Source organism: Burkholderia sp. BCC1985, assembly GCF_905339915.1.
Taxonomy (GTDB): domain Bacteria; phylum Pseudomonadota; class Gammaproteobacteria; order Burkholderiales; family Burkholderiaceae; genus Burkholderia.
On the sequence record NZ_CAJPGY010000023.1, the window covers coordinates 1 to 56,014 of the forward strand.

Consider the following 56,014-nt stretch of genomic DNA (forward strand, 5'->3'; position numbering starts at 1 on the left):
CTGGCGGTCGACGTCGTGCCATTCGCGTTGTACGTCGTGTACGCCGGAGCGGAAACCGTTCCGGTCGTCGGATCGTACTTCGCACCGCCGCCGAGGGCGGAGGCCGTGCTGGTGCCGAGATTGTCGGTCTTGGTCGTGACCGTGCTGAGGCCGGTGGACAGTGAGTTGATGCCGGTCGAGGTCGAGGTGGAGAGCGACGAAATCGAGCTGTTTGCCGAGCTGAGTCCAGTCGAAAGCGAGCCGATACCGGTCGACGTCGAAGTCGAAAGCGAAGCCACCGAGCTATTGGTCGAGCTCAGGCCGGTGGACAGCGAGCTGATACCCGTCGAGGTCGAGGTGGACAGCGAGCCGATCGAGCTGTTAGCCGACGAGAGACCGGTCGACGTGGACGACGACAGCGAGGCAACCGAGCTATTGGTCGAGCTGAGGCCGGTGGACAGCGAGCTGATACCGGTCGAGGTCGAGGTGGACAGCGAGCTGATCGAGCTATTCGCCGACGAGAGACCGGTCGACGTGGACGACGACAGCGAAGCAACCGAGCTGTTGGCCGAGCTCAGGCCGGTGGACAGCGAGCTGATACCGGTCGAGGTCGAAGTGGACAGCGAGCCGATCGAGCTGTTAGCCGACGAGAGACCGGTCGACGTGGACGACGACAGCGAAGCAACCGAGCTGTTGGTCGAGCTGAGGCCGGTGGACAGCGAGCTGATACCGGTCGAGGTCGAAGTGGACAGCGAGCCGATCGAGCTGTTAGCCGACGAGAGACCGGTCGACGTGGACGACGACAGCGAAGCCACCGAGCTGTTGGCCGAGCTCAGGCCAGTGGACAGCGAGTTGATGCCGGTCGAGGTCGAGGTGGACAGCGAGCTGATCGAGCTATTCGCCGACGAGAGACCGGTCGACGTGGAGGTCGACAGCGAAGCCACCGAGCTGTTGGTCGAGCTGAGGCCGGTGGACAGCGAGTTGATTCCCGTCGAGGTCGAAGTGGACAGCGAGCCGATCGAGCTGTTAGCCGACGAGAGGCCCGTCGACGTGGACGACGACAGCGAAGCCACCGAGCTATTGGTCGAACTGAGTCCAGTCGAAAGCGAGCTGATACCGGTCGACGTGGAAGTCGAAAGCGAAGCGACCGAGCTATTGGTCGAGCTGAGTCCAGTCGAAAGCGAGCCGATACCGGTCGACGTCGAAGTCGACAGCGAAGCGACCGAGCTATTGGCCGAACTGAGTCCAGTCGACAGCGAGCCGATACCGGTCGACGTGGAAGTCGACAGCGAAGCGACCGAGCTATTGGCCGAACTGAGTCCAGTCGACAGCGAACTGATACCGGTCGAAGTCGACGTAGACAGGCTGGCAATGCTCGACGTCGTCGTGCTGGCGACCGCATAAAGCTGGCTACCGTTGATCGCGTCCGTGCTGGTCGTGCTGAGCAGGCCGGCGGCGACGTTCTGGATGCGCCGCTCCGCCCCGGCCGCTCCGACGCTGACGACACCCGCGGCGGAACTCGCGCCGGCGTAGGTGCCGAACGTCTGGCTGCCGATCGTCGTGCTGGTGACGGAACCCGTGCCGCCGGTCGCCGTGTTCGCGGCGCCGATCGTGGCGGCATTGGAGCCGAGCGCGACCGAGCCAGCCACGTTTGCATTGGCACCGGACCCGAAGGCCTGCGCGTTGGTGGCGCTGGAGACCGCGGTATCGCCGATCGCGACGCCGCCGGCCGCGGTGGCCGTGCTGCTGTTGCCCAATGCGACCGAGCCTTGGCCGGTCGCGGAATTGGCATTACCGATCGCGACGGCGCCCTGGCCGTTCGACGCGTCGTTTGCACCGAGCGCAACGGCGCCCGTACCGATCGCCGAGTTCGGGTCGCCGATCGCGACCGCGCCGTTGCCCGTCGCCGTTTGGCCACGACCGATTGCCACGGCCCCGCCGATCGCCGTGCTGCTGTTGGCCGTCGTACCGCTCGAGCCGATCGCAACGTTCTGGCCGGTTGCGCCGGACACGACGCCATCGCCTTGGGCGATGCCGAAGGCGCCGTTGACCGTCGCGCCGCGACCCATTGCAATGCCGGAAGTCGCGGTCGTCGCGACGGACGACTGGCCACCGATCGCGATGCCATCCGATGCGGCCGACGACGCGGCTGCCGTCGTATTGCCGCCGATTGCGATGGATCCTGCGCCCGTCGCCTTGGCGCCGGAATACGAGCCGGATGCGCCACCGCTGCCGATGGCGACCGAGCTCACGCCCGATGCGGTAGAAAAATTGCCATAAGCCGAGGCGGCCGTACCGCTGGCCGTTGCCGAATTGCCGGCGGCAACGGCGTTCGCACCGCTCGCGGACGCGAAATTGCCGAGCGCGGTGGTGAAGTTTCCGCTTGCGTTTGCCGTGTTGCCGTATGCCGACGCGTCTTGCCCGTTAGCCGTGGCCAGATAGCCGACCGCGGTTGCCGAGGTTGCGGACGCCGTACCCGTCGTGCCTTGCGCAAAGGCATTCTGGCCAATGGCGATATCGCCACTTCCGAGGGCTTTCGACGTACCGAACGCAATCGAGTTGCCGCCGGCACCGGTTGCCGACGAACCCATCACGACCGCATTGTTGCCACTGGCGGTCGATGCGACGCCGATCGCGATCGCCGACGTCGCGCCTGACGTGACTGACGACTGACCGCCGATCGCGATCGAGTCCGAAGCGGCTGCTTGCGCGCCCTTGGTTGCGTTACTGCCGATTGCGACCGCGCCGGCGCCCGAAGCGATGGTCGAGTTCGCATACGAAAGCGGGGTAGTGCCATTACCGGCTGCACCGCCGATCGCGACCGAATTCAATGCGTTGGCCGTTGCCCCGAACCCGAGCGCGGTCGAACCCGTGCCGCTAGCGGTCGACTCGAGGCCGGCGGACGTGCCCCACAGCGCAGCGGATGACAGAAAGCCCGTCGCCGTACCACCGGTGCCGGTCACTTGCGCGAACGCACCGTAAACCGTGGCCGCGAGAGTGTTGTTGCCGCTCGAGTTGCAGCCTGTAACCGTGGAGTAAGTGCCGGATCCGTCGACGGGATAGGCGTTGGTGTTGCCTGTCGTCGTGCGGCCAACGGTGCCGATACCGCCGCTTGACGTACACGACGACACCGTGAATTGGCTACCGTTCGTCGTGCCTGGAATGGTGGTATTGGCGCTGGCGAGCGACGGGAGCATCGTGACGGCGACCAGTGCTGCGGCAGCAACGGCCGACTTGTTCGGCTTGCCCCGTGCCGAATCGTGTTCGGATGCCGCGACCCAGGCGCCAAGGGCTTCGTTCCAGATCGAGCGGTATGTGCGGTTCATGTCCTACTACCTCCAAATATGCACGCCACACACCGGTCTCTTTCGTTAGAGGAATCTGCCGTGCGCTCGCGCGAATCTTAAAATTGATGGGCGGAGTTTATTTGAGGCGATATTTTGAGATTGACAAACAGTGATAAATCGAAGGTTTTGGAAGTTAAAAGATGGTTAATAGATCGTGTTTTGAGCTGTTGGCGTGTAAGAAAGTTGAAAATGACTGGAAGGTAGAGTGAAGGTCTCGTGCGGATGCGGTGATGGATGAAAAAAACCATAAAAATCAACGTGGTGACGTGGTTTTGTGTGTGGTGCCGCACATTGGTTAACCCAAAAAGTAAGACAAATGAAACGACAAACGTTTGCGGCAAACGTTTGCCTTTCTATGTTGTAATGTCAGGCGGGACGCTGGATCGTATGCATTCGAGGCTCTTGTTAATTTATTAATACGAGATTTGATGTGAATTTTTAATTGTATTTATTGGTTTGCCGGCAAATCAAAAAAACATGAGCCACGGATTGTCTGATTATGCTGGTTTGCGCATCTCATCGGCCGCGCGCGCCCGTGGGGCGGGCCTTCCCCGGCGCCGGTTTCACAAAGTTGTAAAAAAGTGCTACAGGTGCATTGGTACGGCGATTGGGATTCCAGTTCGGAATCTGTTCAATTGACGTACTTCATATGACGGGTTGGGGCAGGGGGAGACGAGGTGCCAGATCGCCCGCGCCGGGCAGTCTTGCAACCGGAGTCGTTGCGACGAGGTGGCGGGGCGTCCACGATGACGGCTGAAGACGCGAACGAAGGGGAGCAACGGGGAGCAACGGGGAGCCGCGAGCAGGAAACCCGGATCTGCTTTACGGTGACTCGACCGCGCTGGCAAGGGGGCATTTCGCGGGAGAGAAAGACGATACGCAAGCGCGTCGGATGAGCACCGTCAGGCTGATGGGTGTCCGGGCTGGCGTGATGCCGCGCCCAGATCGCCGGATGCGAGCCGGGGTGTGGTTCGTTCTCGTCCGGAAGGGTGAACCACGGTGAGGATGGCAGCCGCGGCAACGCGCCCCGGTTCTGCCACCCGGTCCGGGCGGCGCAGCACATCGTCCCGGACAAGGCGCCGGCGGCCGGCCTGCACCGCCGGCAACCCGCCGCCGCAGCCTTATTTCCGCATGAATCGCAGCGCGAGGCGCGCCATGCGCGGCACGAACATCGGGCGCAGCAGCCGTTTGTCGTACCCGGCCATGCGCCGGTCGTTCTCGCTGACACACAGTTCGATCAGTTCGCGCGGATTCAGCGCATCGCCGATGTCGGCGGTGCTCGTCGCCGGAAAGTTCGCGTCGTGCGCGACGCCGTCCGCATCGATCCCGCGCGCGATGCCGATACGTTCCCGGATCAGGAATGCCCACACGGCCGCCACCCGCGCGAAGAACCACGGCCGGCGCCACCACGGCAAACTCCGCCAGTACCACGCATACCAGTTCACGAAGAACAGGATGTGCCGGCCTTCCTCCTGGATCACGGGCTCGAAGGTGTCGACGAGTTCGGGCGGGAAATAGCCAGAGCGCTGCGCGGAGCGGAACAGGCCGAACGCGAAGAAGCTGTCGATGCATTCGCTGAAGCCGGTCACCATCCACGACCACTCGGGGTCCTTCGGAGCAGGATAGGCCGGTTCGGGGGCGAGCTTGATGCCGTATGCCTGGACCAGCTTCGACAGCACGACCTTGTGCCGAGCTTCCTCGGCGCCGTCCATCTCGAGCGCCCGGCGCAGCAGCGGATCGCCGACGGTTGCGGCGAAGGTGGCGACGCGGATCGACGCGCGGCCTTCGGTCTGCACGGCGATGTCCCAGATCGGCAGCGACGTAAGCCGCTTGAGTTCGTCGGGCTTGAGCGGCGGCCAGTCGATGACGGCCGGTTTGTACGGGTTGTGCGTATCGAGCAGCATGCGGCAGAACATTTGCCTGTGCGCATCGGAACCGATCCTGACCGGACCTTGACGTTCGAAGGTCCAGTTGCGCATGGCGTGATCTGCCGCTGCATGGTCTTCCTGCAGCGTGTCGGACATGGCTGTTGTTATGCGATTACGAGACGAAAGATTCTTGCATAGCTTCCGTAATCGCGCATTTTCGAGCAGCCCTGCGCTGCCGGGTGCCGCGCTCAGGCCTGTGTATCGACCCAGAGGCGTCCCCAGCGGGACGCATACGCGAGCGCGTGTTCCTCTTCGAAGAAGAAATCGATCGCGTCGAACGATACGGCGCGCGGCGACGGGCCGCCGCTTGCCTTCTCGATCGTCAGGTTCGCGGCGAACAGCCCGTTCGGCAGCCGGGCGGCGGCGGGGGCGACTTCGTAGCCCTTGTAACGGATCGTGCGGTTCATGGCGTGCGCATGGAAGGTTCGGGCTTTCAGCGTACGAAAACCCGCGGCCCGCGTGAACCAATCTTTCGGCCAATGCAAATCACGTGGCGGGCCGGATCGTTATCGGGGTGGGGCGCCGGCATGAAGCAGGCGGCAGCGCTGCGATGCGCGCCGGACGGCCGGATGCGCGCAGCCCGCGCGCGGCGAACGTCGTCGGCCGGGCGCGGGCTGCGGGGAGGCGGGGATTACTGGTTGGCGATCTTCAGCACGGGCGCGAGCGCGTCGACCGATGCGGCGTGCGTGGCCGCGCGATGCGATGCGAACGCGAGCGCGAATTCGGCTGCCTGCGAGCCGACGGTCTCGAGCTGTGCGACGACCTTCGGATCCGAGCAGCTGTCGGCGCTTTCGAAGCGCGTTTCGAGCGTGTTTACGGTGGCGCCGAACGGGGTCGGCCAGCCGCGCAGCGCGTGGACGATCGACCGGAGCGACGTCAGCACGGTGCCGGCGGCTTGCCAGCCGTAGGCCGTGACGATCAGGCCGACCGCGCGGCCGTCGAGGTACGGGCGCTCGTCGGCGCGCAGTTCCTCGAGCGTGTCGAGCGCGTTCTTCACGAGGCCGGACACGCCGCCGTGATAGCCGGGCGTCGCGATGATGATCGCGTCGGCTTCGCGCACGGTGTCGATCAGTTCTCGCTGCGCGTCGGTCAGCGTCTTGTGTTCGGGGGCGTAGTGCGGCAGCGTATGCAGGAACGGGCCGTCGAACAGGCGCGTGCGTGCGCCGGCGGCTTGCGCGCCGCGCAGCGCGAACGACAGTGCGCGCTCGGTCGACGACGCGGCCCGGGTGGTGCCGCCGATGCCGACCACGAACGGGCGGCGGTGTTGATCGAATGCAGTCAAAGGGCGCTCCTTGGGGATGGCTTGCCCGGCTAAGCACAGGCTTAAAACCAGATGGTAACGACCCCGCCGCCACTCTGAAAACGACTTTTCGTTCTATCGATATGCCAGGCACGCGGGGCGCGCGTGCGCGCGGCGACGCAGATGGATAGCAGAAATGCTTGGTTGGGACGGCGAGCCGCGCTCGATAAGATGGGCCCGTCTCCTCCATGATGTCTCTACTGACATGGGTTGGCCCCGCCGCGCGGATGCAGGCGGGGCTTTTTTTCGTCCGGCGCCGGAAAGGGGGCGCGATGCGCGGGGTTACTCGAACACCGGCCGGAAGAAGCTGCGCTCGTAGCTGACGATGCAGCGCGTTTCCTCTGCATACCGGAACGCGGCCTGGCACGCGGGATCAGCCTTCGAGCGTTCGCGGTAGCGCTCGTATTCGGCGAGGCTCGGGAACGAGAACATCGCGAGCGCGATGTTGCTGGCGCCTTCGGAAGGCAGGAAGTAGCCGTGGTGCGTGCCGCCGAATTGCTCGACGAGCGGAATCCACATCTTGCCGTAGGTTTCGAACTGCTCGAGTTTGTACGGATCGATGACGTAGCGAAGGAAGCAGGTGACCATGGGTGCTCGCGGTGCGGTGGAGGATCAGCGAGTCTGGAGCGCGTCGCCGGGTGTGTCAACGACGATGCGGGGCGCTCGCGCGGGGCATCGCGAGTCCGGAATCGCGCGGCATGGTGTCGGCGACGAAGTGCGCGTCACGTATTGCTTGCAGGCACAACGATCGGTATGTGCGACCACGGGTCCGAAGGCGCCGAACGCATGAATATGCACACCGTCGCACCATCGATTCGCTTCGAATTCTCGTCTTTTTTACGACATTTTTTCTTGCGACGCCTCGCGGCGCGCTCCTAGACTTCGGTCATCCTGACCACGGAGCGCTGCCATGTCGATATCCCGGAACACGATCGCCGAACGTTCACCCGCCGCGCCGCCTGCCGTGCGCGCCGACCGGGTCATCGTGCGGCGCTTCGATCCGGCAGTCGACAGCTACACGCAGCTCACCGCGCTGCTGCATCGTGCGTTCGCGCGACTCGGCGCGATGGGGCTCAACTGTACGTGTGTCGACCAGGCCGAGGAGGTCACGCGTCGCCGCGCGGAAGCGGGCGAATGTCATGTCGCGGTGTCGGGCGGTCGCGTCGTCGGCACGATGACGCTCTACGCCACCGATCCGTCGTCGCCGTGTTCGCTGTACCGCCGCGACGGCGTCGCGAGCGTGCGGCAGGTGGCCGTCGATCCCGGCTGGCAAGGCGGCGGGATCGGTGCGACGCTGCTCGCGTTTGCCGGGCAGTGGGCCGCGTTGCGCGGTTATTCGCTGCTCGCGCTCGATACGCCGCATCCCGCGTCGCATCTGCTGGCGTTCTACCGGGCCCAGGGCTTCGACGTCGTCGATATCGTGCGCTTCGCCGGCAAGCGCTATGACAGCGCGATCCTGTGCAGGCGTCCCGTTGCATGCGTCGCGCGTCGCATGCCGCCGGCATCGCGGCGGGGCGTGCGGCCTGTCGTGATGGCGCAATCATGGGCGCTTCGCGCGATCGCGGCGATCCGGGCCGACTGGCGTGCGCGTCGCGGTACGCGCTCGCCGGCGATGGGGGCGGCCGGCGCGGCCAGCTGCCGCTCGTCGCCGTGGCGTCCGCGTCCGCACGGCCGCGTCGCGGCGCGAACGGTGCAAACGGTGCAAACGGTGCGCGCGGCACCGGCCTGATTCGGTGTGCCGGCGTGCCGGCGTGGTCCTACTCGTCGCGAGCAGGCGTGTCGCCGCCGCCGCGTGCGAGGCGCCATGCGATCGTGCCGAGCACGCCGACCGCGACGACCAGCGCACCCCACAGCACGTAACGGCGGGCCGCATCCGTATCGGCTGCGGGCCCGGGCGGGACCGCCGACGCCGGCAGCGCCGCACCGACGCGCGCGGGCCGCACCTCCGGCGCCATTCCGACCAGCAGTGCATCGCGGCTCACGGCCGACGACGGCAGCGACGCATTGCCGACACCCAGCGTGAACGGCGGCGTGCCGCGCGCGACGAAGGTCAGGGCGGCCGGATGCCAGCCGACCGCGACGGCCGGCTGGCCGCCGCCGAGCCCGCCGTTGCGCATGTCGACGACGATTCGCCACGCGCGATCGGGATTCGACGCAAACGCCACCGGCGGGTTGCGCTGCTCGCCGCCCTTGCCCTGCAGCCGGAACAGCACGGCGCCGGCGACCTCGCGCCACGGCGCCTGCGCGTCGGGGCGACTCTGCAGCGTTGCGCGCGCAACCGTATTCGGTTGCGGCAGGTCGATGCGCACGCGGTCGACCGGATAGGCGCCATCGGTATCGAACAGATACTCGCCGGGCGCGCCGCCGGCCCGCACGTGTACGGCTTCGCGCCATTGACGCGGCACGGCAGCGGAGTCCGTCGTGCGCGCATCGTGCGGTTGCGTTTCGATCTCGATCGATCCGATCGCGGGCGCGCCGTCGAGCCAGTCGAGCCGCAGGTAGCGCGGCCCCGCGCCCTCGAGCGCAATGCGTTCCTGCACCAGCAGGTCGCCGCCGCGGCCGACCTTCAGCAGTTGCGTGCTGCCGAGCGAGCGCCAGCTGCGCAGGTCGTCGCTCGCTTCGACGGCGACACGGCCCTGGTAGCTGTCGTCGCGCACATGCACGAGCAGCGCGTCGACCTCGCCGTCCGCATGCGACAGGTCGACGAGATCGGCCGCGTGCTTTGCGCGAGCCGGCGCGGTGACGGCCGCGCGCAGCGAGCCGTCCGGCGCGACCGACACGCCGAGCGGCGCCTGACCGTCGTCGGCGCGCGCGGGCGGCAGCGGGAACCAGTGCACCGGCGTGCGCGCCGGCGGCACGGCGGCCGCCGCAGGCGCATCGAGCGAATACGGCACGGGCTCGCCGGCGCCGTTGAACACGCGCACGTCGCCGAGATCGTCGCGCCGGCTGGCCGCATAGACGGCCTGCGGCACGGTGAGCTGGTAATACGCGGCGCTGCCGTCGAGATCGAGCGAGAAGCGTCGCGCGACGCGTTCCGCGCCGGGTGCGCCGTCGGCCGTCGCGAACGACGTCAGCAGGCTCAGGCCGAGCAGGGCTGCGAGTCGTTTCATGGTTGGGTGTCGCCCGGTTGGGTCGCGGCCTTCGGCGGCAGCGGCGAGAAGTAGCCGATCAACAGCATCAGGATGCCGATGCCGATGAACGACACGATGCGTTCGATGCCGGTGACGTGCGACAGGTCGAACAGGAACAGCTTGATCACCGTGAGCGCGAGGAGTGCGGCACCGACGAACCACAGCGGACGCAATCCGCGGCGTGTGGCCCAGATCATCGTCGCGAGCGCGCAGAGCGTCCAGTACACGGAGACCGACGCCTGCACGAGCGTCGATTCCGCCATCGCGTTGAATGCGTACGGCACGCCGGTCCAGTGATGCAGCGTGCGCAGCAGGATCGCGTTCAGCCACAGGAAGGCCGTTGCGCCGGCCGCGCCGAGCAGTTCAACGCGATAGTTGCCGAACGGCCAGCCGAGCGTGCGCGCGCGCACGAACCACGACGCGGCGAGCGCATAGACCACCACCAGCACGAGGTCGAGCGGATTGAGCAGAGGAATGCGCGCCCAGCTGCCGCCGTCCTGCGTGAAGTTCGCGTAGAAGGTCCAGGCCCACATCACGACGATCAGCGGCAGCGACGCCAGCGCGCACACGCGCGCGATGCCGTTGCGGCGCGTCAGCCACATGCCGGCGAACGCGAACAGGCTCCAGCCGACCATGAACACCTGCTGGATGCCGAACGAGGACAGCACGGTATCGATGTCGTAGGCCAGGTGGAAGCGCTGATGCAGCGTGCGCAGCAGCAGCGCGTTGAACCACAGGAACACGGTCGCGAGCGCGGCGAGGTCGGCCGCCAGCGGATGCCAGGTGACCCCGAGTGTCTTCAGTCGGCGCAGCCAGGTGGCGAACGCGACGAAGATCAGCAGTTGCGCGACGTCGAGCGGATTGAGCAGCGGCAGCCAGAACAGCGGCGACGCATCGCCGTCGCTCGTCACGCTGGCGATGCTCCACAGCCACAGCAGCGCGGCGAGCGGCGCGGCCCCCCATACCTGATACGCGCGCGGGAACGCGGCGACCGGCCAGCGCAGGCGCGAGCCGGGGCCCGACACCAGCAGAAGCAGCGCGCCGAAGCCGTAGGCCCACGCGCTCCAGCTCCACGCGCCTTCGGGGACGAACGCACGCAGGCGCCAGAAGCCCTCGAGCGAGAACAGCCCGCACAACGTCCAGAACATCAGCGTGTGCAGCGGCGCGATCACGGGGGCGGGGATGGCCGCCACGGCCGACGTGCCCGTCGCGCCCGTCGCACCCGTCGCACCCGCCACGCCCGCCACGCCCGCCACGCCCGCCACGCCCGCCACGCCCGCCGCGCCCGCCGCGCCCGCCGCCGGACCGGCGGCCGCCGTGCCGCGCGACTGCCGCAGCAGCAGTGCATAGCATGCGATGACGGCGATCGGCCACGCGAACGCGCCCATGCCCGACAGCGGCGCCTCGTGCGAATCGAACGCGCGCAACGCGAGCAGCGCGAGCACCGGCGTCAGCGCGAGCGCCGGCCATTCGGCGATCGGCCACGCGAGCTTGCGGCGCGCGACGTGCGCGAGCCACGCGGTGCCGGCGGCGAACAGCGCGGTCGCGTCGACGACGAACCGGTCCGCATGCAGGTCGACGTGACGGCCCGCGTAGACGAGGATCTCGTGCAGTCCGCCGCTCAGCCACCACAGCAGCCCCCACGCCGCGGCGGCCGCGCCGACGTCCGGCATCCACGCGTGCCACGCGCGCGCTTCGTCGCGTCCGTGCAGCCACCAGCCCGTGAACAGCCCGGCGAGCGCGATCAGCAGCATCGCGATGTATGCGCTGTTGAGCACCGGCAGCGCGTTCGTGTCGGCCGGGCCGAGCAGGCTCGTGAAGAATGCGCCGGCCGCGGCGATCTGCATCAGCAGGCCGAAGCCGAACGGCGCAAGACGCTTCTCGCGCACGCCGACCCACACGATCGCCGCGCCTTCGATCGCCCACGCGGCACTGGTCGTCGGGCCCGAGAACGCGAGCGGCACCGCGAGCGTCGCGAAGATCACCGCGAGCGCGAGCATCGCTTCGAACAGCAGCGCGAGACGATCGCGGCGCCGCGCGAGCCAGGCGGCGATCGCGACGTAGAACGCCGACAGCGCGACCGCGCTCCATGCGAGCCCGAACGGCATGTCCTTCACGAGCGACGCCTGCAGCGCGGTCGCGACGATCGGCGTGCCGAACACGAGCGTGCCGTCGACATAGTGGCGCAGCGCCAGCTCGCGTTTCACCGCGTACAGCAGCGCGATGCCGACATACATCAGGAAGAACAGGATCAGGAACGGCTCGGTGGTCGCGAACAGCGCGGGGCGGTACGCCGTCACGCCCCACGCCGAGCCGATCGTGAACGTGAACACGAAGCCGAGCAGGTTCAGCGGACGCCAGGCCTTGAACCACGCGATCGCGAAGATGCCTGCGTTCAGCAGTGCGTAGTAGCTGAACAGCGCGACATGGCTGCCGTGGCCGGTCGACAGCAGCACCGGCGCGAGAAAGCCGCCCGCGCTGCCCATGAACGCGAGCGGCAGCGCGTTCTGCTTCACCGCGAGGAACGCGCTCAGCGCGCACACCGCGACCATCAGCGGGAACGCCGCGCCGACCGGCAGCAGCGCGTAGAGCTTGGTCGCGGCGAAGATCGTCAGGTACAGGATGCCGATGCCGCCACCCTGCAGCACGAGACCGTACGCCGCGCGGCGCGCACGCACGCGCCAGCCGATCGCGAGCAGCGCGGCCGCGGCGAGCGCCGTGCCGGCCAGGCGGAATTCGATCGGCAGCATGTCGTTGTCGGCCGCGTACTTGAGCAAGAACGCGACGCCGAAGAACAGCACGATGATGCCGACGCGCACGACCGTGTTGCCGCCGAGCAGCCAGTCGCGCGCGGCGCGGAGCGCGCGTTCGGCGATACCGGGTTCGCGGGGTTCGGGCGGGGCGGGTGGGGCCGGCGGCGTGGTCGTTGCGGGCGCACGCGTCGGTGCGCCGGCGGCGGCCGGTGCGGCGCTCGTCCGCATGGCGACTGCCGGCGCGGGAGCGGGCGCGGACGTCGATGACGGCACGCCGGCGCTCGCGACCGCAGGCTGCACGGATGGTCGAGGCGGGATCGCGGCGGGTGCAGGCGTGATGGCGGAGGGAGGCGTCGACGGCACCTGCGCGGCGCTGCCGGTCGTCGCGGCACCGGCCTTCGCGCCAGCGAGCTGGCCGCGCAGCACGTCGAGCTCGCGCGTGAGCGCGTCGACCGTCGCTTCGAGGCGCGCGACGCGATCGGCGAGCGGCACGGGAGCGGGTTGCGGCGTCGCGGAAATCGCGAACGCGTCGGGGGTCGTACCGCCGTGCGTGCGCTTGCGTTGCTGCAGCGCGTAGCCGATGCAGAACCCGGCCGCCGCACCGAGCAGCGTGCCGTTGGCGGCGGAGAAATCCCCGAACAATGCGGCGATACCGCCCACGATGAAACCGATTGCGGCAAAAGCCCAATTCATCGCCTTGCTCCCTCTCTCATTTCGTTATCGTCCTTCGATCGTCGCGTGGCCCGATCGAGGCTGTTTCCGCATGGCCGGCAGGCGAACCGGCATGCGCGGACTGCCGGCGCAGCGCCACGCGCAAGGCGCAAGGCGACGTCGCGATCGGCGTGTTTGCCGGAATGTATCACAATGGCCATGGGGGATTTTCTGGGTTGCGGGCGGGTCGCGAAGCATGGCTGTCGCGCGTTCGCGGCGCCTGTTTTCGTACGACCATTCTTTTTGCCGGCGCCGGGCAGGCGAGACGGCCCGATCGGACGTGGAATTGTCGTAAAGCGACGCGCGGTTTTTGCGGGTTGTCGCAAAACGCCGCCGCTCGCGCGTCGCGCTGCTGCGCACAAGTCACGCCCGTGATGCCCGCCGGTGCTGGCTGTGCGCGTATTGCGTCGCCGCAATCGGGGGCCGCCGAGCGCCGCGCCCCGCGGGGCGGGCCTGCGGGGTGTGTCGTATTTGCGCAAGCGTTTGTCGTAATTCGTCGGCAGGTCGGGGTTTTTTCTGGCAACTATGTAGGCACGTTGAGTCACACGCGTGAGTCCCCGCTACACGAGGAGAAGGTTTCGATGGATGCCCCCAAGGTCGTAGTCGAAGGTCTGTGCAAGGTATTTGGAAGCAACCCGCAGCAGGCGCTCGACATGCTCGCCGCCGGCGCAACGAAAGACGATGTGCTCAAGCGTACCGGTCAGGTCGTCGGTGTGCACAACGTTTCGTTCGACGTGCAGGAAGGCGAAATATTCGTGCTGATGGGCCTGTCGGGCTCCGGCAAATCCACGCTGATCCGCCTCGTGAACCGGCTGGTCGATCCGAGCGCCGGCAAGGTGCTGATCGACGGGCTCGACGTCGCGTCGGCACGCCGCTCGGCGCTGACCGCGCTGCGCCGCAAGGACATGAGCATGGTGTTCCAGTCGTTCGCGCTGATGCCGCATCGCACCGTGGTGTCGAATGCCGCGTTCGGCCTCGAGGTCGCGGGCGTCGGCAAGAAGGAACGCGAACGCCGTGCGATGGAGGTGCTCGAGCAGGTCGGCCTCGCACCGTTCGCGCACAAGCTGCCGTCCGAGCTGTCGGGCGGCATGCAGCAGCGCGTCGGCCTGGCCCGCGCGCTGGCCGTGAACCCGTCGCTGATGATCATGGACGAGGCGTTCTCCGCGCTCGATCCGCTCAAGCGCCGCGAAATGCAGGACGTGCTGCTGCAACTGCAGAAGGAACAGCGCCGCACGATCATGTTCGTGTCGCACGATCTGGAAGAGGCGCTGCGCATCGGCAACCGCATCGCGATCATGGAAGGCGGCCGGCTCGTGCAGGTCGGCACGCCGCAGGACATCATCGCGAACCCGGCCGACGACTACGTGCGCGCGTTCTTCGACGGCATCGACACGAGCCGCTATCTGACGGCGGGCGACCTGATGCAGACGGGCGCCGTGCCGACCATGTCGAAGTGCGACGCCGCGAACGTCGCGGCGACGCTGAACGGCAGTGCCGAATATGCGTTCGTGCTCGATGCCGCACGCAAGATCCGCGGCTTCGTCACGCGCGAGGCGATCGGTCAGGACACGCCGTCGGTGCGGCCGATCGAAAGCATCCGGCGCGATGCGTCGCTCGAACATGTCGTCGCGCGCGTCGTCGCGAGCCCGAATGCACTGCCCGTCGTCGACGACGACGGCTGCTACTGCGGCTCGGTCGACCGCGCTCTTATCCTGAAGGCCATCACGCGTTCGCGAGGCTCCCATGTCTGAAATGATTCCGCTCGGTACCTGGGTCGACCAGTCCGTTCACTACCTGCTCGATCATGACGCGGCGACGTTCGATGCGATCGGCCGCGCGATCGAGGGTCTCGCCGCCTTCGTCGAGCACAGCCTGCAGGCGATCCCGATGTGGCTGATGATGGCGATCTTCATCGGCGTCGGCTTGTGGCGCGTGGGCTGGCGCTTCGCGCTGTTCACCACCGCGTCGCTGCTGCTGATCTTCGCGACGGGCTTCTGGGACCAGACGGTCATCACGCTCGGCCTCACGCTGTCGTCGACGATCATCAGCCTCGTGCTCGGCATTCCGCTCGGCATCTGGGCCGCGAAGAGCAAGTGGGTCGCCGCGATCGTGCGTCCGATCCTCGACCTGATGCAGACGATGCCCGCGTTCGTCTACCTGATTCCGGCCGCGATGCTGTTCGGTCTCGGCCGCGTGCCGGGGATCCTGTCGACGGTGATCTTCGCGATGCCGCCGGCCGTGCGCCTGACGAGCCTCGGCATCCGTCACGTGAACCGCGAGATCGTCGAAGCCGGCCAGGCATTCGGCTGCACGCCGTGGCAGCTGCTGTACAAGGTGCAGTTCCCGAACGCGCTGCCGTCGATCATGCAGGGCGTGAACCAGACCATCATGATGGCGCTGTCGATGGTGATCATCGCGTCGATGGTCGGCGCGGGCGGCCTCGGCAACGACGTGCTCGCAAGTATCCAGCGCCTCGACATCGGCCTCGGCTTCGAAAGCGGTCTGTCGGTCGTGCTGCTCGCGATCATTCTCGACCGCATCACCGAGAGCTTCGGCCGCGCGCCGGGCACCGCGAAAGCACCGCTGTTCTCGGGCCTGAAGCAGCTGTTCCGCGCGAAGGCCGCACCCGCGCAAGCGTAAGCAACCGGCGGCCGGTTCGACTTCCGGCCGCCTCTTCCGATTCGATACCGGCTTCCGTGGCGTTTGCCACGGGGCTGGCTGCGTGCAACCTGCTCAACCGTTCGCCAGGAGCTCGATGTGACGTCCGCCGCCGCTGCCGCCGTGCCCGCCGCTCGCGTTTCACCGGTTTCGTCCCTTGCCCATTTCGGCTTCCTGACGCTGCCGCACTTCTCGATGATCGCGTTCTCGAGCGCGGTCGAAGTGCTTCGGATGGCGAACTACGTCGGGCGTGCCGATCACTACCAGTGGTCGATCTATTCGCTCGACGGCGCCCCCGTGCGGGCCAGCAACGGCATCGCGGTGCGGCCGACCCAGGCGCTCGACTACACGAACCTGCCCGACGTGATGATCGTGTGCGGCGGGATTCACATCCGCGAGGTGGTCGACGACGGCGCGCGCGACACGCTCGCGGCGCTCGCCGAACGCGGGCTGCCGCTGGGCGGCATCTGCACCGGCGCGTATGCGCTGATGTCGGGTGGCCTGCTCGACGGCTATCGCTGCACCGTGCACTGGGAGAACCTGTCGGCGCTGCATGCGGAGTTTCCGCAGGTGGGGTTCGCCGACGAGCTGTTCGTCGTCGATCGCGACCGGCTCACCTGCACCGGCGGCACCGCGCCGCTCGACCTGATGCTGAATCTCGTCGGCATGCGTTTCGGCCAGCAACTCGCCGCGCAGGTGTCCGAGCAGTTCATCCTCGAACGCATCCGCAGCTCGACCGATACGCAGCCGATTCCCGTCGATGCGCGCGTCGGCTTCTCGCGCGCGGAACTGATCGAGGTCGTGCGGCTGATGGAAGCGAACATCGAGGAGCCGCTGTCGCTCGAGGAACTCGCGCGGCTCGTGCGGCTGTCGCAGCGTCACCTGCAGCGGATGTTCAAGGTGTACCTGAACGTGTCGCCCACTCACTATTACCTGACGTTGCGGCTGAAACGCGCGCGCGACCTGCTGCGCACGACGGATGCGTCGATCGCGCGCGTGACGACGACGTGCGGATTCCATTCGCCGTGTCACTTCAGCAAGGCGTATCGCGCGCAGTTCGGTCACGCGCCGAGCTACGAGCGACGGTTGCCGGGGCGCTGACGCAACCCGCGCGAACCATTCGGTCCGCGACGCCGCCGGGATCGCGGCGCGCGGCTTCAACCATCGATCCCGCCCCCATGAAAAACGACGTCACTTTGAGGAGAAGACAGATGAAGCGCCAATTGATCGCAGCGGTATGCGGGATCGGGATGGCCGCGCCGATGTCGGCGGTTTATGCGGCTGACGCGCCCGTGTGCAAGAACGTGCGCTTCGCGGACGTCGGCTGGACCGACATCGCGGCCACCACCGGCCTTGCTGCGACGATGCTGCAGGGGCTCGGCTACGCGCCGACCAAGACGATCGCGTCGGTGCCGATCACGTTTGCGGGCATCAAGAGCAAGCAGATCGACGTGTTCCTCGGCTACTGGTCGCCGACGATGGACCCGATCATCCAGCCGTTCACGAAGGCCGGCACGATCAAGGTGCTCGCCACGCCCAACCTGACCGGCGCGAAATATACGCTCGCGGTGCCCGACTACGTGTACCAGGGCGGCCTGAAGTCGTTCGCCGACATCCAGAAGTACGCCGACAAGCTCAACGGCAAGATCTACGGGATCGAACCGGGCAACGACGGCAACCTGCTGATCAAGAAGATGATCGACGGCAACCAGTTCGGCCTCGGCAAGTTCAAGATGGTCGAGTCGAGCGAGGCCGGGATGCTGGTCGAGGTGAACCGCGCGATCCGCGACAAGCAGTGGATCGTGTTCCTCGGCTGGGAACCGCATCCGATGAACGTGCAGATGAAGATCGACTACCTGAGCGGCGGCGACGACGTGTTCGGCCCGAACTACGGCGAGGCGAAGGTGCTGACGGCCACGCCGCCGGACTACGCGCAGCGTTGCCCGAACGTCGCGAAGTTCGTGTCGAACCTGCAGTTCACGACGTCGATCGAGAACCACGTGATGTTGCCGATCATGAACAAGGAAGACCCGAACAAGGCCGCCGCCGAGTGGCTGAAGGCGAACCCGCAGGCGCTCGACAAGTGGCTGGCCGGCGTGACGACGCTCGACGGCAAGCCGGGCCTGCCGGCGGTGAAGGCGTATCTCGGCGTGCACTGAGCGTCGACGTGACCGGCGCGCTCGCCGAAGGCGGCGCGCCGGCGTGATGAAACGCGGCCCTCCCGTATCGTGCGGGCGGGCCGCGTTGCTTTCGGGCTGCGCGTCGATCGGCGCGAAGCCGGGCCGCCAACACCCGTCACGATTCCTTCGTCGCCGCCGGCACGTCGAACACGCGATCGAACGCCCACTGGAACACGAACGCGTAGCAGAAGAAGAACGCGAACAGCCCGATGTCGACGACGAACGCGTCGAACCACGAGATGTCGAGCCACCACGACACGACCGGCACGAGGATGAAGATGAGCCCGCCCTCGAAGCCGGTCGCATGCAGGATCCGTCGCGCGAGCGTGCGCGCGGGCTGCCGGCGCGAAGCTTCCCAACGCTCGAACAGCGCGTTGAAGATCATGTTCCACAGCAGCGCGATCGCCGACATCGTCGCGGACAGCGCGCCCGAATAGACCAGACCCTGCTTGAAGAGCGCCGCGATCGCGGGCGAGATGCAGGAAATGGCGATCGCTTCGTAGAGCACCGCCTGCGTGATCCTGCGCGGTAGGCCTTGCACGTTGGTTCTCCGATTCGACGGTCGTCGGTTCGTCGATGGTTGGGCGGTGGGTTGGCTGCTGCTGCGTGCAGCGGCCGCCGTGCCGCGACGTCCCGGAAGGCTACCCGCGTTGCGCGCGTGCATCAATTCACCTAATCTCACGCGGATTGAATCGAATTCAACCCGGCCGGATCCGGCCCGCGAGGCGTCGTGTTCTCGAAAATTCCCCTGACCGCATTGCGTGTATTCGAGTCGTGCGCGCGGCTCGGCACGTTCAAGGCGGCCGCCGACGAACTGTCCGTGACGCCGGCGGCCGTGTCGCATCAGATCAAGTCGCTCGAAAGCCGGCTCGGCGTGCTGCTGTTCGAGCGCGGCGCGAGCGGCGTGCGGTTGACGGAAGAGGGCGAGCAACTGTTTCGTGCGTGTCACGACGCGCTGCTCGGCATGAGCCGCGGGCTCGATGCGCTGTGGCCCGCGACGGCCGATGCGCGCACGCTGGTGCTGACCACCACGCCCGCGTTCGCCGCGATGTGGCTGATTCCGCGGCTCGGCCGGTTCCGGCGCGTCGACCCGCAGTTGCACATCAAGGTGGAAACCGGCAACGCGCTCGTCGATCTCGAACGCGACGCGCGGGTCGATCTCGCGATCCGCGCGACGTCGCGCACGTTTCCAGCGCTGCACGAGATCGCGCTGATCGACGAGTATTTCGGCGCGTATGCGGCGCGCGGCCTCGACGTCGGGCGCGCGAACGAGCGTATCGAGCTGATCGAGACCACCTGGGATACGCCGCTTCCCGTGTCGGTCGACTGGGCGTCGTGGTGCCGTGCGGCCGGCCGCGAAGCGTGGCTCGAGCGCGCGGTGTTCCGCCATTACGACGACGAGCATTACGCGCTGCAGGCCGTGCTGCATGGCCAGGGTGTCGGGCTGCTCAGTTCTGTGCTGGCCGCCGAGCACGTCGAACGCGACGCGCTGACGCCGATCGATGCATCGGTGCGGCTCGCCGGCGCGCGTTTCGTCGCGCTGTGCCGGCCCGGGCGAGAGCGCGAGCCGCGGGTCCGGCGGTTTCTCGACTGGCTCGAAGCGGAAATCGTGCAGACGCGCGACACGGTCGCGCGGATCGCGCCGCCGACGTAAAGCAACGGGCGGGCGCTTGCCGTCGGCGCGCGCTGCGTGCGCGTCGTTCGTTATCCGAAGCGCACGCAATACACCGGTGGCAAATGCGCGGAGACCTGCCGCCAGTTTTCGCCGCCGTCCGCGGAGGTCCATAACCCGCCCGTCGTCGACGCCATCGCGAGACGCGTGCCGGTGTCGTCCACCGCGAGCCCGTGCCGATAGACGAGATCGTAGGCCGGCGCAGGCGGCAACCCGTTCGACAGGCTCTCGAAGCTGCGGCCGCCGTCGCGCGTGCGCGTGACGACGAAGCGGCCGTTCACCGGAATCCGGCACGCATCCTTCACGGCGGGGACGAACCACGCAGTGTCGGGATCGGCCGGATGCACGGCGACCGCGAAGCCGAAGCTCGACGGCTGCGCTTCGATCCGCTGCCAGTGCGCGGCACCGTCGGTCGAGCGGAAGATCGCGCAGTGATGCTGGGTCCACAGCACATCGGGGTTGGCCGCGCACTGGACGACGCGATGCGGGTCCTGCACGTTGGGTTCGCCGCGCCGCTCGGGCGGCATGTAGTCGGCCTCCATGCCGTCGGCGCTCACGCGCCAGGTCGCGCCGCCGTCGAAGGTCTGCCAGACGCCGCCGCACGAGATGCCGATCGTCACGTGCCGGCTGTCGCGCGGATCGACCATCACCGAGTGGATGCCCGGCGCATCGTAGCCGCCGCCGAACCACTCGGGGCGCTCCGGGCGATCCCACAGCGGGCGGTTGAGCGCCCACGAATCGCCGCCGTCGTCGGAGCGGAAGAGGCCGCCCGGTATCGTGCCGGCCCACAATGCGCCCGGTTCGTCCGCGCCGCCGGTTTCGAGTGACCAGATCTGCTGAAGCGTCCACGGCGGGCGGGGCGGGGTGGGCGCTTCGTCGTGCGCGTCGCCGGTGCCGGCATGGGCGCTGACGTCGGCGCGCGGTTCGTCGGCGGGCTGCGGCGGATAGACGGGGACCGCACATTCTTCCCATGCGGTGGCACCGGCACGCCTGCGGTGCAGCTTGACCCCGAAATGGCCGAGATTGAGCGCCGCATACAGCGTGCCGTCGCGCGGGTCGGCCAGCGCCATGCTGACCGGTTCGCCGACGAAGTGCGGCTCGCCGAGCGCCCAGCCGCCGTTGCCGTCGGCGTGCAGCACGAACAGGCCCTTGCGGGTCGCGACGAGCAGTCGATCGTTCATGTCGGATGTCTCCTGTGGGCGCGGCCGCGCGCTCGTTTGGATGGCGATGCGTCCCTTTATCCGCCGGACAGTGCCTGCACGACGTACACGCGGCTGCCGTTGCCGAGCGGATCGGACAGATGTTGCCGGTCGCGTACCGGCTGGCCGTCGATGAACACCGACAGGTGCTTTCGCAGCGCGCCCTGGTCGTCGACGATATAGCCGCGCAGCCGCGGCTGTTCGCCGAAGACGGTTTCGAGCGCTTCGCCGAGCGTCCGTGCGTCGATGTCGCGCTCGGGCGTGTCGATATGGCGCTGGATCGACGCCGCGAAGAAGAGGTGTGCCATGGCGGTGGCTGGCAGGAGCCGTGCGGGGGGACGGTCTGTAGTGTAGGCGATCGATCGGGCCGGCAGCGACCTTGCCGTACGGCCGGCGCCGCGGCGACGTTGCTGCGCCGCGCAACGGCCGGGGCGCCCGATCCCGTCGATGCGCTATGCGTACTTGTCGCCGACCGTACTGCGGATCGGATAGGTGTCGTAGACGATGATCATGCGCTCGATGCGCGCGTCGTCGTCGAATTCGAATACGTCGACGCATTCGAACCGCACCGCGGTGCCGTCCTTCAGTCCCCAGTCGTAGACGAAATAGCCGGTGGCCCGACGTGCGCCCGTGGCGCTGACGCAGATGTCGATCGGCGTGATCCGGCTTGGTCCGGAGGCCGCCGCGACTTTTTCGAAGAAGGGTTGTGGCGCCATCCAGCCGAGGAACGGCGAAAATATCTGCGCATCCGGCGTGAACAGTGCGCAGATCGCGGCGACGTCGCCGCTCTCGAGCGCTTTGAGGTAGGTATCGACCTGCCGCGTGTATAGTGCGTCGGACGACGAGACCATGGTATTTCTCCGCTGATTGTTGACGAGCCAGCCACGACAGCCGTCGCGAACCGGTTCAACCACGATAGCGATGCAGCGATGACCGAACAAACGAATAATCCGCAACCCGGGTATGCGGGCCGCGCATATCCGCTCGCGGATCTCACCCGTGCGCTGCCGCCGCTGACGGCATTCCAGGCGTTCGTCGCCGCCGCCGAACTCGGCAGCTTCAACCGCGCGGCCGAGCATCTGTGCCGGACCCAGGGTGCGGTGAGCCGTCAGGTGCAGCAACTGGAAGCGCATTACCGGTGTGCGTTGTTCGTCCGTCATGCGTCGGGATTGACGTTGACCGCGGAAGGCGGCGCGCTGCTGACGGTGGCCGTCGACGTACTCTCGCAACTGGCGCAACACGCGCGCGCGCATGCGCATGCCGCGTCGACCCTCACATTGCGCTTGCCCTCCACGTTCGCGATACGCTGGCTGCTGCCGCGGCTGTCGGCGCTCAATCATGCGTTGCCGCGCACGGAGTTGCGCATTCACACGTCGGCGGACGACACGCCGGATTTCACCGACGCCGGTTTCGATGCGATCGTCGTGCGCGGCAGCGGAAGCTGGGCGGGCATGGTGGCCGTGCCGCTGTTCGACGAATGCCTCACGCCGATGTGTACGCGCGAGACGGGCGCGGCGTTGAAGTCGATCGCCGATCTCGCGCGGGCGACACTGCTGCATCCCGCCAGCAATCGCGACGAATGGCGATGCTGGCTGGCCGGCGTCGGCGCAACGCAGGTCGACCCGGGCACCGGGCTCGTGTTCGATACGCTCGAGCTGACATTGACGGCCGCGTCGGACGGGCACGGCGTCGCGATCGGCGATCCGCGCATGGCGGCGGATCGGCTGGAGGCCGGCGCGCTGGTCGCGCCGTTTCCGGAGGTGGTGCGCAACGGTCTGGGCTATTACCTCGTGTACCCGGTGCAGCGCGCCGCTCAACCCGCGATTCAAGCGCTCACGGAGGTGCTGACGCGGCTTGCGCGCGAGGATTGACCGCAACGCGCGTGCGCCGGGCGGGTTGCTAGACCGGAATCGACCGCCCCCGCACCCTGATCCCGAGCCGCACGACGCCGATCACCGCATTCGACAGCCACATCAGCAAGCGCGGCATGCCGCGCCGGCGGATATCGAGCAGCAGCACGATCCGCACTTCGTCGCTGTCGTTCCACACTTCGTGCACGAAGGTGTCGTCCCACAGCAGGAAGCAGCCTTCGTCGAGCCGGTAGTCGCGGCCGTCGACCTTCAGCACGGCGGCCGGCGTGCCATCCGCGCGCTTCGGCATCGACAGCACCAGATAACCGCGCAGGATGCCGCGGAACGGCCCGCGATGCGGCGGGATGTGCTTGCCGGGCGCGAGGAACGACAGCGACGCGGACAGCACGTCCGGCGACGCCGCGACGATCGATTCGACGGTCGGGCAGCGCGACAGGTTGCGCGGGAACGGCTGGCCGTAAGCCTGCATGATGAACATCCGCCAGTCGCGCGCATCGTTGGCCGAGATGTCGTGCTGCTCGCGCATGATCTCGTGGAAGCGCGGGATGCGCGGCAGGTCGCGCGCGACGGCCAGCGCTTCCGCGCGAATGGCCGGCCACGCACGAACGAATCGCTCGGCGTCGGGAAACGCGGCCGTATCGAGCACGGCGCCGCCGTCGAGATGGCGGTCGTACAGCGTGCGAAGCAGGCCGGCTGCATAGTCGTAAGCGACGGACATGATCGAGGGGCGATCCACAAGGTGTCGTCAGTCTGCCCCACGCGCGGTGGGGCCTGCGTTACGTCAGGTTACGCCGGCTGACGAAAGAATGACAGATCGGTGAAGGTCCGGTGCGAGCGCTCCGGCATTCCGGGAATAAACGTACGCCCCGCGTCGTCATACGGGTGTAGCACCTCGTTTCGTTGACTTCCGAAGGAGTGGAGCATGAATACGCATTGGCTGGTGGCCGCCACGGTGGCGGCGATGTCCGTCGCGAGTGTCGCGACGCCTGCGTCGGCACAGGCACTGACGCGCGCGCAGGTCAGGCAGCAACTGATCGACGCCGAAACCAACGGGCTGCGCTTCGTGACCGATACGTCGTATCCGGACGTAAGTCCGCTGTTCCAGCAGCAGGCCGGGCAACTGCCTCGGCATCAGGCCGAAACCGCGGTCGGCGGCGATCCGGCGGGGACGTCCGATGCGGGCAGGCCGGCGGCGCAACCGACCCGTCCGCGCCCGGCCGCATGCGTCGGCCCCGAGAGCTTTTGCACGCCGTATTTCGGAAGCTGACGCAGCGGACCGCCGCGGCGGGTTCGACATTCACGAAGGTTGATCGGCACGCAACATTGAAGGAGTTGATGATGAAAACTTATATCGCACTACTGATGATGATCGGCGCAATCTCCGGTCAGTCCGCATTCGCGCAATCGAATGCGCCGCTCACGCGTGCCCAGGTTCGCGAGGAGCTGATTCGTCTGGAAGCGGCCGGGTACGATCCGTCGAAGGGGGATGACGGCGAATATCCGGCGGACATTCAGGCCGCGCAGGCGAAGCTCGCCGAGCAGGATCGCGCGAGGATGGCGGCTTCGGCCGCCGCGCCTGCGCCGGCCTCCGTCATGCCGGCGCAGGCCGGCAACTAGGAGCCGACATGTACGTGTGTGTCTTCAGGCCGTCGTGTTCGCGGTATGGCGATACGCATGCCGTTCGCGGCACGCGGCCCGGTCGAACGGCACGGACGGCCAGGCCGTCGATCGCGCGCCGCTTCGCGCGGCGCCGCGATCGTCTCGTTGCCCGATTCCGTTGGGCGCGCAGGTGGATCGCGGGATGAGCAGCGATGCGGGCGAGATGCGATCCGTCATCGGCGGACTGCTGTCCGCGATGACCGCAACGATGCCGGCGGCGAGATTACCAGGGCATCATCCGCTGCATGACCTGGTCGCGCAGGATGAAACGATGTGCGACCGCGGCCGCGACGTGAAGGCAGATGCCGCCGAACAGCACCCACGCGAGGATGCCGTGCACGTCGCCCATCGCATGCCCGAATCCCGACCCGGCCGCCGATAGCGCAGGCAGCGGCACGATGCCGAGCAGCGTCACGGCCCAGGCGCGCGATGACGCATTGATCCAGCCAAGCAACGGCACCACGATCAGCAGCGCGTAGAGCCCGAAGTGCGTCGCGCCGGACACGGCGCGCATCGCGGGCGACAGCTGGTCGGCGGGCGGACGATGCGTCACGCGCCAGAGTACGCGGCAAGCCATCGCGGCGAGCAGCGCGGTGCCCACGATCAGGTGCGCGGCGATCAGGCCGACCGGTTGCGTATCGCGATGCACGTCGGGCATCGTCCAGCCGATCGCATACTGCGCGACGACGAGCGCCACGATCAGCCAGTGGAGAAGGCGTGCGACCGCATCGTATCGGGCGGAGGTAGACATGAAAGCTCCTGGCAAGCGGGTGGGGACCGTATCTTCCGGAGGATTCTACGGCCGAATCCTTAACAAAACGTTAAGCGTGCGGCTGCGCATCGGATTCGCCCCGTGACGCATGTGCGCTCTCGACCCGGGCGGCGTCGGCCGACGGCAACACGATCGCGACGCCGGGGCCGTATCCGCCGATGCCGTGCCCGAACCGCACGCGGCCGCCGAACCATCGCGCGATGCGCCCGACGATCGACAGCCCGGGCCCGCTACCGGGCTGGTGGTGCGCCGGATCGTCGGTTGCGAGCGCCACCAGGGGATGTGTCGTGCCGGTTGCGCTGTTTGCGCCGAGCGTACCCGAAGCGTCTTCCACGGCGATGACATTCCGCATCCGGACCATCATCGCGACCGCGATCCTGTCGGCCCGTAAGGTGGCCCACGCGGCATTCAGGGCCGCGGACGTTCGCGGCTGTGTGCGCGTGACCGGAATCGATCGCCGCACGGTAGTCGTGTCATCTGATTGCGCGTACCGTCGGTTGGTCGTCCTTGATATCCGGCTCAACGGGAATCGACACGGCGGCGTGTCCGGGCGAGCGCGTGTTCGCGCGTGCCGGCCGGCGCGTCGCGGTCATTGGGCCACCACTGGGGAGAAGCATGATCCTGTTGCATCTGCTGCACGCGCTGGCCGGCGCAATGTCGATCGCCTGCGGACTGGGCGTGTTGCTCGGCATTGCCTACACGGTCACGGCCAGCGTGCTGGTCGGCCGGTTCTTTTCTCGCGCGCGGGCGGTGCCGTGCGATTATCCGGGCGTGACCGTCGCGAAGCCGCTGCACGGCGACGAATGGAATCTCGTACAGCATCTCGAAAGCTTCTTCGTGCAGGATTATCCGGGGCCGGTGCAGCATCTGTTCGGCGTGCACGATGCGGGCGACGCGGCGCTTGCGGCCGTCGAAACGTTGCGCAGGCGCCATCCGGACGCGAACATCAAGGTCGTCGCCGACGCGCGACTGTACGGGCCGAACCGCAAGATCGCGAATCTCGTCAACATGCTCGAACACGCGGAACATTCAGTGCTGTGTCTTGCCGACAGCGACGTGCTGGTCGAGCGCGATTATCTGCGTGCCGTCGTCGGCGCGCTGCAGCAGCCGGAAGTCGGCATCGTGACGAGCGTGTATCGCGGCATCGCGTCGCCGGGCTTCTGGCCCGGTGTCGCCGTCGCGATGACGAACTACCATTTCCTGCCAGGCGTCATCACCGGGCTTTTCATCGGGCGCGCCCGTCCGTGCTTTGGCCAGACGATTGCGATCACGCGCGCGACGCTCGAACGCATCGGCGGGCTCGCGCGTTTCGCGCATCACCTGGCCGAGGATCACGCGCTCGGCGAAGCGGTGCGGCAGGTCGGCGCGCAGGTCGTCGTCCCGCCGTTGGTCGTCGGGCACGCCTGTGTCGAAGAGACGTTCGCCACGCTGTACGCGCACGAATTGCGCTGGAGCTGCACGATCCGCGCGGCGGACCGGCTCGGTCATGCCGGGTCGGTGTTGATGCACCCGTTGCCGCTGGCGATGCTGGCCGTGCTGTTTTCCGGCGGCACGCTCGCCGCCTGGGGGCTGGCGTTCGCGGCGCTCGTCGCGCGGGCGTTGCTGATGTTGAAGACGAGCCGCGCCACCGGCGCGGGTCTGCGCGGCGCGCTCTGGTTGCCGTTCGTCGATTTCCTGCAGTTCGTGGTGTTCGTGTCGAGCTTCTTCTCGTCGCACGTCGTCTGGCGCGGCACGCGCTTTCGCGTCGACCGCGAGGGCTTGCTGTCGCCGGCGGGGAAATCATGACGCACGACACGCATGCCGACCTCGAAGGCGCGGACCGGCGGTCCGCGCGTCGCGACGCGCGCCTGCGGCAAGCGGGGCGCGCGGCGGCGCTGGCCGGGCTGGTGCTCGCGGTGTGGCTGGTCTGGCGCGAGCATCCGCTGGAGATCCTGCACCGGCTGAGGATCGCCGGCGCCGGGTTGCTGGTCGCCGCGCTGGCCCACATCCTGCCGATGCTCGCGAATGCGTGGGACTGGCGGATGCTGATCCGCGGCCCGCGCCGGCCGTCGTTCGCGACGATGCTCAAGCTCGTGTGGATCCGCGAATCGATCAACGGATTGTTGCCGGTCGCGCGAATCGGCGGCGAGATCGTGTCGTTCGGCCTGCTGCGGCAGGCGGGCGTACGCCCGGCGACCGCCGTGGCCAGCCTCGTCGCCGACATGCAGCTGACGCTGATCAGCCAGCTCGTGTTCGCGCTGGTCGCGATCGGCTACGTGCTCGAACACGTATCGTCCGGTGCCGCGCAGGTGGCCGCGCGCCTCGCCATCGGCATGGCGGCGCTGGTGCCGGTGCTGCTGCTGTTCGCACTGGTTCAGCACGCGCGGCCGTTCGAGCGCGCGATGCGCGTGGTCAACCGCGTCACGAGCGGCAAGGTGGTGGCGCTGGTCGGCGAATCGGCACGCACCGATCAGTCGATCCTTGTGATCTGGCGCAAGACGGGTATCGTCGTCCGCTATCTGGTGATCTGGCAGACGCTGCAGTTCGCCGGCTATGCGCTGGAAATCTGGCTCGCGCTGCGTTTTCTCGGCGCCGATCCGACGTTCGCGCAGGCGCTCGCGATCGAAGCGCTGATCCAGCTGCTGAGCAGCATCGCGTTCCTGATGCCGGGCGGGCTGGGCGTGCAGGAGGGCGGGTTCGTGCTGATCGGCGGGCTGCTCGGGCTCGACGCGCCGACCTGTCTGGCGCTCGCCGGCGCGCGACGAGTGCGCGATCTGCTGTTCTATCTGCCCGGATTGCTCGCGTGGCAGCATGCGGCCGGCGCGGCGCGCTCGCCATCCGGCGCGAAGCGCGCATCGATGCACGTCGGGGAGTCCGCCGGGCCGCGCTGATGCAGCCCGACGTTGCCGGCCTGCCGGGCAGGCGGCAGCGACGCCGGGGCGGCTGCTCGCCTGCCGAGCGGCGCGGCCGTCAACGCCGTTCGTCGGCGAGATGGCTGCGGATGACGTCCGCGAACGACGTGTCGCCCTTCAGCCCGAGCGCTTCCGCGCGCGTCGTGTCCCAGCGGCCCGGCCAGCTGCCGACGATCTTCTCGACGCGTTCGTCCGGTGCATGGCGGATCAGCTTCACGACCGCGTCGCCCGCGACTTCGCGCAGCGCCGCGATCATCTCGTCGACCGACACCGACAGACCGGGCAGGTTGATCACGCGCTTGTTGCCGAGCTTCTCGCTGTCGAGCTCGCAACCGGCGACGAGCGCGTCGATCGCGCCGCGCGGCGACAGCAGCCACAGCCGCGTCGACCCCGGCACCGGGCACACGCTTTCCTCGCCGTTCAGCGGCTCGCGGATGATGCCGCTCGCGAACGACGACGCAGCCGCGTTCGGGCGGCCCGGCCGCACGCTGATGGTCGGCAGCCGCAGCACGCGGCCGTCGACGAAGCCGCGGCGCGCGTAGTCGCACAGCAGCAGTTCGGCGATCGCCTTTTCCGCGCCGTACGACGATTGCGGATTCAGCGCGGTATCGTCCTGCACGACGTCGGGCAGCACGCCGCCGTAGACGGCCACCGAGCTCGTGAACACGACGCGCGGACGATGGCCGCGCGCGCGGCACACTTCGAGCAGCGTGCGCGATGCGTCGAGGTTGATCCGCATGCCGAGATCGAAATCGGCTTCGGCCTGCCCGCTGACGATCGCCGCGAGGTGGAAGATCGCGCCTGTCTGCGTGTCGATCGCGCTTTCGAGCACCGCGCGATCGGCGATGTCGCCGACGATCGACGTCACGCGCGCGTCGCCGAAATCGCTGCCCTCGACGACGTCGAGAAGCACCAGCTCGTCGATCCTGCTGCTCCGGCCGTCGGGGCCGGTCAGCTCGCCGCGTTCGAGCAGCTTGCGCGCGAGACGCTGGCCGAGAAAGCCGGCGCCGCCGGTGATCAGTACTTTCATGTTCTTTGCCCTCTGAGGAATGCGGAAATTACAGGTACGGCCTGAGCCAGCCGAGGCCCTCGGACGTGCCGGCCTTCGGGCGATACTCGCAGCCGATCCAGCCGTCGTAGCCGAGCGCGTCGATCAGCGCGAACAGATACGGGTAATTGAGTTCGCCGATGTCCGGCTCGTGACGCTCGGGCACGCCGGCGATCTGGATGTGGCCGATGCCCGCGAAATCGCGCTTGAGCTTCATCGCGAGGTCGCCCTCGACGATCTGGCAGTGATAGCAGTCGAACTGCACCTTCAGGTTCGGCGCGCCGACTTCCGCGCGGATGTCGTGCGCATCGTCCTGGCGGCTCAGGAAATAGCCGGGCATGTCGCGCTGGTTGATCGGCTCGATCAGGATCGTGATGCCGTGCGCGGAGGCCGCCTGCGCCGCATGCCGCAGGTTCGCCACGTAGGTGTCGCGATGGCGCGCGCGGTCTGCGCCCGGCGCGACCATCCCGGCCATCACGTGCAGCTTCTTGTTGCCGAGCACGCGCGCATAGTCGAGCGCCTGGTCGATGCCGCGCCGGAACTCGTCCTCGCGGCCCGGCAGCGATGCGATCCCGCGTTCGCCGGCGGCCCAGTCGCCGGGCGGCGCGTTGAACAGCGCCTGCTCGAGGTCGTGCGCGTCGAGGCGCGCGCGGATGTCCTCGGCGGCGAAGTCGTACGGGAACAGGTACTCGACGGCCTTGAAGCCGTCGTGCGAGGCAGCGGCGAAGCGTTCGAGGAACGCGTGCTCGGTGTACATCATCGAGAGGTTGGCGGCGAAGCGGGGCATGGCAGCGGTCCGGTGAATGAATGGGGCGGGGCGCCCGGCGCCCCGCGTCGAATGAAGGGTCAGCGGTTCACGAGTTTCGCGGGCGTGAGCCACACGGCGATCGCGCCGATCACGAGCATGCCGGCCAGCACGTACATGCCGGACGACGTGCTGTGCGTGACGTCCTTCAGGTAGCCGATCACGTACGGGCTCGCGAACCCGGCGAGGTTGCCGACCGAGTTGATGATCGCGATCCCGGCGGCCGCGGCGGAGCCGGCGAGGAACGCGGTCGGCAGCGACCAGAACAGCGGTGCGCAGGTCAGTACGCCGCCCGCCGCGAGCGACAGGAACACGATCGACACCGCCGTATTGTGCGAGTACGACGCGGCGACCGCAAACCCGACCGCGCCCATCAGCGCCGGCACGATCAGGTGCCAGCGGCGTTCGCGGCGCTTGTCCGCGCTGTGGCCGAACAGGTTCATCACGACGATCGCGACGACGAACGGGATCGCCGACAGCAGGCCGATCTGGAGCGTATCGGTGATGCCGGTCGATTTCACGAGCGTCGGCATCCAGAACGTGAGGCCGTACTGGCCGGTGACGAACGCGAAGTAGATCAGCGACATCCACCACATGCGCGGGTCGGCGAACACGGCCTTCAGCGAATGGCCGTGCTGCTGCTGTTCCTGCGGCTGCGCGGCGATTTCGTCCTCGAGCAGCTGCTTCTCGCGCGCGTCGAGCCACTTCGCGCTGCGGATGCCGTTGTCGAGATACAGGATCGTCGCGATACCGACGAGCAGCGCCGGCACGGCTTCGATCACGAACATCCATTGCCAGCCGTGAAAGCCCGAGCCGCCGTGGAAGCGCTCCATGATCCAGCCGGACAGCGGGTTGCCGAAGATGCCCGACACCGGAATCGCGGACATGAACACCGCGATGATCTTCGCGCGCCGATGCGACGGGAACCAGTACGTGAGGTAGAGGATCACGCCCGGATAGAAGCCGGCTTCCGCGAGACCGAGCAGGAAGCGCAGCACGTAGAACTGCGTCGGCGTCTTCACGAACGCGAACACCGCGGACAGCAGGCCCCACGTGATCATGATCCGCGCGATCCAGATGCGCGCGCCGATGCGGTGCATCAGCAGATTGCTCGGCAGCTCGAACAGGAAGTAGCCGAGGAAGAAGATGCCGGCGCCGAGGCCGAACACGGTTTCGCTGAACGCGAGGTCCTGCGACATCTGCAGCTTCGCGAAGCCGACGTTCACGCGGTCGAGATACGCGACCACGTAGCAGAGCATCAGGAACGGCACGATGCGCCAGAACACTTTCCTGTAGGTGCGGTCGAGCTCGGCCGATTGGGCGGGCGCGGCGGGCGAGCGGCTTGCGGCCGCGTCGAGAGCAGTCATCGTCGTCTCCAGAGATGTCGTGTGCCGGCAGCGCGTAGGCCGCCGGATCGTGTGTGTGTGCTTACTGAAGGGCCCGCGCACACGGCGGGCATGGGAATCGTTACGGAATCCTGCGTGATTCGAATACGCGATGCGTTGCGTTACCAGCGCGCGCCGAAGGCCTGGCGCAGTTCGTCGAGCGCGGCGTCGGACAGCGGCTCGGGCTTCGGGTCCGTCATCAGCCACAGCCGCGCGGTTTCCTCGAGTTCCTCGAGCGCATACGATGCGTGCGACACCGACGGACCCCACATCACCGGGCCGAGGCGGTCGAGCAGCACGCCGCGCACCTGGTCGGCGAGCGCCGCGACTTCGGCCGCGACGGCCGGGTCGCCGGGGCGGCGATAGCGGATCAGCGGAATGTGGCCGACCTTCATCACGTAGTACGGCGTGAGCGGCGGCAGCACGTCGGTGTCGCGCCACACGCCCGCGAGCGTCAGCGAGACGAGGTGCGTCGAATGCGTATGGACGATGCCGTGCGCTTGCGCGTTGCGCGCGTAGATCCCGCGATGCAGCGCAAGCGTCTTCGACGGCCTGCCGCCCGATACCGGCTGGCCGTCGAGGCCGACCTTCGCGATGTCGTTCGGGTCGAGGCGGCCGAGGCACGCGTCGGTCGGCGTGATCAACCAGCCGTCGTCCAGGCGCGCGCTGATGTTGCCCGCGCTGCCGACCGCGTGGCCGCGCGCATACAGGCTCGCGCCGACGACGCAGATCTCCTCGCGCAGTGTCGCTTCTCGACTCATCATGCGGCTCCGTCGAGTGCGCGCAGCGCCTTGTCGAAAAAGTCCACCGTGCCGAAGTTGCCGGACTTCAGCGCGAGGCCGAGCGGCTGCGCGTCGACGGTGGCCGTCGCCGGCACGCCCGGATCGATCTGCGCGCCGATCTGCAGCGATTTCACGTCGAGCGCCTGCACGACCGCGCCGGACGTCTCGCCGCCGGCCACGACGAACTTGCGCACGCCGAGGTCGCGCAGGCCGCGGGCGATCGCCGCGAGCGTGCTTTCGACGAGATGGCCGGCCGCTTCGACGCCGAGCGCCTGCTGGACGGCCTTCACTTCGTCGGGCGTCGCGGTCGCGTAGATCAGCACGGGCTGCGGCAGGTGCGAGCGTGCGAACGCGAGGGCCGCGTCGACGACGGGTTCGCCGCGCGAGGCCGCGAGCGGATCGATCCGGAAGCTCGGCCGGCTTTCGCGCCACGCGGCGACCTGTGCGTTGGTCGCCTTCGACGCGCTGCCGGCGAGCACCGCCGACAATCCGTCGATGTGCGGCAGCGAGGCTGCGTTGTCGCGCTCGGGCAGTTGGTCCACGCGGCGGAAATTCGCGGGCAGGCCGAGCGCGACGCCCGAGCCGCCGGTGACGAGCGGCAGGCCCGCGCACGCTTCGCCGAGCACGTAGAGGTCGTGATCCGACAGCGCGTCTGCGATCGCGAAGCGCGCGCCTTCCGCGCGCAGCTGCTCGATCCGCTCGCGCACGGCGGCCGCACCCAGCGCGATCGTGTCGTAGCGGATCAGGCCGACTTGCGACTTCGTCTGCCGCTGCAGCACGCGCACGAGATTCGCGTCCTTCATCGGCGTGAGCGGGTGGTTCTCCATCCCCGATTCGTTCAGCAGCACGTCGCCGACGAACAGGTGGCCGCGATAGATCGTGCGGCCGTTCTCCGGGAATGCCGGGCACGCAATCGTGAAGTCGCCGCCGGCCGCATCGAGCAGCGCGTCGGCCACTGGCCCGATGTTGCCCGCGTCGGTCGAATCGAACGTCGAGCAATACTTGAAGAAGAACTGGCGGCACCCTTGCGCGCGCAACCATTCGTAGGCGGCAAGCGATTGCGCGACGGCGTCGGCGGCGGGAATCGTGCGCGACTTCAGCGCGACGACGATCGCGTCGGCATCGACTGCGGTGCCGACGGCGGGCACGCCGATCGTCTGCACGGTACGCATGCCGCTCTTGACGAGCATGTTCGCGAGATCGGTCGCGCCGGTGAAATCGTCGGCGATGCAGCCGAGCAGGGGGCGGGAAGCGGAAGCGGTCATGGCGGGAACGTCGTTCGAATCAGCGGGCGGGCGGCAGCGTGATGCCGGGGAAAGTCTTGATCACGGCGGAATCGTCCTCGCCGCCGTGGCCGGCGCTCGATGCGCTCATGAACATCTGGTGCGCGGTGGCCGACAGCGGCAGCGGGAACTTGCTGCGGCGCGCGGTATCGAGCACGAGGCCGAGATCCTTCACGAAGATGTCGACGGCCGACAGCGGCGTGTAGTCGCCGTTCAGGATGTGCGGCACGCGGTTCTCGAACATCCACGAGTTGCCGGCGCTGTGCGTGATCACGTCGTACAGCGCGTCGGCATCGACGCCTTCGCGCAGGCCCAGCGCCATCGCCTCGGCGGCCGCCGCGATATGCACGCCGGCCAGCAGCTGGTTGATGATCTTCACCTTCGAGCCGATGCCGTGCGCGTCGCCGAGGCGATAGACCTTGCCGGCGATCGCGGCGAGCACGTCGTCGCAGGCTGCATACGCAGCGGCGGGGCCCGACGTCATCATCGTCATCTCGCCGGAGGCCGCGCGTGCGGCGCCGCCGGACACCGGCGCATCGAGCATCTGCAAGCCTGCGGCCTCGATGCGCGCGCCGAGCGCAACCGCGAAGTCGGGCGCGACGGTCGCGCTCGCGATCACGACGCCGCCCGGCTTCATTGCCGCGACCGCGCCGTGCTCGCCGAACAGCACCGTTTCGGTCTGCGCGGCATTGACGACGAGCGTGACGACGACGTCGCACTGCGCGCCGAGTTCGGCCGGGTTCGCGCAGGCCACGCCGCCTTCGGCCGCGAATGCCTGCAGCACGGTGTCGCGCACGTCGCAGGCGTGCACGCGGAACCCCGCGCGCAGCAGCGAGCGGGCGACGCCGAGGCCCATCGCGCCGAGGCCGATGACTCCAACATTTCGTGACATGGTCAACCTTGATCGATTCGGAAAAGGTTCGGGACAACGACGGCGCCGGTTCGGCCCGGGCCGCCGCATTCGTTCATCAACAGATGCCGGCTTCCGCGAGGCGGCGCGCGGCGTTGTACATGTGCGTGCGCGCCGCGTTGCGCGCTGCCATCGGGTCGCGTGCGCGGATCGCGTCGGCGATCGCCGCGTGCTCCTCGCGCACCTGCCGCGAGAAATCCTCGCGCGTCGCTTCGTTGCGCCGCGTGACCTTCACGCCGGCCTCGAGGTACTGGTTCAGGAACTGCAGCGTCTTCAGGAAATACGGGTTGCCGGTGACGGCCGCGATCGTGCGGTGGAACGCGACGTCTTCCGCGACGCCGTCGCGCCCTTCGGCCACCGCGTCGTCGATCTTGCGCAGCGCGTCGTCGATGTCGGCCATGTCGTCGGCGGTGTGATGCAGCGCGGCTTCGGCTGCGACTTCAGCCTCGATCGCGCGGCGCACCGCGAGCAGGTGCGGCAGCGAGCTCGCCTCGACGGCTTCCGCGTAGTCGATCCGCAGCGGCCGGATCGCGCCGTGCTGGTTCACGTACACGCCGCTGCCCTGGCGCGGCTCGACCACGCCTTCGTTCTTCAGGCGCGAGATCGCCTCGCGGATCACGGTGCGGCTCACGCCGAATTCCTGCGCGAGCACGGCTTCCGTCGGCAGCTTGCCGGTGGCCGAGAAACTGCCGGCTTCGATCTGCTTCAGCAGTTGCTGCGCGACGTGGTCGCTCATCGCACGGGCGGGAATTTTCTCGAACATGGCGCTCTGGTTTGTAAGGTGATGTGGTCATCATACAAATTTGAAGGTGCGTCAGCATCCGGAATAACCCTCGATCAATGGGTTGCAACGTCGGTCAAATTGATTGGAACCGGTTCCAAATGGCGGGAAAATGTGGCGATCGTGCCGGGTTCGATGTGCGGTTGGCGGGCGAAGGGAGGGCGGAGGTGAAGGGCGAACGGCGGGGCCGAGGCGAAGGGTGAAGAACGAAGAGCGAAGAACGAAGAGCGAAGAGCGAAGAGCGAAGAGCGAAGCCGCGCGCCGGCGGCGCGCGTGATCGTCAATCAGTCGGCGACGTCTTCCACGGGGTCCGGATCGGTCGCCGCCGACATACCGCCTTCCGCGACTTCCCCGCCGCGCTCGCGATACGTCGCCGGCGGCACGCCGAACTGCTTGCGGAACTCGCGGCCGAGGTGCGACGCGTCGGCGAACCCGCAGCTCGACGCGATATCGGCGACGGTGCGGTCGGAACTGGTCAGCAGCCAAGCGGCCGTGCGCAGCCGCACCTGCTTCGCGAACGCCTGCGGGCTTTTGCCCGTCTCGGCCTTGAACAGCCGCTCGAGCTGGCGGGTCGACATGTCCAGCTTGCACGCGAGCTCCTCGAGCGGCAGCGCGCGCCCGACATGCTGTTCCATCAGGAGAATCGCGCGCTTGACCTTCGGATGCGTGGCCGGCTCGAGGCCCGGCGGATGCGGCTGCGGCGCGTTGCCTTTCTGCATCTCGCCGACCAGCAGGATGCGCAGCGCCTTCTGCACGGTCGCATGGTCGAAATGGCGCAGCAGGATCGCGGCGGCGACGTCGATCGACGCGCGGCCGCCCGAGCAGGTGATCCTGCGCCGGTCGATCACGAACAGGCGATCGGCGATCAGGAGGTCCGGATCGGCGTTCGGGAAGCGCTCGATGAAATCCCAGTAGTGGAACCAGCTCACGCAGGTGCGGTAGCCGTCGAGCACGTTCGCGCGCATCAGCGTGAACACGCCCGTGCAGATGCCGACGACCGTCGCGCCGTCCGCCGCCGCGCGGCGCACGAACTCGAGCGTTTCGGGGCCGGCTTGCGGCCCCGAATGCAGCAGCCCGCCGACCACGACCACGTAGTCGAACGGCTCGGCGCTCTCGAAGGTTTCCCACGGCGTGATCTGGATCCCGCAGCTCGCGCGCACCGGCGCCAGCGTCTCGCCGATCACGCTCCACGCGCAGCGCACCGGCTTGCTGTAGTCGCCGTCGTCGGCCGACAGCCGCAGCATGTCGACGAAACCCGAGAAGGCCGTGAGCGTGAAGTTCGGCAGCAGCACGATGCCGAAGCGGATGCGCCGCGGCGCAGGTTCGGCGAGGGGGAAAGCGGGTACGTCGGGTGTCATCGCGGTCAATCTCGTCACGCCGGGAAGGCGGGTCTCACTTGTTGCACTCTGCTTGCGGGCGCGCCGGCCGACTTGTGGTTTTGCGTCGCCGATCATCGTCAAAACGCACTTTCCGGCCGTCCTGCGCGGGGCTTGGCGCCGGTATCCCACGCCGATGCCGTTTTTGTTCTATCGGCCAATTTTACGCTTTGATGTACTGATGCCAACGACATTTCACGTACGCCCACCCAGAGGAAGCCAGATGAACGTCAGCGCGTTCGACCTGTTCAAGATCGGCATCGGCCCGTCCAGTTCGCATACGGTCGGCCCGATGATCGCCGCGTGCCGCTTCGCGTCGCACATCGAGGACGCGAACCTGCTCGGCTTCGTGCGCCGCGTGCGGGTCGAACTATACGGCTCGCTCGGTGCAACGGGCAAGGGCCACGGCACCGACAAGGCGGTGCTGCTCGGCCTCGAGGGCCACCTGCCGGACACGATCGATCCGGACCTGATCGAGCCGCGGCTCGCGGCGATCCGCGCGGAGAAGTCGCTGGCGCTGCTCGGCAAGCAGACGATCCGCTTCGACGAGAAGGAGAACATCGGCTTCTACCGCAAGCTGATGAGCGGCACGAGCATCGTGCATCCGAACGGGATGCGCTTCCAGGCGTTCGACGAGCACGGCCAGCTGCTCGTCGAGAAAGAGTATTACTCGGTCGGCGGCGGCTTCGTCGTGAACCGCGACGGCGATCGCGTGAACGGCGTGCGCGCGGCGGTCGAGGTGCCGTATCCGTTCCGCACCGGCGACGACCTGATGCGCCAGTGCCGCGAACACGGGCTGTCGATCGCCGAACTGATGCTGCGCAACGAATGCGCGCTGCGCCCCGAGGACGAAGTGCGCGCCGGGCTGCTCGCGATCTGGCGCACGATGGCCGCATGCGTCGAGCGCGGCTGCAAGGTCGAGGGCGAGCTGCCGGGCCCGATGCGCGTGAAGCGCCGCGCGGCCGAACTGAACGGGCGCCTGCGCGCGCGTTCGGAGGAGTCGCTGCGCGATCCGCTGTCGATGCTCGACTGGGTCAACCTGTACGCGATGGCCGTCAACGAGGAGAACGCGGCGGGCGGCCGGGTCGTCACCGCGCCGACCAACGGCGCGGCCGGCGTGATTCCCGCGGTGCTGCACTACTACGTGAAGTTCGTGCCGGGCTCGAACGAAGCCGGCATCGTCGAATTCCTGCTGACGGCCGCGGCGATCGGGATCATCTACAAGGAAACGGCGTCGATCTCCGGCGCGGAAGTCGGCTGCCAGGGCGAAGTGGGTGTCGCGTGCTCGATGGCCGCCGCCGCGCTGGCCGCGGTGATGGGCGGCACGCCCGACCAGGTCGAGAACGCGGCCGAGATCGGCATGGAGCACAACCTCGGCATGACCTGCGATCCGGTCGGCGGGCTCGTGCAGATTCCGTGCATCGAACGCAACGCGATGGGCGCGATCAAGGCGCTGAACGCGTCGCGCATGGCGCTCAAGGGTAACGGCCAGCACTACGTCTCGCTTGATTCGGTGATCAAGACGATGCGCGAGACGGGGGCCGACATGAAGACGAAATACAAGGAAACGTCGCGCGGCGGTCTTGCCGTGAACGTCATCGAATGCTAACGAAGGATCACTAACATGAGCCGCTACTCGATATTCAGCCTGTTCCGCAACGGCCTCTCGTATCACGAGAACTGGGAAAAGCAGTGGAAGAGCCCGGAACCGAAGAAGGAATACGACGTCGTGATCGTCGGCGGCGGCGGCCACGGCCTCGCGACCGCGTACTACCTCGCGAAGGAGCACGGCATCACGAACGTCGCGATCCTCGAGAAGGGCTGGATCGGCGGCGGCAACACCGCGCGCAACACGACGATCGTGCGCTCGAACTACCTGTGGGACGAATCGGCCGCGCTGTACGAGAAGGCGATGAAGCTGTGGGAAGGGCTGTCGCAGGACCTCAACTACAACGTGATGTTCAGCCAGCGGGGCGTGATGAACCTCGCGCACACGCTGCAGGACGTGCGTGACACCGAGCGTCGCGTGAACGCGAACCGCCTGAACGGCGTCGACGCCGAATTCCTGACGCCCGCGCAGATCAAGGAAATCGAGCCGACCATCAACCTGAACAGCCGCTATCCGGTGCTCGGCGCATCGATCCAGCGCCGTGCGGGCGTCGCGCGTCACGACGCGGTGGCCTGGGGCTTCGCGCGCGGCGCCGACCGCGCCGGCGTCGACATCATCCAGAACTGCCAGGTGACGGGCATTCGCCGCGAAGGCGGAGCGGTGGTCGGCGTCGACACGGTGAAGGGTTTCATCAAGGCGAAGAAGGTCGCGGTGGTCGCAGCCGGCAACACGACGACGCTCGCCGACATGGCCGGCGTGCGCCTGCCAATCGAAAGCCACCCGCTGCAGGCACTCGTGTCCGAGCCGATCAAGCCGGTGGTGAACTCGGTGATCATGTCGAACGCGGTGCACGCGTACATCAGCCAGTCCGACAAGGGCGACCTCGTGATCGGCGCGGGTATCGACCAGTACACGGGTTTCGGCCAGCGCGGCAGCTTCCACATCATCGAAAGCACGCTGCAGGCGATCATCGAGATGTTCCCGGTGTTCTCGCGCGTGCGGATGAACCGCCAGTGGGGCGGCATCGTCGACGTGTCGCCGGACGCCTGCCCGATCATCACCAAGACCGACGTGAAGGGCCTCTATTTCAACTGCGGCTGGGGTACCGGCGGCTTCAAGGCGACGCCGGGCTCGGGCTGGGTGTTCGCGCACACGATCGCCCGCGACGAACCGCATCCGCTGAACGCCCCGTTCGCGCTCGACCGCTTCTACACGGGCCACCTGATCGACGAACACGGCGCTGCCGCCGTTGCGCACTAAACCCGACGACCATTGGAGAAAGAAACATGTTGCTGATCGAATGTCCGTGGTGCGGGCCGCGCGCCGAATCCGAGTTCACGTGCGGCGGTGAAGCCGACATCGTGCGCCCGGTCGCGAACGAGACCATGACCGACCGCGAATGGGGCGAATACGTGTTCATGCGCGAGAACAAGCGCGGCCTGCACAAGGAGCAATGGCTGCACACGCAGGGCTGCCGCCGCTGGTTCAAGGTGACGCGCGACACGGTCACCTACGATATCAAGGGCTACGAAAAGTTCGGTGGGGCTGCCACCGGCAACGCACACGAAGAGGGCACGAGCAAATGAGCCAGAAAGACCGCCTCGGCACCGGTGGCCGCATCAATCGCGCGATTCCGCTGACGTTCACGTTCAACGGCCGCACGTACCAGGGCTTCCAGGGCGACACGCTCGCGTCCGCGCTGCTCGCGAACGGCGTGCACTTCGTCGCGCGCAGCTTCAAGTACCACCGTCCGCGCGGGATCGTGACGGCGGACGTCGCGGAACCGAATGCCGTCGTGCAGCTCGAAACCGGCCCGTACACGGTGCCGAACGCGCGCGCGACCGAGATCGAGCTGTACCAGGGCCTCGTCGCGACGAGCGTGAACGCCGAGCCGTCGCTCGAGAACGACAAGTACGCGATCAACCAGAAGTTCTCGCGCTTCATGCCGGCGGGCTTCTACTACAAGACCTTCATGTGGCCGCGCAACATGTGGCCGAAGTACGAAGAGAAGATCCGTGAGGCCGCCGGCCTCGGCAAGGCGCCCGAAGTGCTCGACGCCGACCGCTACGACAAATGCTACGCGCACTGCGACGTGCTCGTGGTCGGCGGTGGCCCGTCGGGCCTCGCCGCCGCGCATGCGGCAGCGATCGCCGGCGCACGCGTGATCCTCGTCGACGACCAGCGCGAACTCGGCGGCAGCCTGCTGTCGTGCCGCGCGGAAATCGACGCGAAGCCCGCGCTGCAGTGGGTCGAGAAGATCGAGGCCGAGCTGCGCAAGCTGCCCGACGTGACGATCCTGTCGCGCAGCACGGCGTTCGGCTACCAGGACCACAACCTCGTGACGGTCACGCAGCGCCTGACCGATCACCAGCCGGTGTCGATGCGCAAGGGCACGCGCGAGCTGCTGTGGAAGGTCCGCGCGAAGCGCGTGATCCTCGCGACCGGCGCGCACGAGCGTCCGATCGTGTTCGGCAACAACGACCTGCCGGGCGTGATGCTCGCCGGCGCGGTGTCCACCTACGTGCATCGCTACGGCGTGCTGCCGGGCCGCAACGTGGTCGTGTTCACGAACAACGACCGTGCATACCAGACCGCGCTCGACCTGAAGGCGTGCGGTGCGAAGGTGACCGTCGTCGATTCGCGTGCGTCGTCGAACGGCGCGCTGCCCGCGGCCGCGAAGCGGCAGGGCGTGACGGTGATGAGCGGTGCAGTCGTGACGGCCGCTTCGGGCAAGTGGCGCGTATCGTCGGTCGACGTCGCGTCCTACTCGAACGGCCAGACCGGCGGCAAGCTGCAGTCGCTGTCGTGCGACCTCGTCGCGATGTCGGGCGGCTTCAGCCCGGTGCTGCACCTGTTCGCGCAGTCGGGCGGCAAGGCGTGCTGGAGCGACGAGAAGGCGTGCTTCCTGCCGGGCAAGCCCGTGCAGGCCGAAGCGAGCGTCGGTGCGGCCGCGGGCGAGTTCGGTCTCGCCCGTGCGCTGCGGCTCGCGGTCGACGCGGGCGCCGAAGCGGCGAAGGCCGCGGGCTTCACGGCCGCGCAGCGCCCCGTCGCGCCGCAGGTCGCGGAAACCGTCGAAGGTGCGCTGCAGCCGTTGTGGCTCGTCGGCAGCCGCGAGGCCGCCGCACGCGGGCCGAAGCAGTTCGTCGACTTCCAGAACGACGTGGCGGCCGCCGACATCCTGCTGGCCGCGCGTGAAGGCTTCGAGTCGGTCGAGCACGTGAAGCGCTACACCGCGATGGGCTTCGGCACCGACCAGGGCAAGCTCGGCAACATCAACGGGATGGCGATCCTCGCGCAGGCGCTCGGCAAGACGATTCCGGAAACGGGCACGACGACGTTCCGCCCGAACTACACGCCCGTGTCGTTCGGTACGTTCGCGGGCCGCGAGACGGGCGACTTCCTCGACCCGATCCGCAAGACGGCCGTGCACGAATGGCACGTCGAGCACGGCGCGATGTTCGAGGACGTCGGCAACTGGAAGCGGCCGTGGTACTTCCCGAAGAAGGGCGAGGACCTGCATGCGGCCGTGAAGCGCGAATGCCTCGCGGTGCGCAACGGCGTCGGCATCCTCGACGCGTCGACGCTCGGCAAGATCGACATCCAGGGTCCGGACGCGGTGAAGCTGCTGAACTGGATGTACACGAACCCGTGGAACAAGCTCGAGATCGGCAAGTGCCGCTACGGGCTGATGCTCGACGAAAACGGGATGGTGTTCGACGACGGCGTGACGGTGCGCCTCGCCGACCAGCATTTCATGATGACGACGACCACCGGCGGCGCGGCGCGCGTGCTCACGTGGCTCGAGCGCTGGCTGCAGACCGAATGGCCCGACATGAAGGTGCGGCTCGCGTCCGTCACCGATCACTGGGCGACGTTCGCGGTGGTCGGCCCGAAGAGCCGCAAGGTCGTGCAGAAGGTCTGCCAGGACATCGACTTCGGCAACGACGCGTTCCCGTTCATGAGCTACCGGAACGGCACCGTCGCGGGCGCGAAGGCGCGCGTGATGCGGATCAGCTTCTCGGGCGAGCTCGCCTATGAAGTGAACGTGCCGGCCAACGCGGGCCGCGCGGTGTGGGAAGCGCTGATGGCAGCCGGTGCCGAGTTCGACATCACGCCGTACGGCACGGAAACGATGCACGTGCTGCGCGCGGAGAAGGGCTACATCATCGTCGGCCAGGACACCGACGGCTCGATCACGCCGTACGACCTCGGGATGGGCGGGCTCGTCGCGAAGTCGAAGGACTTCCTCGGCAAGCGTTCGCTGTCGCGCTCCGATACGTCGAAGGAAGGCCGCAAGCAGTTCGTCGGCCTGCTGACCGAGGACGAACAGTTCGTGCTGCCGGAAGGTGCGCAGATCATCGCGAAGGACACGCAGGTGTCGGCGGTCGATCCGACGCCGATGATCGGCCACGTGACGTCGAGTTATTACAGCCCGATCCTGAAGCGCTCGATTGCGCTGGCGGTGGTGAAGGGCGGCCTGAACAAGATGGGCGAGAGCGTCGTGATTCCGCTGGCCAACGGCAAGCGCATCACCGCGAAGATCTCGAGCCCGGTTTTCTACGATACCGAAGGGGTGCGCCAGCATGTGGAATGAAACGAGAAACCAGACGCCGGTGGCGGGCGCGGGCGTGACGCTTGAATCGCCGTTCGTCGGCGCGGCCGATGTGCTGAAGCTGCACCAGGCGCGCGCATCGAAGAAGTTCACGCTGCGCGAGCGGCCGTTCCTCGATCTCGTGAACGTGCGCGGCGAGCTGAGCGACCCGGCATTCGTCAGCGCGTTCGAGCGCGTGGTCGGCTGCCGGCCGCCGGCGGTGCCGAACACGGTCGCGCGCGGCGCCGAGTACGACGTGCTGTGGCTCGGTCCCGACGAGTGGCTCGTGCGCTCGAACGGGCCCGTGCCGGCGGGCGTGCTCGAGGCGCAGCTCGCGGAGGCCGTGCAGGGTTCGTATGCGGCGGCCGTCGACGTCGGCAGCGGCTACACGGTCGTCGAGGTCAGCGGCGAACGCGTGCGCGACGTGATCGCGCGCGGCTGCCCGCTCGACCTGCACCCGCGCGTGCTCAAGCCGGGCCAGTGCGCGCAGTCGCACTACTTCAAGTCGCCGATCACGCTGATCCCGACCGGCGACGATACGTTCGAGATCGTCCTGCGCCGCAGCTTCGCCGACTATTTCGTGCGCATCATGCTCGACGCCGCGGCGCCGCTCGCATCATGAAGCCGTTCGACGAACCGTTCGTGGCGATCGACGCGCCGCGCCTGCGCGGGCGTGGCTGGAGCGTGTTCGTCGACGAACTGAAGGTGCCCGCGCGGATCGGCATCCACGCGCACGAGCACGAGGCGCCGCAGCCGATCGTGATCGATGCGCGGCTCGGGTATCGCTGCGAGCCGAGCGAGCAGGGCGAGTGGATCGACTACGACGGCTACTGCGCGCGCGTCGCGTCGTTCCTGTCGCACAAGCCGCATACGCGGCTGCTGGAGACGCTCGTCGCCGATCTCGCGGTGCTGTCGTTCCGCGAATGGCCCGCGCTGGAGTCGCTGACGCTGTCGATGTACAAGCCGAAGATCCGGCCGGGGACGAAGCGCGTGGGCGTGTCGCTCGACTGGACGCGCGGGGATTACCTGCGGTGGACGGGGGCGGCGGGGCAGCTTTGAGCGGGTCGGCTGGTCGGCGGGAATCCGGTCAGCAAGAGACGGCGGCGCGGAGGCGTCGCCGTTTCCATTTATAATTCCTGAAATATGCGAATAATCGACGATCACGTGCCGTTCTCGATTTTATTCCTGAAATACCGGAACAATTGGCCGTTCGGCCGTTGAACCACTATAATTCCGATATTTACGTAACTATGCCGTCAGCTGCCTGTGACGGCGCTTTGTTCCTGAAATTTCGGAATTATGGCCCGCACCTTACCGCAACCCATCGCGACACCCGACCCGTTCGCACCGGACCTTGCCGCCCTGGGCGCGCTCGTGCGCAACCGGCGCGCGCAGAACCAGATGCGGATCGACGATGCGGCCGACATGCTCGGCGTCTCCAAGGACGTGCTGTCGCGGCTCGAAAACGGCCGCGCGGTGAGTCTCGACAAGCTGTTCAAGGTACTGGACGGCTTCGGCCTCAATTTGCTCGTCGTGCCGAAACGCGACGTCCCGGCGGCGCGCAACGCATTGCGTGACACCGCGACGGTGCGCGCCGCTCCGCCAGGCTCGTCCGGTTTGCCCGAGGGCCCGTGATGATCCATCGTCTGCGCATTTCGGCCGATGGCTCGCCGGTCGGACAGTTGACTTACGATGCCCGCCGCGACGACTACGGCTTTTCCTACGATCCGGCGTGGCTGGCACGCGGCGATGCGTTTGCGCTGTCGCCGTGCATTCCGCTCGACGGGGGAATCCCGCCGTCGGGTGCGATCCAGCGCTTCGTGGGCAACCTGCTGCCCGAGGGGCGCGCGCTCGACGTGGCCGCCTCGATGTATCAGATGTCGAAGGACAACGTTTTCGGCCTGATTCGAATGCTCGGCAAGGAGCCCGTCGGTGCCCTGAGCTTCGTTCCGGACGACGGTTCGCCCGCACGGGCGCCTGAGACCCTCGAACCCGTGCGCCGACCGATCTCCGCGGAGGAACTGACCGATCGTATCCGCAAGCGCGATGCGATTCCGTTTCCCGTCTGGGACGATCAGGTACGCCTGTCGATCGCCGGCCATCAGGACAAGCTCCAGGTGCTCGTCGAGGGTGAACGGTATGCGCTTGTCGACGGGTCGCTCAGCAGCTCGCATATTCTGAAGCCCGAGTCGCGCAGCCCGCAGGCGCCGTTCATGGTGGCCAACGAGCATTTCTGCATGACGCTGGCGGCTCGCATGGGCTTGTCGGTCGCGCATGTCGAGATTCGGCGCATCCCCGAACCGATTCTGCTGATCGAACGATTCGACCGGGTCGTGACGACCGATCCGGAGGATCCGCAGCGCGTGAGCGCGGTGCGGCGACTTCATGTCATCGATGGATGCCAGGCCCTCGACTTGCCGGCGACACTCAAATACGAACGCAATCTCGGCAACAACGCGGACGTACGCAATATCCGCGAAGGCGTGAGCTTCGAAAAGCTGTTTTCGCTGACGCCGTTTCTCGAGACGCCCGCCGCCGCGCGTTCGGCCATGTTGCGCTGGGCGTTGTTGCAACTGCTGATCGGCAACAGCGACGCGCACGGCAAGAACATTTCGTTTTTCGTCAGCAGCGGCGGGCTCGATCCGGCGCCGCTTTACGACCTGGTGTGCGTGAACGTCTACGGCGACGCCTATGTGCAGGACATGGCGATGGCGTACGGCGATGTGTTTCGCACCGAGGAGCTCACGGCTTTCGCGCTCGCAGACTTCGCGCATCGTGCGCGGATCCGGCCGGCGCTCGTTGCGCGTGAAATGACGCGGATGGCGACGCTGGCCGGGAAACTGGCTCCCGAACTGGCGGAATCCGGCGTGTACGCAGGCGATGAGCGTGTATGGGTACAGCGTATTTCGGAGTACGTGCGAGCTCAGGCCGAGCGCGTGCTGCGGATTGCGCCCATGGTGCCCAAGGTCAACGTCGAGCTGCTCTGACGCGCGCGGTGCGCCTACTTTGCGTTGCGGCTCGCGGCGGGTGCCGCGGTCGACGGATCGCTGACCGGCACCATGCGCGGGTTCGTGTCGTTCGAGCCTTTCGCGCCGTCTTCCGGTTCGAGCACGAAGCGGAACGTGTCGACCCGCTGCATCACCTTCGCCGCATACGCGTTGGAGCCGCCATAACTCCTCAGCCCGGCTTGCACGTTGCCGCCGGCCGCCCGCACATAGCCCGACAGGATTTTGGAGCCCGCTTCGACGTTCGCATTCGGCTCGGCGAGGTCCTTCACGTCGCGCAGCATGCCGCGGTGTGCGGCCGGCACGACCTGCATCAGCCCGGTCGCGCCATGCTGGCCGCGCGCTTTTTCCTGAAAGCGCGATTCGATCGAGATGATCGCGTAAACGAGTGCCGGAGGCAGCGAATATTTCGTCGCAGTGACGTTCACGATATTGGCGAGCTTCGCGGCGCGCTCTTTCGCGACGCCGAATTTCTTCGTCAGGTAGGAGGTGATGCGGCGGTTTGCTTCGTTCGGCTGATCGTTCGCAAGCGGGGCGGAGGCCTCGGCCGGCGCGGATGCGGCCGCTTCGGGCGCAGAGGCAGGCAGCGTTGGCGCCTGCTGCGCGGAGGCCTGTTGCGCAATGCCGAGCGAAAGCACGATCAGCCAGAGAAACCGTCGTCGCATGGTGGAGTGCGGGGAAATGAGAGGCGCATAGTATATCGGCCAATCGTCGTGCGCGTTCGAGCGCAGGCTCGAATGAAAGCACGATGTAGGCTTGTATCGATGCGCGCGGTGCGCAGACAGGATCGTTGCACGAACACGCATCGGAGTCCGGATGAAGCGCGGCCGTTTTTTTGCGCCCCCTTGTTCTCCCGCGACGCAGCGACTGCGGGTGCGTAATCCGCCTGCCGCGTGTTACGCCCGCCGCGCGCCCGCCACTCGCGCGATCGCCCCGATCGCATCGCTGACCAGCACCGCGAGCAGCCCGACGATCACGCCGCCCTGCAGCACGAACGCGGTGTTCGACGTCTGCAGGCCCGCGATGATCACGTCGCCGAGCCCGCGCGCGGCAACCGTCGAGCCGATCGTCGCGGTGCCGAGATTGATTACGACCGCGAGCCGGATGCCGTTCACGATCACCGGAAACGCGAGCGGCAGCTCGACCGACACCAGCTGCTGCCAGCCGCTCATCCCCATTCCGCGCGCGGCGTCGACGACGTCGCGCGGCACGTCCTCGAGCCCCGCGATCGTGCTCTCGAAAACCGGCAGGAGCCCGTACAGCACGAGCGCGATCAGCACGGGTTTCAACCCGAAGCCGACGGCCGGTACCGCGAGCGCGAGCACCGCGACGGGCGGAAAGGTCTGGCCGATGTCGACGACGCTGCGCGCGACCGGCAGGAAATCCGCACCGGCCGGCCGCGTGACCGCGATCCCGGCCGCGACCGCGATCAGCGTGCCGAGCAGGCTCGACAGCGCGACGGTGCCGAGATGCGCGAGCGTGAGATCGAGCAGGCTCGCGCGATCGTAGATGACCGGCGCGCCGTTGTCCGCGAACGGCGCGAACACGCCCTGCAGCCACGCGGGGCGCAACAGCAGCACGAGCAGCAGCGCGAGCGCGGCCGCGCGCGCGACATGCGCGGGCAGCCGCCGCGGCCGGGACGAGTGCGAACGCGCGGGCCGCGTCGTCATGCGGGCTTCCTCGCGTGCGCGCGGATCGCGTCGAGCGTGATGCGGCGCACGTCGGGCCCGTTGCCGCCTTCGACCGGCAACGCGTCCGCGCCGCGCCACAGCAGCTCGGACACCGCGTCGCGCAGCGTGCGCGTCGCGGCGATCGGTTCGCCGTCGGCGTGACCGGGCTCGGCCACCGCGTCGATCGGCGTCAGCGCGAGCAGGCGCAGCGGCCGGTCGACGCCGGCGACGAGCTGCTCGACGACACCCGCCGCCGGCTTGCCGAGAATCTCGGCCGGCGACGCGACCTGCAGCAGCCGTCCGCCGTCCATCACCGCGATCGTGTCGCCGAGCTTCAGCGCTTCCTCGATATCGTGCGTGACGATCACGACCGTGATGCCGAGGCGGCGCTGCAATGCGTACAGATCGTCCTGCGCCTTGTTGCGGATGATCGGATCGAGGGCGCCGAACGGCTCGTCCATCAGCAGCATCGCGGGCTCGGCCGCGAGCGCGCGCGCGACGCCGACGCGCTGCTGCTGGCCGCCCGACAGTTCGTGCGGCAGCTTGTCCGCGAATTCGGACGGCGCGAGATGAAACAGGTCGAGCAGTTCGCGCACGCGCGCGTCGATGCGCTCGGCCGGCCAGCCGAGCAGGCGCGGCACGGTCGCGATATTGCGCGCGACGCTCCAGTGCGGGAACAGGCCGTGCCCCTGGATCACATAGCCGATGCGCCGCCGCAACTGCTCGGGCGGCACGCTCGCGGTGTCGACGCCGTCGATGCGGATCGTGCCGCCGGTCGGCGCGATCAGCCGGTTGATCATCCGCAGCAGCGTCGACTTGCCGCTGCCCGATGCGCCGACGAGCGCGGTGATCGTGCCTTGCTTCATCGTCATCGATACGTCGTCGACGGCGACGACGTCGCCGAAGCGTTTGCCGATGCGTTCGATCTCGATCATGCGGTACGTCCCTTCGCGAGCGTGGTCGCGGCTTCGAACACGACGGCGGCCGCCAGCGCGAGCGCGATCGTCGGGATCGCGCCGAGCAGTACGAGATCGGCGGCCGATTGCCCGATTCCCTGGAAGATGAAGATGCCGAACCCGCCGCCGCCGATCAGCGCGGCGACCGCGGTCAGGCCGATGTTCTGCACCAGCACGATGCGCACGCCGCTCAGGATCACCGGCAACGCGAGCACGAGATCGACGCGCAGCAGCCGCTGCGCGCGCGTCATGCCCATCGCGCGTGCTGCTTCGGTCACGTGCGGCGGCACCTGCTCGAGCCCGACCACGACGCTCGACGCGATCGGCAGCAGCGAGTAGAGAAACAGCGCGAGCACGGCCGGCGCGACGCCGATCCCGCGGATGCCGAGCGCGGCCGCGAGCGGCACGTGCGCGGCGAGCAGGCCGAGCGGCGCCATCATCAGCCCGTACATCGCGATGCTCGGGATCGTCTGCACGATATTGAGCACCGGCATCACGACGGTGCGCACCGGCGCGACCCGCGCGCACGCGATGCCGAGCGGCAGGCCCGCGACGAGCGCGGCCGCGACCGAGCCGCCCGCGAGCGCGACGTGCCGGATCGCCTCGCGCCAGAAGTCGTCGCTGCGCACCGCGTATTCGCGCATCACGGACAGGCCGTCCCACCAGCCGCTCGCGAGCGGCAGCGATATCGCTGCCACGGCGACGGCGAGCGCGACGAGGCGTCGCCACGGGCCGAAGGCGAGCCGCGCGAGCGCGTCGGCGACGAGCACGGCCCACGCGAACAGCAGCAGCCACACGCCCGCTGCGGGCGACACGCGTGCGAGCGCGTCGTCGGGGGCGACGGCGTGCGTCGCGGCCGCACCGACCGCGTAGGCCAGCGTCGCGAGCCACGTGCAGCCGGCCGCGAGCCGCCATGCGGGACGGCTCGCCGTCATCGCCCACAACGCGCCGGCGAGCCACAGCGCGGCGAGCGCGGCACCCTGCACGGCGGGCAGCGCGGCGAATACCGACAGCCCCGTGCCGGCCGCGATGCGGTTCGGCCGCAGCACCATGAACGGCATCCCGAACACCGCCACGATCGTCAGGACACCGATCAGGATACCGACCTTGTCGAGCGTGATGCGTCGCGCGGACGCCACCGCGCGACCCGTCACTTAACGAAGCCTTTCGACTTCAGGTAGCTTTTGGCCACGCCGGCCGCCGGTTCGCCGTTGATCTGGATGCGCGCGTTCAGCGTCTGCAGCGTCTTCAGGTCGAGGCTCGCGAACACGGGTTTCAGGAAGTCGGCGATTTGCGGATGCGCGTTCAGCACGGCTTCGCGAATCACCGGCGTCGGCGCATAGACGGGCTGCACGTGCTTGTCGTCGTCGAGCACGACGAGGCCGCTCGACGAGATGCCGCCGTCGGTGCCGTACACCATCGCCGCGTTCACGCCGTCGGTCTGGTTCGCGGCGGCCTTGATCGTCGCGGCCGTGTCGCCGCCCGACAGCACGACGAGCTGATCGGGTTTCAGCTTGAAGCCGTATGCCTTTTCGAACGACGGCAGCGCGGATGCGCTGTTCACGAACTCGGCCGATGCCGCGAGCTTCAGCTTGCCGCCGCCCGCGATCCACTTGCCGAAGTCGGAGAAGGTCTTCAGGTGCTGCGCTTGCGCGACCGGCGCGAGCACGGCGACGCCCCACGTGTTGTTCGCGGGCGCCGGCGTCAGCCAGACGAGACGGTTCGCCGCGTAGTCGAGCTTCTTCGCGGTGTCGTAGCCCTGGCTCGCGTTCTTCCACAGGGGATCGTCGGCCTTGTTGAAGAAGAACGCCGCGTTGCCCGTGTATTCGGGGTAGATGTCGATCTCGCCGCTCGTGAGCGCCTTGCGCACGATCGGGGTCGTGCCGAGCGCGATCTTTTCGGTGACGGGGATCCCGTGGGCCTTCAGCACCTGTGCGATGACGTTGCCGAGCAGGTTGCCTTCGGTGTCGATTTTCGATGACACCACGACGGGCGTGTCGGCGTGCGCGCCGGGTGCGACGACTGCGGCGGCGAACGCGAGGCCCAGGATGCGGGCGGGCAGGGCGAGCTTCATCGGGGCCTTTCTCCAGAACGGGGACGTACGCCGAAAGTTACTTGACTGAGTCGGCTTTGGCAAACCGCGTGCGGCGGCACGTCCACAGCACGCGTGGGGGTAACCCGCATGCGTCGCACGCCGTTGTTACACTGGAGCGCATTCCCGCCTGCGGACACTTGCTGACATGAAACCCGAGCTACTGGTCCTTATCGCGCTGCGCGACGACGCGCACCGCCAGATCGCCGCGTCGTACGACGTCCACCATGCACCGACCGCCGAGGAACGCGAGCGCGCGATCGCCGAACACGGCCGCACGATTCGCGCGGTGTTGACCAACGGCAGCACGGGCCTGACAGCCGCTGAAATCGACCGTCTGCCGCAGCTCACGTTTGTCAGCGCGCTCGGCGCCGGCTACGAGCACATCGACGTCGCGCATGCGAAGGCGCGCGGCATCACCGTGGTGACGGGCGCGGGCACCAACGACGATTGCGTCGCCGATCATGCGTTCGCGCTGCTGCTGGCGGCGGTGCGCAACGTCGTGCAACTCGATGCGAAGACCCGCGCGGGCGTATGGCGCGACGCGCTGCCGATGCCGCCGAACGTGTCGGGCAAGAAGCTCGGTATCGTCGGGCTCGGCAAGATCGGCGAGAAGTGCGCGCGGCGCGCGGCCGGCTTCGACATCGAGATCGGTTATCACAACCGTTCCGGGAAGGATGTTCCGTATCGCTATTTCGAGCGCGTCGAGGCGCTCGCGCAATGGGCCGATTTCCTGATCGTCGCGACGCCGGGCGGCGCGGGCACGCGTCACCTCATCGACCGCGCGGTGCTCGATGCGCTCGGCCCCGGCGGGTTTCTCGTCAACGTGTCGCGCGGCAGTGTTGTCGATACCGCTGCTTTGGCGGATGCGCTGCGCGAACGGCGCATCGCGGGCGCGGGGCTCGACGTCTACGAAGGCGAGCCGGAGCCGCCGCGCGCGCTGACGGCGCTCGACAATATCGTGCTGACGCCGCACATGGGCGGCTGGTCGCCGGAGGCGCTCGATCGCTCGGTCCAGCAGTTTCTCGACAATGCGGCGCGACATTTCGCCGGGGAGCCGGTGCTGACGCCGCTGTGAGTGTGGTCCGTGCGGCGCGCGGGCATGTATCCGCAACGCGCACGCGAAAATCGGAAAAATTCGCATCATGGCCGGCCATTCGGCGCCGGAACATCGATCCCGCTGCAATGACATCGCACTCCATGCCGTCCGGCCGCTGCCGGACGTGTGCCGTTCATGGAGACGATCGATGGCTATCGCTGCCGTACCCTTCGTGCCGAGCCGCGGCGGGATCGGCCGCCACTCCCGCGAACATACCGGCGACGATCAACTCGTCGAGCGCGCGAACCTGTGGCCGGATGTCGTGCCCAGGCGTCTTGCGGCGGGCTGAGCCGCGTTGCCGATGAAGAACGGCGCCACGCAACGGTGCAGCATCGCCGCGTGGCGCCCAGGGTTCGTTTCGTGTGGATTCGGGCGCGTGCGATCGTTCACGATCGCACGCGCATCCTTCGGATCACCGCGCCCGTTTTGCGCGCGCCGGGTCAGGACGACACCAGCGGCACCGTCACCGACGTCCCTGCCGGGTCGAGGGCGAGCCCCGTGCCCGGTGCCGGCCGCAGCGTCGCCTCGTTGTCGCTCGACAGCACGACGAGGCCGAGCCTGTGACCCGCTTCGAGTGTGTAGTCGCGCGGCATGAACGTCAGCTTCAGGTCATACGGCATGCCCGGCAGCACCGGCGCCGAGATCCAGTCCGACACGCGGTTGCGCGGATCGGTCCATGCCCGCGAGACGATCGTCGCCGTGCCGTCCGGCGCGCGGTCGACCAGCAGCGCCGTCACGTTCGCGACGCCGGTGAAGGTCAGCCGCACGCGGGCGGTCGCGGAGCCGGACAGGCGCGTCGTGGTCGTGAACGGAGTCGTTTCGAAGCGGCTGCGATGCTCGCCGGTCGGCGCGTTCGCCAGCGTGAGCGCGGGAATCGACGCATCGTCGGTGAAGCGCGCGAGCGGGCCGCCGCTCGGCAGCCGCGACAGCGTGCCGGTGCCCGTGCCGTCGCCGCCCGCGAAATACGCGACCGGCGTGGCGCGCCGCGCGGCCCAGTCGGTTTCCTTCAGCAGCGTGCCGTCGGCCTGCGCGACCACCGCGCGCGGATCGCGTTCGACGCCGTTGTCGACGCCGATCAGGTAACGCGTGAACCAGCGGTTCACCTCGGCGGTCCACGCATCGGCCATCGCCGGCACCCGGGTCGGGTCGGTGTGTTTCAGGCGATGCAGCCACAACTGCGTCGGTACGCCCTGGCGCCGCATCGCGAGATACCACGATGTCGACTGGTCGACGCGCACGTTGTCGTCGGTCAACCCTTGCGCGACGAGTGCCGGCGCGACGGCGTGCTCGGTCGGGATGTCGCGCGCGGCCCAGAACGGCGAATAGTCGCCCGTCTTGCGGTCTTCCTGCTGCAGCGCTTCGTCGACCAGGTGCGTGCAGCGCTCCGGATGCGCATTCGTCAGCAGCGCCTTGATGTAGACGTCGACGTCCTCGCCCTGATAGCCTTCCGGCGCGCGCACGAGGCCGCCCGAGCGATAGTAGCCGTACATGTTCGACAATCCGGCGATCGGCACGATCGCATCGAGCCCGCGCGTGCGCAGGCTCGCGACCATCTTCGGCAGCGTGCCGTCGTACGACACGCCGTACATGCCGACGTGGCCCGTCGACCAGCTCGCGACGACTGCCTTGCCGCTCGCATCCTTCGCGGTCGCATCGCGGCCGAGCCAGCGGATCACCGACGCCATCGCGACGGATTCGTCGCGCGTGAGGATCGTCGGGCAGCCGTCGGAGCCGGCGGTGCCCAGCGAATCCGCATAGACGATCGTGAAGCCGCGCGGAATGAAGTAGCCCTCGATCCACGAACGGCCGGCCGCGGCCGCTTCGAGCTGCTGCAGCATGCGCACTTGCGGCGCGGCGGCCATGATCCGCGTGGACGCGCCGCCGGGGGCGGCGGTCGTCGCAACGGGATGCGGCGAGCCGTCGAGTTCGACGTCGACGTCGTGGTTCGGGCTGTCGGCAAGCCCCGCGTAGTACGGGCTCGCGAGCACGATGACCGGCGTGCGCGCGCCGTTGGCGGTCTCGGACGGACGCACGACGCGCACGTGAATGCGGTCGCGCGTACCGTCGCCGTCGGAGTCGACCGGCGTGTCGATCCACGCGTTTTCCTCGATCGTGCCGCCCGACAGCGACGGCTGTACCTGGCCGTTGCTGATCACCGGTTTGTAGCGTCCGCCGCTCGCCGGGTTCGCGTACGGGACGCCGGACGGCGACACGCGCGCTGCGAGCGATTGAGCGCCGGCCGCCGATGCAGCGGCCTCGTCCTGTTGATTTTGCGCGAGCGCGGAGACGCCCGCCACGCTGCCGCCGTCGTCACCGCCGCACGCGGCGAGCGTCGCGGCCGCGACGAGCGCGGGTAGCCATGCGCTGCGCGATCCTCTGATATGAAATTGCATTGCCGACCTCGTTCTTTTGATTGTGTGGATACGACCGTTCCGCGATACGCCCCCTGCGGGCCGGGCCGATTACTGCATGCGACGAAGAGGAAACTGCACCATCGGGACAACGCCGGGCGCGATCCCGGCCGGAAAGCGGCGGCAGTGCATTGCAGTCATGCAGGACTACGAATCAAATGCGTGCATGCCACGCGTCCTTCCAGATGAAACGGAACGACATCATTCGATGAGACGGGGATGTTGCGAGCTGCGGTGCTGCGCTGCGAAAAAACACGACGCGACGCGCGTGCGGCGACGGAATGAAACGGATCGGCGGTTTCGGCCGCGCCGCGCATCGTGATGGCTTGCCGGTTCGCGTTTGCTTTCCGGAAGCTTGCGCAAAAGTTATCTCAGCGAAAACGGCGTGTCAAACTTTTTTAACCATAGGTAAAAAAGTTTCGAAGCGCATGCCGATGCGGAACGCGTAGGGCGATTACATCGCGCATGTCCGGCGACGCGCTTGCCGTTGCTTCGCGTCCTGCCACCCCATGCAAAACGGGCGGTGACGAATCGTATTCGTCACCGCCCGCTCGCCGGATGCTCTCGGTCCACCGTCCATTGATGAACGCCCGCGCGCGCCGTCACCCGTCATCCGCCTTCGCCTGCAGATCCTTCAACCCTTGAATCACGACCAGCAGTGCGCGCCCGTGCTCGTCGGAGCCGTCCCACGCGTCGACGATCGCGTCGCGCAGCAGGTCGTTGTAGCGGCGGCGCGCCGGGCCGGTATCGACGCCGTAGAAACTGCATAGCTTGTTGAATGGCGCGCTGCGCCGCAGCCGATGCCCGTTCGACAGCCGCAGCCGCGACACGGTCGGCTGGCTGACCCCGGAAAGTCGCGCGATTTCGCTGGACGAGCGCGTGTCCGCCATCAGACGGCGTAACAGGTCTTGTACAGGAAAATCGTGATCCGGGGCTTCCATGCGGTGCATTATACCTATACAGTTACGGTTGTTGAATGGGCTTGCTGTCACCAGCGAGGCTGTATCCCGAGAAAGTTGATGACACTGAAACACCTCCCTCCCACGTTCTGCTGGACGAAGATCGGTACCGAGTCCGGCGAGGAACTGCCGACCGTCGTGCTCCGCAAGGAATGGGAGCGCCGGCTCGGAGGCGGGCGTTTTCTGTGGGGCATCAACCAGCCGCTCGGCAGCAGCGCGCAAGTCGCCGCGCATCGCACGGGCTCGCTGCTCGCGCTGTTCTCGCCGGTTGCGTCGCGTCCACGGCCCGGCGAGCGCAAGCGCGAGGACGCGCTGCTGTGGAACGCCTGGGTCGACGCCAGCGGCCAGGTGCGGCCGCTGCCGCCGCACACGTTCATTGCAAGCCGCGCGACGCTGCCGTCGGGCCGGCGTCGCGAACAGCACTACGCGCTCGTCTGCGCATCGTCCACCGCGCTGACGGTTGGCACGCAACTGCGCGTGTGCCCCGATCACCTGCGCAGCGTGAGCACGGGCAAGCCGCTCGGCGTCGCGCAGGGCGCGGCCGTGGTCGACTGCATCGGGCGCGCGAAGGAACAAACCGGCAAGAGCTATCCGCTCGCGCTGTCGGTCGAACTCGAGGCACCGTATTTCGTGCGGCTCGCACAGCCGTGCGTGCTGAAGGCGCGCGATCTCGCCGAAGTGAACAAGGCGACGCGCGCCGGCGATTTCGACCGCTTCGTCGAACTGGTCGCGCGCTTGCGCGGCCGTTCGCCGACGGATGCCGTGCGCGGTGTCACGCGCGACCTGTTCGACGTGCCGCCGATCGAAACGGCGGCTGCCTACGTCGCGCCCACGCATGTCGCGCGGCTGCGCAGCCGGCCCGCGGCCGAGCATCCGCACGAACCCACCGGCGATCTGTTCGATCTGTCGCCCGGCGAAGCGGCCGCGTTCGGCGGTCTCGCGCATCCGCGCATCGGGCGCGCATGACGTTCGCACCGCCGGTGCGCGGCGCGTGACGCAAGGCAGGGCAGATGAATGCGCGTGCAGCGACGCGCATGCGTGTGGCCGCCATCTCGGCGCGCGCAAGAATTTGTTGCAATCTCGCCGTAGCGGAGCGGCGGGTGCGGAGCGACAATCGCCACGAAGCGTGCCGCGCGGTGGCCGTGCATCGACAGGCTGCTTGCCGTCGTTCACGCCGCCGACATGCGCACCACGCACACTG

General features: G+C 67.8%; 50 protein-coding genes and 1 pseudogene. 22 read left to right on the forward strand and 29 right to left on the reverse strand.

Going from position 1 to position 56,014, the window contains the following annotated elements:
• The 5 genes from U4Z31_RS22870 to U4Z31_RS22890 form a co-directional block, all read right to left on the reverse strand.
• The coding region (locus tag U4Z31_RS22870; protein ID WP_321811430.1) for an ESPR-type extended signal peptide-containing protein at positions 1–3,305 on the reverse strand (3,305 nt) is incomplete at its 3' end.
• A 1,142-nt stretch (positions 3,306–4,447) separates the two neighbouring features.
• Entirely contained in the window at positions 4,448–5,350 is a 903-nt protein-coding gene (locus U4Z31_RS22875; RefSeq protein WP_124485089.1) for a ferritin-like domain-containing protein, read from the reverse strand.
• A gap of 92 nt (positions 5,351–5,442) precedes the next feature.
• The gene (locus U4Z31_RS22880; protein ID WP_006749916.1) at positions 5,443–5,661 is read right to left on the reverse strand and encodes a hypothetical protein; all 219 of its coding nucleotides are present in this window, start codon (positions 5,659–5,661) and stop codon (positions 5,443–5,445) included.
• Between the two features lie 224 nt (positions 5,662–5,885).
• Positions 5,886–6,536: an NADPH-dependent FMN reductase gene (locus U4Z31_RS22885; protein WP_044844444.1), complete on the reverse strand. Its 651-nt coding sequence runs from the start codon at positions 6,534–6,536 to the stop codon at positions 5,886–5,888.
• Positions 6,537–6,836: 300 nt separating this feature from the next.
• Positions 6,837–7,142 carry an NIPSNAP family protein gene (locus U4Z31_RS22890; protein WP_124485090.1) on the reverse strand — a complete coding sequence of 102 codons (306 nt, stop codon included), beginning with the start codon at positions 7,140–7,142 and terminating at the stop codon, positions 6,837–6,839.
• A 322-nt stretch (positions 7,143–7,464) separates the two neighbouring features.
• On the opposite strand from U4Z31_RS22890, the gene U4Z31_RS22895 reads away from it, so the two are divergent.
• Positions 7,465–8,283, forward strand: a complete 819-nt coding sequence (locus U4Z31_RS22895) for a GNAT family N-acetyltransferase (RefSeq protein WP_321811431.1) — start codon at positions 7,465–7,467, stop codon at positions 8,281–8,283.
• A gap of 28 nt (positions 8,284–8,311) precedes the next feature.
• Here U4Z31_RS22895 and U4Z31_RS22900 read toward each other — a convergent pair whose 3' ends face one another.
• On the reverse strand, positions 8,312–9,664 hold the full coding sequence (locus tag U4Z31_RS22900) for a DUF3999 domain-containing protein (RefSeq protein ID WP_321811432.1): 1,353 nt from the start codon (positions 9,662–9,664) through the stop codon (positions 8,312–8,314).
• Entirely contained in the window at positions 9,661–13,131 is a 3,471-nt protein-coding gene (locus tag U4Z31_RS22905) for a DUF2339 domain-containing protein (protein WP_321811433.1), read from the reverse strand. Before U4Z31_RS22905 ends, U4Z31_RS22900 begins: the two co-directional genes overlap by 4 nt.
• Positions 13,132–13,573: 442 nt before the next feature.
• On the opposite strand from U4Z31_RS22905, the pseudogene U4Z31_RS22910 reads away from it, so the two are divergent.
• The 4 genes and pseudogenes from U4Z31_RS22910 to U4Z31_RS22925 all read left to right on the forward strand — a co-directional run.
• Positions 13,574–14,900, forward strand: a pseudogene (locus U4Z31_RS22910) (quaternary amine ABC transporter ATP-binding protein); the annotation flags it as partial.
• Complete coding sequence (gene choW, locus U4Z31_RS22915; RefSeq protein WP_044844439.1) at positions 14,893–15,789, forward strand: choline ABC transporter permease subunit; 897 nt, start codon at positions 14,893–14,895, stop codon at positions 15,787–15,789. The pseudogene U4Z31_RS22910 and the gene choW, both read left to right, overlap by 8 nt.
• Positions 15,790–15,906: 117 nt before the next feature.
• Entirely contained in the window at positions 15,907–16,908 is a 1,002-nt protein-coding gene (locus U4Z31_RS22920; protein ID WP_044844438.1) for a GlxA family transcriptional regulator, read from the forward strand.
• Positions 16,909–17,018: 110 nt separating this feature from the next.
• A complete protein-coding gene (locus tag U4Z31_RS22925; protein WP_044844437.1) occupies positions 17,019–17,966 on the forward strand; it encodes a choline ABC transporter substrate-binding protein in 948 nt (315 codons plus the stop codon).
• Positions 17,967–18,102: 136 nt separating this feature from the next.
• On the opposite strand, the gene U4Z31_RS22930 is transcribed toward U4Z31_RS22925, so the two are convergent.
• Positions 18,103–18,528, reverse strand: coding sequence for a PACE efflux transporter (locus U4Z31_RS22930; protein ID WP_124485095.1), 426 nt, complete (start codon positions 18,526–18,528; stop codon positions 18,103–18,105).
• 189 nt (positions 18,529–18,717) lie between these two features.
• Here U4Z31_RS22930 and U4Z31_RS22935 point away from each other — a divergent pair, with 189 nt between their 5' ends.
• Entirely contained in the window at positions 18,718–19,641 is a 924-nt protein-coding gene (locus tag U4Z31_RS22935; RefSeq protein ID WP_321811434.1) for a LysR substrate-binding domain-containing protein, read from the forward strand.
• Positions 19,642–19,691: 50 nt separating this feature from the next.
• On the opposite strand, the gene U4Z31_RS22940 is transcribed toward U4Z31_RS22935, so the two are convergent.
• The 3 genes from U4Z31_RS22940 to U4Z31_RS22950 all read right to left on the reverse strand — a co-directional run bounded on the left by U4Z31_RS22940 (position 19,692) and on the right by U4Z31_RS22950 (position 21,709).
• On the reverse strand, positions 19,692–20,840 hold the full coding sequence (locus U4Z31_RS22940) for an exo-alpha-sialidase (RefSeq protein ID WP_321811435.1): 1,149 nt from the start codon (positions 20,838–20,840) through the stop codon (positions 19,692–19,694).
• A gap of 56 nt (positions 20,841–20,896) precedes the next feature.
• A complete protein-coding gene (locus U4Z31_RS22945) occupies positions 20,897–21,166 on the reverse strand; it encodes a MoaD/ThiS family protein (protein ID WP_044844433.1) in 270 nt (89 codons plus the stop codon).
• A gap of 144 nt (positions 21,167–21,310) precedes the next feature.
• Complete coding sequence (locus U4Z31_RS22950) at positions 21,311–21,709, reverse strand: nuclear transport factor 2 family protein (RefSeq protein WP_321811436.1); 399 nt, start codon at positions 21,707–21,709, stop codon at positions 21,311–21,313.
• Positions 21,710–21,787: 78 nt separating this feature from the next.
• Here U4Z31_RS22950 and U4Z31_RS22955 point away from each other — a divergent pair, with 78 nt between their 5' ends.
• Positions 21,788–22,729 (forward strand): LysR substrate-binding domain-containing protein, encoded by a 942-nt coding sequence (locus tag U4Z31_RS22955; RefSeq protein WP_321811437.1) that lies wholly within the window; start codon positions 21,788–21,790, stop codon positions 22,727–22,729.
• 28 nt (positions 22,730–22,757) lie between these two features.
• Here the strand turns inward: U4Z31_RS22955 and U4Z31_RS22960 are convergent, their stop codons facing one another.
• Positions 22,758–23,447, reverse strand: a complete 690-nt coding sequence (locus tag U4Z31_RS22960) for an aspartyl/asparaginyl beta-hydroxylase domain-containing protein (RefSeq protein ID WP_044844430.1) — start codon at positions 23,445–23,447, stop codon at positions 22,758–22,760.
• Positions 23,448–23,651: 204 nt separating this feature from the next.
• Here U4Z31_RS22960 and U4Z31_RS22965 point away from each other — a divergent pair, with 204 nt between their 5' ends.
• Together U4Z31_RS22965 and U4Z31_RS22970 are read left to right on the forward strand one after the other, a co-directional pair.
• Positions 23,652–23,996, forward strand: a complete 345-nt coding sequence (locus U4Z31_RS22965; RefSeq protein WP_044844429.1) for a DUF4148 domain-containing protein — start codon at positions 23,652–23,654, stop codon at positions 23,994–23,996.
• A gap of 71 nt (positions 23,997–24,067) precedes the next feature.
• Positions 24,068–24,346 carry a DUF4148 domain-containing protein gene (locus U4Z31_RS22970; RefSeq protein ID WP_257774678.1) on the forward strand — a complete coding sequence of 93 codons (279 nt, stop codon included), beginning with the start codon at positions 24,068–24,070 and terminating at the stop codon, positions 24,344–24,346.
• 265 nt (positions 24,347–24,611) lie between these two features.
• Here U4Z31_RS22970 and U4Z31_RS22975 read toward each other — a convergent pair whose 3' ends face one another.
• Both U4Z31_RS22975 and U4Z31_RS22980 read right to left on the reverse strand, forming a co-directional pair.
• Positions 24,612–25,139, reverse strand: a complete 528-nt coding sequence (locus U4Z31_RS22975) for a cytochrome b (protein WP_044844427.1) — start codon at positions 25,137–25,139, stop codon at positions 24,612–24,614.
• 70 nt (positions 25,140–25,209) lie between these two features.
• Positions 25,210–25,524 carry a hypothetical protein gene (locus U4Z31_RS22980; protein WP_321811438.1) on the reverse strand — a complete coding sequence of 105 codons (315 nt, stop codon included), beginning with the start codon at positions 25,522–25,524 and terminating at the stop codon, positions 25,210–25,212.
• 251 nt (positions 25,525–25,775) lie between these two features.
• Here U4Z31_RS22980 and hpnI point away from each other — a divergent pair, with 251 nt between their 5' ends.
• Together hpnI and U4Z31_RS22990 are read left to right on the forward strand one after the other, a co-directional pair.
• Positions 25,776–26,945, forward strand: coding sequence for a bacteriohopanetetrol glucosamine biosynthesis glycosyltransferase HpnI (hpnI, locus tag U4Z31_RS22985; protein WP_124521408.1), 1,170 nt, complete (start codon positions 25,776–25,778; stop codon positions 26,943–26,945).
• Complete coding sequence (locus tag U4Z31_RS22990) at positions 26,942–28,030, forward strand: lysylphosphatidylglycerol synthase domain-containing protein (RefSeq protein ID WP_321811439.1); 1,089 nt, start codon at positions 26,942–26,944, stop codon at positions 28,028–28,030. Before hpnI ends, U4Z31_RS22990 begins: the two co-directional genes overlap by 4 nt.
• Positions 28,031–28,109: 79 nt before the next feature.
• Here the strand turns inward: U4Z31_RS22990 and denD are convergent, their stop codons facing one another.
• The 8 genes from denD to U4Z31_RS23030 form a co-directional block, all read right to left on the reverse strand.
• Positions 28,110–29,081: a D-erythronate dehydrogenase gene (gene denD, locus U4Z31_RS22995; protein ID WP_321811440.1), complete on the reverse strand. Its 972-nt coding sequence runs from the start codon at positions 29,079–29,081 to the stop codon at positions 28,110–28,112.
• 28 nt (positions 29,082–29,109) lie between these two features.
• Positions 29,110–29,886, reverse strand: a complete 777-nt coding sequence (gene otnI, locus U4Z31_RS23000) for a 2-oxo-tetronate isomerase (protein ID WP_044844421.1) — start codon at positions 29,884–29,886, stop codon at positions 29,110–29,112.
• A gap of 59 nt (positions 29,887–29,945) precedes the next feature.
• Entirely contained in the window at positions 29,946–31,271 is a 1,326-nt protein-coding gene (locus U4Z31_RS23005; protein WP_044844420.1) for an MFS transporter, read from the reverse strand.
• 140 nt (positions 31,272–31,411) lie between these two features.
• A complete protein-coding gene (locus tag U4Z31_RS23010; RefSeq protein WP_321811476.1) occupies positions 31,412–32,050 on the reverse strand; it encodes an aldolase in 639 nt (212 codons plus the stop codon).
• The gene (gene otnK, locus U4Z31_RS23015; protein ID WP_321811441.1) at positions 32,050–33,336 is read right to left on the reverse strand and encodes a 3-oxo-tetronate kinase; all 1,287 of its coding nucleotides are present in this window, start codon (positions 33,334–33,336) and stop codon (positions 32,050–32,052) included. The genes U4Z31_RS23010 and otnK overlap by 1 nt, the downstream gene beginning before the upstream one ends.
• 19 nt (positions 33,337–33,355) lie before the next feature.
• Positions 33,356–34,246, reverse strand: a complete 891-nt coding sequence (gene ltnD, locus U4Z31_RS23020; RefSeq protein WP_124521418.1) for an L-threonate dehydrogenase — start codon at positions 34,244–34,246, stop codon at positions 33,356–33,358.
• 76 nt (positions 34,247–34,322) lie between these two features.
• A complete protein-coding gene (locus U4Z31_RS23025; protein ID WP_124604614.1) occupies positions 34,323–35,027 on the reverse strand; it encodes a FadR/GntR family transcriptional regulator in 705 nt (234 codons plus the stop codon).
• A gap of 302 nt (positions 35,028–35,329) precedes the next feature.
• Complete coding sequence (locus tag U4Z31_RS23030; protein WP_124521420.1) at positions 35,330–36,403, reverse strand: GlxA family transcriptional regulator; 1,074 nt, start codon at positions 36,401–36,403, stop codon at positions 35,330–35,332.
• A 241-nt stretch (positions 36,404–36,644) separates the two neighbouring features.
• Here U4Z31_RS23030 and U4Z31_RS23035 point away from each other — a divergent pair, with 241 nt between their 5' ends.
• The 8 genes from U4Z31_RS23035 (at position 36,645) to U4Z31_RS23070 (ending at position 45,608) form a co-directional block, all read left to right on the forward strand.
• Positions 36,645–38,030 carry an L-serine ammonia-lyase gene (locus U4Z31_RS23035; protein WP_044844415.1) on the forward strand — a complete coding sequence of 462 codons (1,386 nt, stop codon included), beginning with the start codon at positions 36,645–36,647 and terminating at the stop codon, positions 38,028–38,030.
• Positions 38,031–38,045: 15 nt separating this feature from the next.
• Entirely contained in the window at positions 38,046–39,290 is a 1,245-nt protein-coding gene (locus tag U4Z31_RS23040) for a sarcosine oxidase subunit beta family protein (protein ID WP_034180813.1), read from the forward strand.
• A gap of 26 nt (positions 39,291–39,316) precedes the next feature.
• Entirely contained in the window at positions 39,317–39,616 is a 300-nt protein-coding gene (locus U4Z31_RS23045) for a sarcosine oxidase subunit delta (RefSeq protein WP_044844414.1), read from the forward strand.
• Positions 39,613–42,624: a sarcosine oxidase subunit alpha family protein gene (locus U4Z31_RS23050; protein ID WP_321811442.1), complete on the forward strand. Its 3,012-nt coding sequence runs from the start codon at positions 39,613–39,615 to the stop codon at positions 42,622–42,624. Before U4Z31_RS23045 ends, U4Z31_RS23050 begins: the two co-directional genes overlap by 4 nt.
• Positions 42,614–43,243, forward strand: coding sequence for a sarcosine oxidase subunit gamma (locus U4Z31_RS23055; protein ID WP_321811443.1), 630 nt, complete (start codon positions 42,614–42,616; stop codon positions 43,241–43,243). Before U4Z31_RS23050 ends, U4Z31_RS23055 begins: the two co-directional genes overlap by 11 nt.
• Positions 43,240–43,680, forward strand: coding sequence for a dihydroneopterin aldolase (locus U4Z31_RS23060; RefSeq protein ID WP_006749884.1), 441 nt, complete (start codon positions 43,240–43,242; stop codon positions 43,678–43,680). Before U4Z31_RS23055 ends, U4Z31_RS23060 begins: the two co-directional genes overlap by 4 nt.
• A gap of 240 nt (positions 43,681–43,920) precedes the next feature.
• Complete coding sequence (locus U4Z31_RS23065) at positions 43,921–44,256, forward strand: helix-turn-helix transcriptional regulator (RefSeq protein WP_321802225.1); 336 nt, start codon at positions 43,921–43,923, stop codon at positions 44,254–44,256.
• Positions 44,256–45,608 carry a HipA domain-containing protein gene (locus U4Z31_RS23070; protein ID WP_321811444.1) on the forward strand — a complete coding sequence of 451 codons (1,353 nt, stop codon included), beginning with the start codon at positions 44,256–44,258 and terminating at the stop codon, positions 45,606–45,608. The genes U4Z31_RS23065 and U4Z31_RS23070 overlap by 1 nt, the downstream gene beginning before the upstream one ends.
• A 14-nt stretch (positions 45,609–45,622) precedes the next feature.
• On the opposite strand, the gene U4Z31_RS23075 is transcribed toward U4Z31_RS23070, so the two are convergent.
• From U4Z31_RS23075 to U4Z31_RS23095, 5 genes are all read right to left on the reverse strand, one after another.
• Positions 45,623–46,291, reverse strand: a complete 669-nt coding sequence (locus U4Z31_RS23075) for a lytic transglycosylase domain-containing protein (RefSeq protein WP_321811445.1) — start codon at positions 46,289–46,291, stop codon at positions 45,623–45,625.
• 231 nt (positions 46,292–46,522) lie between these two features.
• A complete protein-coding gene (locus U4Z31_RS23080) occupies positions 46,523–47,296 on the reverse strand; it encodes an ABC transporter permease (protein ID WP_124891657.1) in 774 nt (257 codons plus the stop codon).
• Positions 47,293–48,231 carry an ABC transporter ATP-binding protein gene (locus tag U4Z31_RS23085; protein ID WP_044844407.1) on the reverse strand — a complete coding sequence of 313 codons (939 nt, stop codon included), beginning with the start codon at positions 48,229–48,231 and terminating at the stop codon, positions 47,293–47,295. The genes U4Z31_RS23080 and U4Z31_RS23085 overlap by 4 nt, the downstream gene beginning before the upstream one ends.
• Entirely contained in the window at positions 48,228–49,406 is a 1,179-nt protein-coding gene (locus tag U4Z31_RS23090) for an ABC transporter permease (RefSeq protein WP_321811446.1), read from the reverse strand. Before U4Z31_RS23090 ends, U4Z31_RS23085 begins: the two co-directional genes overlap by 4 nt.
• Positions 49,403–50,326 carry an ABC transporter substrate-binding protein gene (locus U4Z31_RS23095; protein WP_321811447.1) on the reverse strand — a complete coding sequence of 308 codons (924 nt, stop codon included), beginning with the start codon at positions 50,324–50,326 and terminating at the stop codon, positions 49,403–49,405. Before U4Z31_RS23095 ends, U4Z31_RS23090 begins: the two co-directional genes overlap by 4 nt.
• A 166-nt stretch (positions 50,327–50,492) precedes the next feature.
• Here U4Z31_RS23095 and U4Z31_RS23100 point away from each other — a divergent pair, with 166 nt between their 5' ends.
• Positions 50,493–51,422, forward strand: a complete 930-nt coding sequence (locus U4Z31_RS23100) for a 2-hydroxyacid dehydrogenase (protein WP_124921321.1) — start codon at positions 50,493–50,495, stop codon at positions 51,420–51,422.
• Between the two features lie 169 nt (positions 51,423–51,591).
• Positions 51,592–51,732: a hypothetical protein gene (locus U4Z31_RS23105; protein WP_415750296.1), complete on the forward strand. Its 141-nt coding sequence runs from the start codon at positions 51,592–51,594 to the stop codon at positions 51,730–51,732.
• Between the two features lie 151 nt (positions 51,733–51,883).
• On the opposite strand, the gene U4Z31_RS23110 is transcribed toward U4Z31_RS23105, so the two are convergent.
• A complete protein-coding gene (locus tag U4Z31_RS23110) occupies positions 51,884–53,836 on the reverse strand; it encodes a Xaa-Pro dipeptidyl-peptidase (RefSeq protein WP_321811448.1) in 1,953 nt (650 codons plus the stop codon).
• Between the two features lie 620 nt (positions 53,837–54,456).
• On the reverse strand, positions 54,457–54,795 hold the full coding sequence (locus tag U4Z31_RS23115) for a helix-turn-helix domain-containing protein (RefSeq protein WP_044844401.1): 339 nt from the start codon (positions 54,793–54,795) through the stop codon (positions 54,457–54,459).
• Between the two features lie 78 nt (positions 54,796–54,873).
• Between U4Z31_RS23115 and U4Z31_RS23120 the strand changes: the two genes are divergently transcribed.
• Positions 54,874–55,779 (forward strand): hypothetical protein, encoded by a 906-nt coding sequence (locus U4Z31_RS23120; protein WP_321811449.1) that lies wholly within the window; start codon positions 54,874–54,876, stop codon positions 55,777–55,779.
• The last annotated feature ends 235 nt before the right edge of the window (positions 55,780–56,014 follow it).

What these genes read in the sequence shown, in the direction of transcription:
- U4Z31_RS22975 (WP_044844427.1), bottom strand. Translation starts at nt 25,139, where the DNA reads ATGTCTACCTCCGCCCGATACGATGCGGTCGCACGCCTTCTCCACTGG.
- U4Z31_RS23075 (WP_321811445.1), bottom strand. Translation starts at nt 46,291, where the DNA reads ATGCGACGACGGTTTCTCTGGCTGATCGTGCTTTCGCTCGGCATTGCG.
- U4Z31_RS22890 (WP_124485090.1), bottom strand. Translation starts at nt 7,142, where the DNA reads ATGGTCACCTGCTTCCTTCGCTACGTCATCGATCCGTACAAACTCGAG.
- U4Z31_RS23100 (WP_124921321.1), top strand. Translation starts at nt 50,493, where the DNA reads ATGAAACCCGAGCTACTGGTCCTTATCGCGCTGCGCGACGACGCGCAC.
- U4Z31_RS23065 (WP_321802225.1), top strand. Translation starts at nt 43,921, where the DNA reads ATGGCCCGCACCTTACCGCAACCCATCGCGACACCCGACCCGTTCGCA.
- U4Z31_RS23115 (WP_044844401.1), bottom strand. Translation starts at nt 54,795, where the DNA reads ATGGAAGCCCCGGATCACGATTTTCCTGTACAAGACCTGTTACGCCGT.
- otnK (WP_321811441.1), bottom strand. Translation starts at nt 33,336, where the DNA reads ATGACCGCTTCCGCTTCCCGCCCCCTGCTCGGCTGCATCGCCGACGAT.
- U4Z31_RS22895 (WP_321811431.1), top strand. Translation starts at nt 7,465, where the DNA reads ATGTCGATATCCCGGAACACGATCGCCGAACGTTCACCCGCCGCGCCG.
- U4Z31_RS23060 (WP_006749884.1), top strand. Translation starts at nt 43,240, where the DNA reads ATGAAGCCGTTCGACGAACCGTTCGTGGCGATCGACGCGCCGCGCCTG.
- U4Z31_RS22980 (WP_321811438.1), bottom strand. Translation starts at nt 25,524, where the DNA reads ATGATGGTCCGGATGCGGAATGTCATCGCCGTGGAAGACGCTTCGGGT.
- U4Z31_RS23025 (WP_124604614.1), bottom strand. Translation starts at nt 35,027, where the DNA reads ATGTTCGAGAAAATTCCCGCCCGTGCGATGAGCGACCACGTCGCGCAG.
- U4Z31_RS23080 (WP_124891657.1), bottom strand. Translation starts at nt 47,296, where the DNA reads ATGACGACGCGGCCCGCGCGTTCGCACTCGTCCCGGCCGCGGCGGCTG.
- U4Z31_RS22945 (WP_044844433.1), bottom strand. Translation starts at nt 21,166, where the DNA reads ATGGCACACCTCTTCTTCGCGGCGTCGATCCAGCGCCATATCGACACG.
- U4Z31_RS23050 (WP_321811442.1), top strand. Translation starts at nt 39,613, where the DNA reads ATGAGCCAGAAAGACCGCCTCGGCACCGGTGGCCGCATCAATCGCGCG.
- U4Z31_RS23055 (WP_321811443.1), top strand. Translation starts at nt 42,614, where the DNA reads ATGTGGAATGAAACGAGAAACCAGACGCCGGTGGCGGGCGCGGGCGTG.
- U4Z31_RS23085 (WP_044844407.1), bottom strand. Translation starts at nt 48,231, where the DNA reads ATGATCGAGATCGAACGCATCGGCAAACGCTTCGGCGACGTCGTCGCC.
- U4Z31_RS22925 (WP_044844437.1), top strand. Translation starts at nt 17,019, where the DNA reads ATGAAGCGCCAATTGATCGCAGCGGTATGCGGGATCGGGATGGCCGCG.
- U4Z31_RS23040 (WP_034180813.1), top strand. Translation starts at nt 38,046, where the DNA reads ATGAGCCGCTACTCGATATTCAGCCTGTTCCGCAACGGCCTCTCGTAT.
- otnI (WP_044844421.1), bottom strand. Translation starts at nt 29,886, where the DNA reads ATGCCCCGCTTCGCCGCCAACCTCTCGATGATGTACACCGAGCACGCG.
- U4Z31_RS23120 (WP_321811449.1), top strand. Translation starts at nt 54,874, where the DNA reads ATGACACTGAAACACCTCCCTCCCACGTTCTGCTGGACGAAGATCGGT.
- U4Z31_RS22990 (WP_321811439.1), top strand. Translation starts at nt 26,942, where the DNA reads ATGACGCACGACACGCATGCCGACCTCGAAGGCGCGGACCGGCGGTCC.
- U4Z31_RS23005 (WP_044844420.1), bottom strand. Translation starts at nt 31,271, where the DNA reads ATGACTGCTCTCGACGCGGCCGCAAGCCGCTCGCCCGCCGCGCCCGCC.
- U4Z31_RS22905 (WP_321811433.1), bottom strand. Translation starts at nt 13,131, where the DNA reads ATGAATTGGGCTTTTGCCGCAATCGGTTTCATCGTGGGCGGTATCGCC.
- U4Z31_RS23070 (WP_321811444.1), top strand. Translation starts at nt 44,256, where the DNA reads ATGATCCATCGTCTGCGCATTTCGGCCGATGGCTCGCCGGTCGGACAG.
- U4Z31_RS22960 (WP_044844430.1), bottom strand. Translation starts at nt 23,447, where the DNA reads ATGTCCGTCGCTTACGACTATGCAGCCGGCCTGCTTCGCACGCTGTAC.
- U4Z31_RS22880 (WP_006749916.1), bottom strand. Translation starts at nt 5,661, where the DNA reads ATGAACCGCACGATCCGTTACAAGGGCTACGAAGTCGCCCCCGCCGCC.
- U4Z31_RS23095 (WP_321811447.1), bottom strand. Translation starts at nt 50,326, where the DNA reads ATGAAGCTCGCCCTGCCCGCCCGCATCCTGGGCCTCGCGTTCGCCGCC.
- U4Z31_RS22950 (WP_321811436.1), bottom strand. Translation starts at nt 21,709, where the DNA reads ATGGTCTCGTCGTCCGACGCACTATACACGCGGCAGGTCGATACCTAC.
- U4Z31_RS23035 (WP_044844415.1), top strand. Translation starts at nt 36,645, where the DNA reads ATGAACGTCAGCGCGTTCGACCTGTTCAAGATCGGCATCGGCCCGTCC.
- hpnI (WP_124521408.1), top strand. Translation starts at nt 25,776, where the DNA reads ATGATCCTGTTGCATCTGCTGCACGCGCTGGCCGGCGCAATGTCGATC.
- choW (WP_044844439.1), top strand. Translation starts at nt 14,893, where the DNA reads ATGTCTGAAATGATTCCGCTCGGTACCTGGGTCGACCAGTCCGTTCAC.
- U4Z31_RS22940 (WP_321811435.1), bottom strand. Translation starts at nt 20,840, where the DNA reads ATGAACGATCGACTGCTCGTCGCGACCCGCAAGGGCCTGTTCGTGCTG.
- U4Z31_RS23010 (WP_321811476.1), bottom strand. Translation starts at nt 32,050, where the DNA reads ATGAGTCGAGAAGCGACACTGCGCGAGGAGATCTGCGTCGTCGGCGCG.
- U4Z31_RS22900 (WP_321811432.1), bottom strand. Translation starts at nt 9,664, where the DNA reads ATGAAACGACTCGCAGCCCTGCTCGGCCTGAGCCTGCTGACGTCGTTC.
- U4Z31_RS22955 (WP_321811437.1), top strand. Translation starts at nt 21,788, where the DNA reads ATGACCGAACAAACGAATAATCCGCAACCCGGGTATGCGGGCCGCGCA.
- U4Z31_RS23030 (WP_124521420.1), bottom strand. Translation starts at nt 36,403, where the DNA reads ATGACACCCGACGTACCCGCTTTCCCCCTCGCCGAACCTGCGCCGCGG.
- U4Z31_RS22965 (WP_044844429.1), top strand. Translation starts at nt 23,652, where the DNA reads ATGAATACGCATTGGCTGGTGGCCGCCACGGTGGCGGCGATGTCCGTC.
- denD (WP_321811440.1), bottom strand. Translation starts at nt 29,081, where the DNA reads ATGAAAGTACTGATCACCGGCGGCGCCGGCTTTCTCGGCCAGCGTCTC.
- U4Z31_RS22970 (WP_257774678.1), top strand. Translation starts at nt 24,068, where the DNA reads ATGAAAACTTATATCGCACTACTGATGATGATCGGCGCAATCTCCGGT.
- U4Z31_RS23110 (WP_321811448.1), bottom strand. Translation starts at nt 53,836, where the DNA reads ATGCAATTTCATATCAGAGGATCGCGCAGCGCATGGCTACCCGCGCTC.
- U4Z31_RS23045 (WP_044844414.1), top strand. Translation starts at nt 39,317, where the DNA reads ATGTTGCTGATCGAATGTCCGTGGTGCGGGCCGCGCGCCGAATCCGAG.
- U4Z31_RS23105 (WP_415750296.1), top strand. Translation starts at nt 51,592, where the DNA reads ATGGCTATCGCTGCCGTACCCTTCGTGCCGAGCCGCGGCGGGATCGGC.
- U4Z31_RS22875 (WP_124485089.1), bottom strand. Translation starts at nt 5,350, where the DNA reads ATGTCCGACACGCTGCAGGAAGACCATGCAGCGGCAGATCACGCCATG.
- ltnD (WP_124521418.1), bottom strand. Translation starts at nt 34,246, where the DNA reads ATGTCACGAAATGTTGGAGTCATCGGCCTCGGCGCGATGGGCCTCGGC.